The sequence below is a fragment of the Vibrio sp. genome (assembly GCF_047973365.1).
Lineage (GTDB): Bacteria > Pseudomonadota > Gammaproteobacteria > Enterobacterales > Vibrionaceae > Vibrio.
Genome location: NZ_JBKEBW010000018.1, coordinates 1 through 57671 on the forward strand (window position 1 = coordinate 1; position 57671 = coordinate 57671).

General features: G+C 45.4%; 50 protein-coding genes and 2 pseudogenes (1 of these 52 running past the window's edge). 30 read left to right on the plus strand and 22 right to left on the minus strand.

The features are described 5' to 3' along the window. Nucleotides 1-420 precede the first annotated feature (420 nt). The 3 genes from pfkA to ACK5MF_RS02770 all read right to left on the minus strand — a co-directional run bounded on the left by pfkA (nucleotide 421) and on the right by ACK5MF_RS02770 (nucleotide 3464). Nucleotides 421-1383, minus strand: a complete 963-nt coding sequence (gene pfkA, locus ACK5MF_RS02760; protein WP_416919152.1) for a 6-phosphofructokinase — start codon at nucleotides 1381-1383, stop codon at nucleotides 421-423. Between the two features lie 247 nt (nucleotides 1384-1630). Beyond that, nucleotides 1631-2539 carry a CDF family cation-efflux transporter FieF gene (fieF, locus tag ACK5MF_RS02765; protein WP_416919154.1) on the minus strand — a complete coding sequence of 303 codons (909 nt, stop codon included), beginning with the start codon at nucleotides 2537-2539 and terminating at the stop codon, nucleotides 1631-1633. Between the two features lie 340 nt (nucleotides 2540-2879). After that, nucleotides 2880-3464: a CpxP family protein gene (locus ACK5MF_RS02770; RefSeq protein WP_416919156.1), complete on the minus strand. Its 585-nt coding sequence runs from the start codon at nucleotides 3462-3464 to the stop codon at nucleotides 2880-2882. Between the two features lie 247 nt (nucleotides 3465-3711). Here ACK5MF_RS02770 and ACK5MF_RS02775 point away from each other — a divergent pair, with 247 nt between their 5' ends. The 3 genes from ACK5MF_RS02775 to ACK5MF_RS02785 all read left to right on the plus strand — a co-directional run bounded on the left by ACK5MF_RS02775 (nucleotide 3712) and on the right by ACK5MF_RS02785 (nucleotide 6355). Next, complete coding sequence (locus ACK5MF_RS02775; RefSeq protein ID WP_416919158.1) at nucleotides 3712-4395, plus strand: response regulator; 684 nt, start codon at nucleotides 3712-3714, stop codon at nucleotides 4393-4395. Next, nucleotides 4395-5801, plus strand: coding sequence for an envelope stress sensor histidine kinase CpxA (gene cpxA / locus ACK5MF_RS02780; protein WP_416919159.1), 1407 nt, complete (start codon nucleotides 4395-4397; stop codon nucleotides 5799-5801). Before ACK5MF_RS02775 ends, cpxA begins: the two co-directional genes overlap by 1 nt. Nucleotides 5802-5881: 80 nt before the next feature. After that, nucleotides 5882-6355 (plus strand): tRNA (cytidine(34)-2'-O)-methyltransferase, encoded by a 474-nt coding sequence (locus tag ACK5MF_RS02785; protein ID WP_416919161.1) that lies wholly within the window; start codon nucleotides 5882-5884, stop codon nucleotides 6353-6355. Between the two features lie 155 nt (nucleotides 6356-6510). Here the strand turns inward: ACK5MF_RS02785 and ACK5MF_RS02790 are convergent, their stop codons facing one another. Further along, a complete protein-coding gene (locus ACK5MF_RS02790) occupies nucleotides 6511-7008 on the minus strand; it encodes an FxsA family protein (RefSeq protein WP_416919163.1) in 498 nt (165 codons plus the stop codon). A gap of 109 nt (nucleotides 7009-7117) precedes the next feature. Between ACK5MF_RS02790 and ACK5MF_RS02795 the strand changes: the two genes are divergently transcribed. The 11 genes and pseudogenes from ACK5MF_RS02795 to ACK5MF_RS02845 all read left to right on the plus strand — a co-directional run bounded on the left by ACK5MF_RS02795 (nucleotide 7118) and on the right by ACK5MF_RS02845 (nucleotide 22295). Then, on the plus strand, nucleotides 7118-9028 hold the full coding sequence (locus tag ACK5MF_RS02795; protein WP_416919165.1) for a diguanylate cyclase: 1911 nt from the start codon (nucleotides 7118-7120) through the stop codon (nucleotides 9026-9028). Between the two features lie 179 nt (nucleotides 9029-9207). Further along, nucleotides 9208-10653 (plus strand): aspartate ammonia-lyase, encoded by a 1446-nt coding sequence (aspA, locus tag ACK5MF_RS02800; protein WP_416919167.1) that lies wholly within the window; start codon nucleotides 9208-9210, stop codon nucleotides 10651-10653. A 503-nt stretch (nucleotides 10654-11156) separates the two neighbouring features. Then, nucleotides 11157-12602: a YfcC family protein gene (locus ACK5MF_RS02805; protein WP_416919169.1), complete on the plus strand. Its 1446-nt coding sequence runs from the start codon at nucleotides 11157-11159 to the stop codon at nucleotides 12600-12602. 732 nt (nucleotides 12603-13334) lie between these two features. Continuing rightward, the gene (gene arcA / locus ACK5MF_RS02810; protein WP_416919171.1) at nucleotides 13335-14555 is read left to right on the plus strand and encodes an arginine deiminase; all 1221 of its coding nucleotides are present in this window, start codon (nucleotides 13335-13337) and stop codon (nucleotides 14553-14555) included. A 63-nt stretch (nucleotides 14556-14618) separates the two neighbouring features. Next, the gene (gene arcC, locus ACK5MF_RS02815) at nucleotides 14619-15530 is read left to right on the plus strand and encodes a carbamate kinase (protein ID WP_416919173.1); all 912 of its coding nucleotides are present in this window, start codon (nucleotides 14619-14621) and stop codon (nucleotides 15528-15530) included. Nucleotides 15531-15609: 79 nt separating this feature from the next. Then, on the plus strand, nucleotides 15610-16620 hold the full coding sequence (locus ACK5MF_RS02820; protein WP_416919174.1) for an ornithine carbamoyltransferase: 1011 nt from the start codon (nucleotides 15610-15612) through the stop codon (nucleotides 16618-16620). Nucleotides 16621-16969: 349 nt separating this feature from the next. Beyond that, nucleotides 16970-17464: an arginine repressor gene (locus tag ACK5MF_RS02825; RefSeq protein WP_416919176.1), complete on the plus strand. Its 495-nt coding sequence runs from the start codon at nucleotides 16970-16972 to the stop codon at nucleotides 17462-17464. Between the two features lies 1 nt (nucleotide 17465). Beyond that, nucleotides 17466-17615, plus strand: a pseudogene (aspA, locus tag ACK5MF_RS02830) (aspartate ammonia-lyase); the annotation flags it as partial. A gap of 270 nt (nucleotides 17616-17885) precedes the next feature. Continuing rightward, nucleotides 17886-19193: an anaerobic C4-dicarboxylate transporter gene (locus tag ACK5MF_RS02835; RefSeq protein ID WP_416919262.1), complete on the plus strand. Its 1308-nt coding sequence runs from the start codon at nucleotides 17886-17888 to the stop codon at nucleotides 19191-19193. Between the two features lie 333 nt (nucleotides 19194-19526). Beyond that, nucleotides 19527-21362, plus strand: a complete 1836-nt coding sequence (locus ACK5MF_RS02840; protein WP_416919264.1) for a protein-disulfide reductase DsbD — start codon at nucleotides 19527-19529, stop codon at nucleotides 21360-21362. A 303-nt stretch (nucleotides 21363-21665) separates the two neighbouring features. Beyond that, nucleotides 21666-22295, plus strand: a complete 630-nt coding sequence (locus ACK5MF_RS02845; RefSeq protein WP_416919178.1) for a response regulator — start codon at nucleotides 21666-21668, stop codon at nucleotides 22293-22295. On the opposite strand, the gene ACK5MF_RS02850 is transcribed toward ACK5MF_RS02845, so the two are convergent. After that, nucleotides 22292-24043 carry a potassium/proton antiporter gene (locus tag ACK5MF_RS02850; protein WP_416919180.1) on the minus strand — a complete coding sequence of 584 codons (1752 nt, stop codon included), beginning with the start codon at nucleotides 24041-24043 and terminating at the stop codon, nucleotides 22292-22294. The genes ACK5MF_RS02845 and ACK5MF_RS02850 overlap by 4 nt on opposite strands. Nucleotides 24044-24432: 389 nt before the next feature. On the opposite strand from ACK5MF_RS02850, the gene ACK5MF_RS02855 reads away from it, so the two are divergent. Then, nucleotides 24433-24699, plus strand: a complete 267-nt coding sequence (locus ACK5MF_RS02855) for a DUF4212 domain-containing protein (protein WP_020329362.1) — start codon at nucleotides 24433-24435, stop codon at nucleotides 24697-24699. Nucleotides 24700-24711: 12 nt separating this feature from the next. Beyond that, complete coding sequence (locus tag ACK5MF_RS02860; RefSeq protein ID WP_416919183.1) at nucleotides 24712-26415, plus strand: sodium:solute symporter family protein; 1704 nt, start codon at nucleotides 24712-24714, stop codon at nucleotides 26413-26415. A gap of 91 nt (nucleotides 26416-26506) precedes the next feature. Here ACK5MF_RS02860 and ACK5MF_RS02865 read toward each other — a convergent pair whose 3' ends face one another. Then, nucleotides 26507-27178, minus strand: a complete 672-nt coding sequence (locus ACK5MF_RS02865) for a 7-cyano-7-deazaguanine/7-aminomethyl-7-deazaguanine transporter (protein ID WP_416919185.1) — start codon at nucleotides 27176-27178, stop codon at nucleotides 26507-26509. Nucleotides 27179-27584: 406 nt separating this feature from the next. On the opposite strand from ACK5MF_RS02865, the gene gmk reads away from it, so the two are divergent. The 5 genes from gmk to recG all read left to right on the plus strand — a co-directional run bounded on the left by gmk (nucleotide 27585) and on the right by recG (nucleotide 33856). Continuing rightward, the gene (gmk, locus tag ACK5MF_RS02870) at nucleotides 27585-28208 is read left to right on the plus strand and encodes a guanylate kinase (RefSeq protein WP_416919187.1); all 624 of its coding nucleotides are present in this window, start codon (nucleotides 27585-27587) and stop codon (nucleotides 28206-28208) included. Between the two features lie 97 nt (nucleotides 28209-28305). Beyond that, nucleotides 28306-28578, plus strand: coding sequence for a DNA-directed RNA polymerase subunit omega (gene rpoZ / locus ACK5MF_RS02875; RefSeq protein ID WP_004728487.1), 273 nt, complete (start codon nucleotides 28306-28308; stop codon nucleotides 28576-28578). Nucleotides 28579-28644: 66 nt separating this feature from the next. Next, nucleotides 28645-30765 carry a bifunctional GTP diphosphokinase/guanosine-3',5'-bis pyrophosphate 3'-pyrophosphohydrolase gene (gene spoT, locus ACK5MF_RS02880; protein ID WP_416919190.1) on the plus strand — a complete coding sequence of 707 codons (2121 nt, stop codon included), beginning with the start codon at nucleotides 28645-28647 and terminating at the stop codon, nucleotides 30763-30765. A gap of 258 nt (nucleotides 30766-31023) precedes the next feature. After that, nucleotides 31024-31710, plus strand: a complete 687-nt coding sequence (trmH, locus tag ACK5MF_RS02885) for a tRNA (guanosine(18)-2'-O)-methyltransferase TrmH (RefSeq protein WP_416919192.1) — start codon at nucleotides 31024-31026, stop codon at nucleotides 31708-31710. Nucleotides 31711-31777: 67 nt separating this feature from the next. Further along, the gene (gene recG / locus ACK5MF_RS02890; protein ID WP_416919194.1) at nucleotides 31778-33856 is read left to right on the plus strand and encodes an ATP-dependent DNA helicase RecG; all 2079 of its coding nucleotides are present in this window, start codon (nucleotides 31778-31780) and stop codon (nucleotides 33854-33856) included. A 57-nt stretch (nucleotides 33857-33913) separates the two neighbouring features. On the opposite strand, the gene envZ is transcribed toward recG, so the two are convergent. Both envZ and ompR read right to left on the minus strand, forming a co-directional pair. Further along, complete coding sequence (envZ, locus tag ACK5MF_RS02895; RefSeq protein WP_416919196.1) at nucleotides 33914-35218, minus strand: two-component system sensor histidine kinase EnvZ; 1305 nt, start codon at nucleotides 35216-35218, stop codon at nucleotides 33914-33916. Nucleotides 35219-35314: 96 nt separating this feature from the next. Continuing rightward, complete coding sequence (ompR, locus tag ACK5MF_RS02900; RefSeq protein WP_416919198.1) at nucleotides 35315-36034, minus strand: two-component system response regulator OmpR; 720 nt, start codon at nucleotides 36032-36034, stop codon at nucleotides 35315-35317. 151 nt (nucleotides 36035-36185) lie between these two features. Here ompR and greB point away from each other — a divergent pair, with 151 nt between their 5' ends. Both greB and ACK5MF_RS02910 read left to right on the plus strand, forming a co-directional pair. After that, nucleotides 36186-36662: a transcription elongation factor GreB gene (gene greB, locus ACK5MF_RS02905; protein ID WP_416919200.1), complete on the plus strand. Its 477-nt coding sequence runs from the start codon at nucleotides 36186-36188 to the stop codon at nucleotides 36660-36662. A gap of 101 nt (nucleotides 36663-36763) precedes the next feature. After that, nucleotides 36764-39109, plus strand: a complete 2346-nt coding sequence (locus ACK5MF_RS02910) for a Tex family protein (RefSeq protein WP_416919202.1) — start codon at nucleotides 36764-36766, stop codon at nucleotides 39107-39109. Nucleotides 39110-39219: 110 nt separating this feature from the next. Here the strand turns inward: ACK5MF_RS02910 and ACK5MF_RS02915 are convergent, their stop codons facing one another. Then, complete coding sequence (locus ACK5MF_RS02915; RefSeq protein WP_416919204.1) at nucleotides 39220-39690, minus strand: ATP-dependent Lon protease; 471 nt, start codon at nucleotides 39688-39690, stop codon at nucleotides 39220-39222. A 168-nt stretch (nucleotides 39691-39858) separates the two neighbouring features. Further along, on the minus strand, nucleotides 39859-40626 hold the full coding sequence (gene bioH, locus ACK5MF_RS02920; RefSeq protein ID WP_416919266.1) for a pimeloyl-ACP methyl ester esterase BioH: 768 nt from the start codon (nucleotides 40624-40626) through the stop codon (nucleotides 39859-39861). A gap of 85 nt (nucleotides 40627-40711) precedes the next feature. Here bioH and ACK5MF_RS02925 point away from each other — a divergent pair, with 85 nt between their 5' ends. From ACK5MF_RS02925 to cysQ, 4 genes and pseudogenes are all read left to right on the plus strand, one after another. Beyond that, complete coding sequence (locus ACK5MF_RS02925; RefSeq protein WP_416919206.1) at nucleotides 40712-41461, plus strand: ComF family protein; 750 nt, start codon at nucleotides 40712-40714, stop codon at nucleotides 41459-41461. Between the two features lie 92 nt (nucleotides 41462-41553). Beyond that, nucleotides 41554-42146: pseudogene (gene nfuA / locus ACK5MF_RS02930) on the plus strand (Fe-S biogenesis protein NfuA). A gap of 131 nt (nucleotides 42147-42277) precedes the next feature. Continuing rightward, a complete protein-coding gene (gene nudE, locus ACK5MF_RS02935; RefSeq protein WP_416919208.1) occupies nucleotides 42278-42820 on the plus strand; it encodes an ADP compounds hydrolase NudE in 543 nt (180 codons plus the stop codon). Between the two features lie 26 nt (nucleotides 42821-42846). After that, nucleotides 42847-43668 carry a 3'(2'),5'-bisphosphate nucleotidase CysQ gene (cysQ, locus tag ACK5MF_RS02940; RefSeq protein ID WP_416919210.1) on the plus strand — a complete coding sequence of 274 codons (822 nt, stop codon included), beginning with the start codon at nucleotides 42847-42849 and terminating at the stop codon, nucleotides 43666-43668. Nucleotides 43669-43683: 15 nt separating this feature from the next. On the opposite strand, the gene ACK5MF_RS02945 is transcribed toward cysQ, so the two are convergent. The 12 genes from ACK5MF_RS02945 to gspC all read right to left on the minus strand — a co-directional run bounded on the left by ACK5MF_RS02945 (nucleotide 43684) and on the right by gspC (nucleotide 55129). After that, on the minus strand, nucleotides 43684-44442 hold the full coding sequence (locus tag ACK5MF_RS02945; RefSeq protein ID WP_416919212.1) for a type II secretion system protein N: 759 nt from the start codon (nucleotides 44440-44442) through the stop codon (nucleotides 43684-43686). A 1-nt stretch (nucleotide 44443) separates the two neighbouring features. Then, nucleotides 44444-44953: a type II secretion system protein M gene (locus tag ACK5MF_RS02950; RefSeq protein ID WP_416919214.1), complete on the minus strand. Its 510-nt coding sequence runs from the start codon at nucleotides 44951-44953 to the stop codon at nucleotides 44444-44446. Between the two features lie 9 nt (nucleotides 44954-44962). Beyond that, a complete protein-coding gene (gene gspL / locus ACK5MF_RS02955; protein WP_416919216.1) occupies nucleotides 44963-46171 on the minus strand; it encodes a type II secretion system protein GspL in 1209 nt (402 codons plus the stop codon). Next, nucleotides 46140-47186 (minus strand): type II secretion system minor pseudopilin GspK, encoded by a 1047-nt coding sequence (gspK, locus tag ACK5MF_RS02960; RefSeq protein ID WP_416919218.1) that lies wholly within the window; start codon nucleotides 47184-47186, stop codon nucleotides 46140-46142. The genes gspL and gspK overlap by 32 nt, the downstream gene beginning before the upstream one ends. Beyond that, nucleotides 47176-47817, minus strand: a complete 642-nt coding sequence (gspJ, locus tag ACK5MF_RS02965; protein ID WP_416919220.1) for a type II secretion system minor pseudopilin GspJ — start codon at nucleotides 47815-47817, stop codon at nucleotides 47176-47178. Before gspJ ends, gspK begins: the two co-directional genes overlap by 11 nt. Next, a complete protein-coding gene (gspI, locus tag ACK5MF_RS02970) occupies nucleotides 47804-48157 on the minus strand; it encodes a type II secretion system minor pseudopilin GspI (RefSeq protein ID WP_416919222.1) in 354 nt (117 codons plus the stop codon). The genes gspJ and gspI overlap by 14 nt, the downstream gene beginning before the upstream one ends. After that, nucleotides 48144-48713, minus strand: a complete 570-nt coding sequence (gene gspH / locus ACK5MF_RS02975; protein ID WP_416919224.1) for a type II secretion system minor pseudopilin GspH — start codon at nucleotides 48711-48713, stop codon at nucleotides 48144-48146. The genes gspI and gspH overlap by 14 nt, the downstream gene beginning before the upstream one ends. A 221-nt stretch (nucleotides 48714-48934) precedes the next feature. Beyond that, a complete protein-coding gene (gene gspG, locus ACK5MF_RS02980; RefSeq protein WP_416919225.1) occupies nucleotides 48935-49378 on the minus strand; it encodes a type II secretion system major pseudopilin GspG in 444 nt (147 codons plus the stop codon). A gap of 79 nt (nucleotides 49379-49457) precedes the next feature. Next, nucleotides 49458-50678, minus strand: a complete 1221-nt coding sequence (gspF, locus tag ACK5MF_RS02985; protein WP_416919227.1) for a type II secretion system inner membrane protein GspF — start codon at nucleotides 50676-50678, stop codon at nucleotides 49458-49460. Continuing rightward, nucleotides 50678-52174, minus strand: coding sequence for a type II secretion system ATPase GspE (gene gspE, locus ACK5MF_RS02990; protein WP_416919228.1), 1497 nt, complete (start codon nucleotides 52172-52174; stop codon nucleotides 50678-50680). Before gspE ends, gspF begins: the two co-directional genes overlap by 1 nt. Continuing rightward, nucleotides 52171-54213 (minus strand): type II secretion system secretin GspD, encoded by a 2043-nt coding sequence (gene gspD / locus ACK5MF_RS02995; RefSeq protein ID WP_416919230.1) that lies wholly within the window; start codon nucleotides 54211-54213, stop codon nucleotides 52171-52173. Before gspD ends, gspE begins: the two co-directional genes overlap by 4 nt. Before the next feature lie 34 nt (nucleotides 54214-54247). Further along, entirely contained in the window at nucleotides 54248-55129 is an 882-nt protein-coding gene (gene gspC, locus ACK5MF_RS03000; RefSeq protein WP_416919232.1) for a type II secretion system protein GspC, read from the minus strand. A gap of 248 nt (nucleotides 55130-55377) precedes the next feature. On the opposite strand from gspC, the gene hslR reads away from it, so the two are divergent. From hslR to pckA, 3 genes are all read left to right on the plus strand, one after another. Next, complete coding sequence (gene hslR, locus ACK5MF_RS03005; protein ID WP_416919234.1) at nucleotides 55378-55764, plus strand: ribosome-associated heat shock protein Hsp15; 387 nt, start codon at nucleotides 55378-55380, stop codon at nucleotides 55762-55764. 18 nt (nucleotides 55765-55782) lie between these two features. After that, complete coding sequence (gene hslO, locus ACK5MF_RS03010) at nucleotides 55783-56673, plus strand: Hsp33 family molecular chaperone HslO (protein ID WP_416919236.1); 891 nt, start codon at nucleotides 55783-55785, stop codon at nucleotides 56671-56673. A gap of 335 nt (nucleotides 56674-57008) precedes the next feature. Further along, nucleotides 57009-57671 carry the 5' portion of a phosphoenolpyruvate carboxykinase (ATP) gene (gene pckA, locus ACK5MF_RS03015; protein ID WP_416919238.1) on the plus strand. The gene runs 966 nt beyond the window's last position, so the window shows 663 of its 1629 coding nt (coding positions 1-663); its start codon is at nucleotides 57009-57011; its stop codon lies off the right edge, out of view.

Consider the following 57671-nt stretch of genomic DNA (forward strand, 5'->3'; position numbering starts at 1 on the left):
ACTACTACGGATTCATCTGCCACCTCGCACCAACATTCACCTTGAGTCACCTCTTGATGGATGCTTCCGGCATTTGCCCGGATGTGGTGTCAGGCTTCGCCAGTTATTGCACTGACTCCCTGTTAGATATCCCACCCTCAATCACAGTATTGGTCTGACTAAGTATTGGGCTTTGCGCTATTTTGGACGCTTACCCACCAGTACCGCCGAAACAGATTACGGTTAGTTGTGTACATCTAACTTCCTATGGCTTTCTTCAGACCCCACCGTTAGCCCGTGACGCCCTTGCCATTCGGATTGTCTTCCCCTTAGTCAGGGTGACTCCACTTTCTTTCAAGTGGACGGGTTTGCCAGCTTTGCTGGGCAAACAAAAAAGACCGCATCTTGCGGTCTTTTTTGTTTATTTAAGCAGTAACGGTATTAGAACAACTCTTCCGCCACTTTGTATAAGTCTTCACGAACTGGACGACGCATATTCTCAATCGCATCGATGATATCGTGATGAACAAGCTGCTCTTTTTGGATACCAACACAGCGACCACCTTGCCCTTCCATTAATAGGTGAACAGCGTAGTTCCCCATACGTGAAGCGAGTACACGGTCAAATGCGGTTGGTTTACCACCACGTTGGATATGACCAAGAATCGTTGCGCGAGTTTCACGCTTGGTGGCTTTTTCAATTTCTTTTGCCAATACATTTGCATCCATCATTAGCTCAGTCAGAGCAATGATAGCGTGCTTCTTACCTTTCTTAATACCGTCTTGGATGTTGGAAATCAGACTATCCATATCCAGACCAGTTTCAGGTGTAATGATGTACTCACAGCCACCCGCTAGCGCAGACATCAGGGTTAAGTCACCACAATGGCGACCCATGATTTCTACGATAGAAATACGTTGGTGCGATGAAGAAGTATCACGTAGGCGATCAATTGACTCGATAACTGTGTTTAGTGCAGTTAAGTAACCGATAGTGTAATCGGTGCCCGCGATATCGTTATCAATAGTGCCCGGAAGACCGATACATGGGTAACCCATTTCAGTCAGTTTCTTCGCACCCATGTATGAACCGTCACCACCGATAACAACCAGCGCTTCGATGCCGTGTTTTTTCAGGTTCTCGATCGCTTTTAAGCGTACAGATTCTTCTCTAAACTCAGGGAAACGAGCTGAACCTAAGAAAGTTCCACCACGGTTGATAACATCAGACACACTTGAACGATCAAGCTGTTTGATACGACCTTCGTAAAGACCTTGATACCCATCATAGATACCGAAAACTTCAATATCATGGCTCAAGGCTGTACGAACGACACCACGAATTGCCGCGTTCATACCCGGAGCATCACCACCACTAGTCAAAATACCGATCTTTTTAATCATGATCACCCTCAATTTTTTTGGAATTTGTATAGCTATTTTTGGCGCTGCCCGAAATCACATTCGAACAGCAGAATCTTGTAATTATGTTTGCATGTTAGAAAAACTAACTTGCTTAGCATGCGCTGCGATAAAGCTTTTTACCCACAAGCAGTATTGCAGTTTTGCACATTCACATCGTTGATTCACATCAGATTCGTGCATTTTATTCATGCCGCAAAAAATATAGTCTATCTGACAGGCTTTGTCGCTACCATGGCTGAAGTTTTTGTTTCCTTTCAGGACCAAACATCAATGAATATGGATCCTGATGGATTAAGACATCCGCCCCTGGGAACGCTTTACATAATTTGGCATCCACAATATCTGCGATTCGATGCGCTTCAATCAAAGGCATCTTGTCATCCAGTTCTAAGTGTAGCTGAATAAATCTTACCGGCCCTGACATTCGAGTCCTGAGGTCATGTACCCCCAAAACACCGCCGACAGATAGCGAAATATGACGAATTTGCTCGATCTCATGTTCCGGAAGTTGCCTATCCAACAATGTTTGAATCGCTTCTTGTACCATCCTAAACGCACTAAATAAGATGAAACAGCCAATGCCGATAGCAAAAGCGGCATCCGCTTGTTTTACGCCAAACCAGCTTAACCCTAATGCCACCATAATAGCGCCATTCATATATAAGTCGGATTGGTAGTGTAAAGAATCTGCCGCAATCGCTTGACTGCCAGTTTTCTTCACGACATGACGCTGAAACATCACCAGAGCAAAAGTCACCACAATAGCCAATAAGCTAACATAAATACCATATTCCGGTGTTTGAAGATCGTGAGGGCGGAAGAAACGGTCAACGCCGTTGAGAATTAGGAAACAAGCCGAGCCGGAGATAAACATTGCTTGTGCAAGCGCAGCTAAAGATTCTGCCTTACCGTGCCCAAATGCGTGTTCTCTGTCTGCTGGCTGAAGCGAATAACGCAACACCACGAGGTTGACGACTGAAGCGGCAATATCAAGCATTGAATCAATCAGTGATGCCAGTAAGCTTACCGAACCGGTGACCCACCAGGCTGCCACTTTAACCACCATAAGTAAGGTCGCAACACAAGTTGCCGTCCACGCAGCAATCGTAACTAAACGTGCGTATTCCTTTTTCATAACGTCTTACCATAACAAACAATGTGTTGATTATACCTAAAAGCGCTCAGGATGCTTGTTTGTTATACTATTCTGGAAAACTTTTTGATCAGTGAATGGGTGTCGATAAGCAAACCCTCCGAGCCATGGATGGCTCGGCGGAGCCCCATGGAAGGGTCTATGCGTGTTTGTGTTCGACACCCATTCGCTGTTCCACCGATGTTCAATCTGATCATATTTTTACCTGGAATAGTATTACTTACTTTGGTCACAATAAGAAAAGGCAGCCGAAGCTGCCTTTATTCACTCACCATATAATTATTAACCACAATAACAAACGGTGTGAGATTTATCGTGCCATTTATTGAGCCATCAGTGGAAACATTTGACCTTGAGGACCGCCGCGCATCATGCCTTGACCACGAGGACCCTGACCGCCTTTACCGCCTTGTCCATTCGCACCACCTTGTCCAAATAGCACACATTCATTCATACGATCTTGCTGAATAGCTGCAAGTTTGGTTTTTTGATCCGCAGTCAATACGTTCATCATTTCGTTGCGTTGTTTCATCATCGCAACACGTTGCTCAGATCGGCGTTGAACCATTTGTTCTGCCAGTTTTTTTGCGGCGGCTTCGTCAAAGTTCGCTGACATCACCAAATCGCGCTCTTGCAGTCTAAAAGCGCGCATCTCCGCTTGTTTACCAGAACGTTGTGCCTGCATCGCATCACGTTGTTTTAAGCGTAGTTCAACCATTTTGGCTTTTTGCTCTGGTGTCACATTAAGCTGGGCAAACACTGCAGGGTTCATCATGCCGCCACGACCACAGTCAGCGCCGAAATCTCGACCCGGACCTTTACCGCCACCAGCCGCAAACACAGCTGCTGAGCCTAGAGTAATAGGTAGAACAACGGCTGCAAGGATCATTTTTTTTGCCAGTTTCATAATCTTTTCCTTCTGGTATTTGTTGAATCAAGGGGACTTGAATCGGCTGCCTGTGCAGCGCTTGAATTTATAATACGACTTGCTACGTAAAGCAGTGTTTGCGAAGCGTAAATAATCGTAAAGGGTGACTTTACCTATGATGCTAAAGGTCAATTCACAGTACACTGTATTCAGCATCCAACGTTTATTGTGAGCTTCTGTTTGTCACAAGCGCTGGATTGGCAGTTCGTATACTTTTGAGGTAACCATGGCACACATCCTATTAATTGATGACGACACAGAACTAACCAACTTGCTAAAAGAAGTTTTAAGCTATGAAGGGTTTGACGTATCCGAAGCCAATGATGGAGAAGCAGGGCTGCACGCCATCAACGACAGCGTCGATTTAATTCTGTTAGATGTCATGATGCCCAAGCTCAACGGCATGGAAACGCTGAAAAAATTGCGCGAAAAGTGGCAGACCCCTGTTCTTATGCTAACCGCCAAAGGCGAAGAGATTGACCGCGTGATCGGCCTAGAACTCGGCGCAGACGATTATCTGCCAAAGCCATTCAGTGACAGAGAGCTGCTGGCAAGAATTCGCGCCGTGTTGCGCCGAACCCAACAACATTCAAACAAACATTCCGATGTTATCGAATGCCAAGATATTCAGGTATTTCCCGGTAAACAAGAAGCTTACTGTCAGGGTGAACTGCTCGATCTCACCACCACCGAATTTGCGCTATTAGCACACTTTGTACAAAACCCGGGCAACACCATTACCAAAGAAGATCTTAGCCTGGATGTATTAGGTAAAAGATTGGCGGCGTTTGACCGAGCGATTGATATGCATGTTTCCAATCTACGTAAAAAACTCCCTGAACGCGCCGATGGCAAATTAAGAATTAAAACCCTTCGAGGGCGAGGCTACCTAATGGTGTTGGAGGATTAATGCGTTTACCTACATTCAATAACCTTTATGGTCGTATTTTTGCCATCTTCTGGCTCACCATGTTTTTGGTGTTGCTCGCGGTACTGGCACTTCCTCATTTAGACCCGCGAAAATCCCGCGACTTACCAGCGGAAATGTATCAGCGCATTGTAGTGCAAAAAGAGATGCTTGAAGAACATTTCAAAGGTGAAAACAATCTAAGCCGAATACTAATGTTCCTTGAAAGCAATGGAAACGGCAATCATGGGCAAGGTCAAATGATGCGCAATGAAGACAAGGACAGCCGTCCACGCTTTTTCGTGACTGACCTGGACGGCAACGTACTTACCGCCCGCGAACGTCCTGATTTCAAATACAAAGCATTGCAGAATTTTGCTACGAGCATTGAGTCGATAGACAAACCACAACAGCGTCTTTACGGGCGTTATATGATAGCAGGCCCGGTTCCCGTGACTTTCGCTCAGCAGGAACTGTTGCTGTATGTCGGCTTCCGTTGGGATGAACCGCCACCGTTCCTACTGCAATTATTCGATAAACCCGTTCAGTTGCTGTTGGCGATTATGTTGGTCAGCACTCCACTATTGCTCTGGCTTGCCTGGGCGCTGAGTAAGCCTGCACAGCGTCTGGCTCTGGCTGCTCAACGCGTGGCACGCGGACAGTTTGAAGCTGACCCCGAACTTGAAAAAGGCACCATGGAGTTTCGTCAGGCCGGGCGCAGCTTTAATCAGATGGTGGAAGCGGTGAATCAGATGATTTCCGGTCAGCAACGTTTGTTGTCGGATATCTCCCATGAACTGCGTTCACCCCTGACTCGGCTGCGTATGGCTAATGCATTAGCAACACGTAAACAGGGCACCAGTACCGAGCTAGAGCGGATTGATACCGAAGCCCAACGTTTAGAGCAGATGATTGGTGAACTACTCGAATTGTCGAGAATGCAGACCAACAGTCATCTGAGCCGAGAAGAACAACCACTACGTAGTCTATGGGAAGAACTGCTCAGCGATGCTCAGTTTGAAGCCGAACAAATGAATAAAACGCTGCAATACGACGAGATACCGAATGTCAGCATTGCTGGTAATCCAAAATTATTGATGAGTGCTTTGGAAAATATCGTTCGTAATGCGATTTGTTATGGCAAAGACACCATTGTAGTACGCTTTTCGACTACCGAGCACCAGATCACTGTGTCGGTAGAGGACAACGGTGAAGGCGTACCTGATGATGAACTGACACAAATCTTCCGGCCATTTTATCGAGTCTCGACCGCTCGGGACCGGCACAGCGGAGGGACGGGGTTAGGTCTGGCTATCACTGAAAGCGCCATCCGTCAGCATAGCGGAGTCATTGAAGCAAGCCGTAGCCCGTTAAATGGCTTAAAAGTTCAGTTCACACTACCCATTTAATCCGCGGTGGCTATCACTTGTGAATTCAGGGGTGAGAGCTTTATACTCGCTCCTTAAATTGAGTAAGGAAGTGAACTGTCATGTTTGATATTGCCCTGTATGAGCCCGAGATCGCCCCAAACACAGGAAACATTATTCGTTTATCCGCAAACTGTGGTGCCAATCTTCATTTAATCGAACCGCTGGGCTTCGATTTGCAAGAGAAGAAAGTGCGTCGAGCAGGTCTGGATTATCATGACTTAGCTCGTGTCACTCGCCATAAAGACTATCAAGCATTTCAAAATTACCTTGCTGAAAAAGGTGAGCACCGCATTTTTGCCTGTACCACCAAAACCACGGGTCATCACGTCGATGCCAAGTTCCAAAAGGGAGATGTGCTACTGTTCGGTCCAGAAACTCGCGGGCTTCCAGGCGAAATCATTGAAAGCTTGCCGATGGAACAACGTATCCGTATTCCAATGATGCCCGATGCTCGCAGCCTAAACCTATCAAACGCCGTAGCTATTATTGCTTATGAAGCATGGCGACAAATGGGATTTGACGGTGCGCGGTAATTCGCTGCATAGATCGGCAATAGAGAAAAACTCTGATCAGTGAATGGGTGTCGATAAGCCATGGATGGCTCGGCGGAGCTTCAGGGATGAATTAATGCGCGTTTGCGTTCGATGCCCGTTCACTACTCCACCGATTCTCAGCCTGATAAATGCGATTAATGAAGGCGATGGTTCGAGTTCTGATCGTCATCGTCTTTGCTTTCAAATTCGCCATCAAAGGTATTTCCCTGATGAGAATCGCGAGAGCGAAATGGATCATGCTCAAAATGACTGGAATGGAAACCACCAGACATATTCGATACCACCACTTTGCTCATCAAATACTGAGCAATCAGTGCTCGTGGCGCTGGCAGTAATACCATCATGCCCATCGCATCCGTCATAAAACCAGGTGTTAACAGCAGAACACCCGCTACCGCTAGCATCACACCTTCAACAATCTGCTGCGCAGGCATTTCGCCACGTTGCATGCGTTGCTGAACCGTAAGTAAAGTTTGTAAACCTTGGCTTCTAACCAAAGAAGCGCCGACAAATGCGGTGATTAACACCAAAGCAATCGTTGGCCACAAGCCCAGCATGCCGCCAACTTGAATAAACAAACCAATCTCGATGATAGGCACAGCAATAAATAGAATGAGTAAAATCGGAAACACGGCTCCTCCTTATTTTGCTACACCTTAGCGCCAACATTTCATCAGCGCAATGGAAAAGCAGCATAGACTCAACTACCTTTTAACTAGAGTTTGAGCCTGAACATAAATAATGAAGCGAATTGCCAACACTATCAAAACCGGTACTGTGTTGTGGCTAATGTTGTCACTGATTCCGTTTGCCTATTATTTTCACTTAACTGATAAAGCTCATCAGCTTTATATCTCTCGTCTGGAAGCTCAGGGGCTACAATTTCTCTCTTACGTCGACTCAAAAGCTCGCCGAACAGACTCACAGATCCAACAAACTTTTTATGAGCTGAGCCATTCAACTTTACTCAATGATTTTGCTATCAATCGCGATCCACAGTTCAGACACTACCTTGAAAGCCAGTGGTCTATAACCGCATTTAACTCCACCTTGTTTTATCAGTTGCGTTTTATTGATAACCGAGGATACGAAGTCATTCGGGTCGATTACATGCCAAACATGGCGCGACCTTATATCGTGCCCAATGATCGACTGCAAAACAAAAGCAACCGCGACTATTTCCTTTATGCCCAACAGTTGGTCAATGGTGAGCAAGGACACTACGGTATTGATCTGGAGTTTGAAAATGGTAAACCCGTCACCCCTTATAAACCTGGATACAGAATCATCTACCCTATCATTGCGAACAATGTCCGACAGGGCTATTTCATTGCCAATCTTGATGTGCTGACCATTATCGAGCAAATCACCTCCAATACGCAAAATCTTAATGTCGATTTTATCGATAAAAATGGCTACTACGTAATTAGCAGTGATAAAAGCAAACTCTTTGGCGACTTGATACAAACACGCTCCACTAACAACTTAGCTAATGAGAACAATGAAATATGGAACGCAATCAATCAAAGCCAGAGCGCAGGACATAGTTTATTAACCGATAAAGGTCTGTTTATTTTTCAACGTTTTAGCAGCCAGCTTTTTGCTTCTAAGAACTCATTAACCATGCTGACGATGTACCCTAACTCAGTAATTATTGCACTGCTTGCAGACAGGAAAAAACAGTTAAAAATTGAAGCCGCGATCATTTGGTTAGGCTTAGGGATCTTATCCATAATTGCATCAATGTTTCTCGACGCTTATCGACGCATCAAGGCGGACCAAACTTATGCGGAGTATGCGATAGAAAACAGTATGGCGGTGGTTGTCACTGATAAAAATATGAAAATCCTGAGAGTGAATACAGGGTTTTGCAATTTAGTCAACAGTGACTTAAGCTTATTGCTCGGTAGCCATATTGTTGATTTCTTCCCTTCTAAAGCAAAACAGAACCTGATCCAAAGACAACTCTCTATCCGTGGCCTTTGGCAAGGACACTTCTCGTTGCATACCACGGATAACAAAAACGTTATTTGCCAAACCGAAATACACGCAATTACAGGCAAGCTCAAAAACATTCAATATTACGTTTATTCTTTTACCGATATTTCCGAGCACCACAACACCATCATTACCCTCAAAGAGCGTACAGAGCGAGACCCTGCGACCTCTTTGTGGAACAAGAAAAAATTTGACCAGAACCTCCAATACCAATGTCGGTTAAAACAGCGCTACACCAATCACCCTTCTTGCTGTCTTGCGGTCATAGATATTGATTGCTTCAAGAAAATTAACGATAACTTTGGTCATACGGCTGGTGATGAGGTCATCTTATATATTGCCAATCAACTGCGCAGCGTATTGCGTGATACCGACTTTATCGCCCGCATTGGCGGAGACGAATTTGCAGCACTGATTCAGCACACTGACATTGAACAAGCTCAAGCTCTCATGCTGCGAGTCTCAGCAGATATCGAAAGCTGGACACTGTACGATGTCACGATCAGTGTCGGTTTGGCTGAAGTCCTAGACGATGCAAACCAAACATTTACCAACGCTGATCACGCAATGTACCGCTCGAAACGCAAAGGGCGAAATTGCATTTCCATCCACGGCAAAGAGACTTTGAGCGCTTTAGAATCGAACTCACCATAAACTTGATTTTTGCTGACATAAAAGGTGACACAGATCCTATTTTAAAATTGCAACTCAAGTATTATACATCGCTATATCAGGACGGTTTTTCAGCCAATTATTCTGATGAATGGATTCTTAATACAGATACGGCTTACCTATAAGCATCATCAATAGAATTATTATCTAAGGATTCAGTCATGACTACATTCACAGAAGTCAAAGCTAACCAAAATTACCGCATTGAAGAAGATTTACTTGGCGAACGTCAGGTTCCTGCCGACGCTTATTATGGCGTTCATACTCTCCGTGCAATTGAAAACTTCAACATTTCTACTGCAACAATTTCAGATGTTCCTGAATTTGTTCGTGGTATGGTGATGACCAAAAAAGCCGCCGCTCTTGCCAACAAAGAATTAGCGGTTATTCCTAAAGATGTCGCGAACTACATCATTCAAGCGTGTGATTTGATCCTTGAAACAGGGAAGTGCATGGATCAATTCCCAACTGATGTATACCAAGGCGGCGCAGGTACTTCAGTTAACATGAATACTAACGAAGTTATCGCCAACGTTGCTCTTGAGCTGATGGGCAAGGAAAAAGGTCAATATGAATTCATTAATCCGAACGATCATGTTAACCGCAGCCAATCAACCAACTGTGCCTACCCAACCGGTTTCCGCATCTCCGTTTACAACAGCGTGCTCAAACTGATTAGAGCAATTGAGTACGTGAAAGAAGCATTTGAACTTAAAAGCCAAGAGTACAGTACTATTATCAAAATGGGTCGAACCCAGCTACAAGACGCAGTGCCAATGACCGTTGGTCAAGAATTCCATGCTTGGGCGGTGACACTGAACGAAGAGATTCGTGCTCTTGAATACACCTCTAAGCTACTGCTTGAAATCAACCTTGGCGCAACCGCAATCGGTACTGGCTTAAACGCAGCTCCAGGTTACCAAGCGTTAGCAGTAAAACACTTAGCAGAAGTAACAGGTTTAGCAGTTGTACCTGCTGAAGATCTTATCGAAGCAACGTCAGACTGTGGCGCATACGTAATGACTCACGGCGCATTAAAACGCTTGGCAGTGAAACTGTCTAAGATCTGTAACGACTTACGTTTGCTTTCTTCGGGTCCTCGTGCAGGTTTAAATGAATTAAACCTACCTGAACTTCAGGCAGGTTCTTCTATCATGCCGGCGAAAGTAAACCCTGTAGTGCCAGAAGTGGTAAACCAAGTGTGCTTTAAAGTACTTGGCAACGACAACACTGTCTCTTTTGCCGCTGAAGGTGGTCAATTACAACTCAACGTCATGGAACCCGTCATCGCACAAGCCATGTTTGAGTCTATCTCGCTGCTTTCAAATGCATGTGTCAACCTTCGCGACAAATGTATTGATGGCATTACGGTCAACAAAGAAATTTGCGAAAACTACGTATTTAACTCTATCGGTATTGTGACGTATCTGAACCCATACATCGGTCACCACGAGGGCGATATTGTCGGAAAAATCTGCGCCGAAACCGGTAAGAGCGTACGAGAAGTGGTTTTAGAACGCGGATTACTAACAGAAGAAGAGCTTGATGACATCTTCTCTGTTGAAAACCTCATGCGCCCACAATATAAAGCTAAACGCTACGAGTAGTTCTCTGTTCACTGTTAGTATAAAAAGGGGCTTAGGCTCCTTTTTTATTTGGTATAACAATTAAATTGATGCATATCAAAAAAATCACTAATAACCTAAATTTGTTATCATTGAATAAAATTCCATAAATGGATTAAAAGAAAACAATAACAGCCAAAAGAAAAAGAGATAAAACAAAATTCAAGAATAGAATTTCATTAAATATAACAAAATACCCCGGAATTATTTTTCAATTATTCTCTGCAAAATCCTTCCTCTATTATTTTGTGAGGAAATGCAAAGTTAGTTATATCTAGCCAAATTAAAATCCCAACGAAATTAAATCAAAAACCTTAAAAAACAAACAAGCTTATTATTTTCATAATGAAAATAATACGTTTCTAATGCGTAGTCATTAATTCACTACTTCATGATTTTTTAATATTCAATTTATTGAATTAGGGAATAATAATTTTAGCCACTGAAAACATTGGGATTATAGGTTCTAATGTAAGGAGATAGCTATGACAACCCAAACAGTATCTACGGAACCTAAAGGTGGGTTCTTTTCTAACTTTAAATTTCCTTCTGCTTATACCATCTTGTTTTTATTAATTGCTCTCGTCGCGGCTCTTACTTGGATTATTCCCGCGGGGCAATACGAGCGCACAATGAACGAAGATTTAGGTCGAGAAGTGCCTATTGCTGGTACATATCAATCAACCGAAGGAAACCCCCAAGGAATCATTGATATTTTAATGGCACCGATTGATGGCTTCTACAATCATAACAGCTATGAAGCGTCTGCCATTGATGTATCACTGTTCATTTTGGTTATTGGCGGCTTTCTAGGCCTTGTGACAAAGACAGGGGCTATCGATGCAGGTATTGCACGAGTAACAAAGCGCCTTGAAGGAAGAGAAGAGCTGATGATTCCAATCCTAATGGCGCTATTTGCCACAGGCGGAACCGTCTATGGCATGGCAGAAGAGTCACTACCGTTTTATACCCTGTTAGTGCCTGTCATGATGGCTGCAAGATTTGACCCCGTTGTCGCTGCAGCAACAGTGCTCCTTGGCGCGGGCATTGGCACTCTCGGTTCAACCATTAATCCATTTGCAACGGTTATTGCCGCCAATGCGGCAGGAATCCCGTTTACTGATGGCATTTTGTTAAGAGCCGCCATGCTTATCATTGACTGGGTTGTTTGCGTGCTCTACGTTATGCGTTACGCAAAAATGGTTCGAGCTGACCAAACAAAATCCATTGTATTTGACAAATTTGAGGAAAACAAAGCGCACTTCCTCGGGAGCCAAAGCGATGAGTCTATCGAATTCACTGGCACACGAAAGCTTATCCTAACGATATTTGCCGCTGCATTCGGTGTGATGATTTATGGTGTTTCCGTTGCAGGTTGGTGGATGGCAGAAATATCAGCCATGTTCTTAGGTGCAACTATCATCATTGGTTTGGTAGCACGCATGAGTGAAGAAGAGTTCACTAGTAGCTTTATAGACGGAGCTCGAGATTTACTAGGCGTGGCATTAATTATTGGGATAGCTCGAGGGATAGTCGTCGTAATGGATCAGGGAATGATTACCGATACTATCCTAAACTCTGCTGAACAAGCAGTGACTGGGCTTTCTTCAGTAATTTTCATCAACGTGATGTATTGGTTAGAAATTTTACTCTCTTTCCTCGTCCCGTCATCATCAGGCTTAGCGGTGCTAACCATGCCTATCATGGCACCACTAGCCGATTTTGCTGGAGTAGGAAGAGAGCTGGTCGTCACCGCTTACCAATCAGCATCGGGTATTGTCAACCTCATAACACCAACCTCAGCGGTTGTTATGGGTGGTTTAGCCATCGCGCGGATCCCTTATGTTCGTTGGATTAAATGGATAGCACCTTTATTGGGTATTCTGTGTATTTTAATTATGGCAACACTCAGTATTGGTGTTTTCCTGTAGAACTTTCCTGCCCAATCAGCCGCGCTAAGCGCGGCTTTTTTATTGTTTAAACAAGACAACTCAAATAAATACGCCTCATGTCGTTCAGATATAAAGCATGCGATAGGCACTTTGCTGTGCGGGATAATTAACACACATATCAGAAATATTATTCTAAATGGTTTTATTATAATAATTGAGAGATTACTTTTTTATAATTAATAGAATACAAAAAGTAATCTGAAGATAGAAACCATGCTAAAAAACAGCTAAGAAACAACTTGCTTTAGATCAAGTTTAATCAATTTATTTTGTTAAAGAACAACAAATAAAGATTAAAAAAGTAACTAGCTACTCTAGTTTTATGCATATAAAAGTGTAAAAAACATGCAAAAAACAACTAAGACAGTGAATAAAATTCCCATTAATTTACAACACATATATACACACTGGATAAAAACATGTTTTCCTCTATGATTAAATCGAATTATTTTTCATTAAACCTCTTCATTTACCCACACAAAAAATAGAAAAACAAAATGAATAATTTTTGTTAAAAACACATTCCAATCACAATAAATCGATAAATAACAATTTGTGATTAATATCCAAGAAAGGTGGAACCCCCTCCGTAATATAAATATCAAGACAAAGAAAAAACCAATTATAAAACACCCAATAAACGCGATTAAATAATTATGTATTTAATCGCGCATTGGAAACAAAGAATAAAGAATATAGAGAGATACGATTATGAGTAAGTTATATGTAGGTTCAGAAATCGGTCAGCTACGTCGTGTGTTAATTCATCGCCCAAGACGCGCGCTCTGTCATTTAACGCCATCAAACTGCCATGATTTATTGTTTGATGATGTATTGGACATCGAACGTGCAGGTAAAGAACACGATATCTTTGCCAATACTCTACGTAACGAAGGTGTTGAAGTACTACTACTGACAAATTTGCTCGCTGAAACATTGGATGTTCCTGAAGCCAAAGAATGGCTACTCAACACGCAAATTTCTGACTATCGCTTTGGTCCAACGTTTGCCAACGATCTTCGCTGCTATCTAAATGATCTTCCAACTATCGAATTAGCCAAAATTCTCACTGGTGGGCTTTCATTCGGTGAAATGCCTATGCAGTCATCTTCCTTTATTCAACAAATGAACAAAACCAATGACTTCATTATTAAGCCATTGCCAAATCACTTGTTTACCCGTGATACCTCTTGCTGGGTTTATGGCGGTGTTTCAATCAACCCGATGGCTAAAGTTGCTCGTCAAAGAGAGACCAATCACTTACGGGCAATTTATCGCTGGCATCCAACTTTTGCCGCGCAAGACTTTGTTAAGTACTTCGGTGATGAAGAACATGGCTACGACAAATCGACCATTGAAGGTGGTGATGTTCTGGTTATTGGTCGTGGCGCTGTTTTGATTGGAATGTCAGAACGCACAACACCACAAGGGGTTGAGCAACTAGCATCATCGCTATTTAAACATGGACAAGCAAAAGAAGTGATTGCTCTAGAACTGCCAAAAGATCGCTCATGCATGCACTTGGATACGGTAATGACACACATGCGTGAAGATACATTCTCTGTCTATCCCAATGTGATTCCTGATGATGTGAATTGCTGGAGCTTAACAGGTGATGGATCAGGAAGAGTAAAAGCCACTCAGAAAGACTCCTACATTCACACCATTGAAATGGCGTTAGGCATCGACAAGCTAAACATGATCACAACAGGTGGCGACAGTTTTGAAGCAGAACGCGAACAGTGGAACGATGCAAACAATGTTCTAACCGTGCGTCCTGGTGTGGTGATCGGTTACGAACGAAATACCTATACCAATGAGAAGTACGATAAAGCAGGTATCACAGTGTTGCCTATTCCTGGCGATGAGTTAGGCCGTGGTCGTGGCGGTGCTCGCTGTATGAGCTGCCCAATTGAACGTGACGATCTCTAATCATTAAATTCAGGGTGTGGCGCGTTTATCCCTACCACAACCTAAGCACAAGGATAATAACTCATGGCTAAACAAACCGTCGTCGTCGCTTTAGGCGGCAATGCCTTACTCCGTCGGGGTGAGCCTTTAGAAGCCAACGTTCAACGGCACAATATTGAAATCGCCGTCAAAACGATTTCTGCAATAGCTCAGGAATATAACGTGGTATTGGTGCATGGCAATGGCCCTCAGGTTGGCTTGCTAGCGCTACAGGGGTTGGAATACAAGAAAGTAAACCCTTATCCACTTGATGTTTTAGGGAGTGAAACACAAGGCATGATTGGCTACATGCTAATGCAAGAGTTCAAAAATCGCTTACCAGAGAGAAATGTCACTTGCATGCTTACTCAGATGACCGTTGATGCTAAAGATCCTGCATTTATTAACCCCACAAAGCCTATTGGCCCGATTTACCAAGAAGCGGAAGCTCGTGAATTAGCAGAAAAATACTGTTGGACAGTGAAACCTGATGGTAGCCACTTTCGCAGAGTGGTTCCAAGTCCAAAACCCACTGGAATCATTGAACATGAAGCCATCACTCAATTAATTAACCAAGGTCACTTAGTCATCTGCACTGGCGGCGGCGGTATTCCGGTCAAACGAGAGAACGGAAAGCTGATAGGAGTCGAGGCGGTCATAGATAAAGATATGTCTGCTGCATTCCTTGCGAAACAGATTGGCGCTGATGCGCTGTTAATTCTGACCGACGCAGATGCTGTCTATTTGAATTGGGGGACGCCCACTCAAACAGCCTTACGCAACACAACACCAAGTGAGCTATCTCATTATCAATTTGATGAAGGTTCAATGGGGCCCAAAATTGAAGCCTCTTGTGAATTCATCAAACAAGGCGGCACCGTAGTAGGTATTGGCGCTTTAGAAGATGGTCTGCGAATTTTACAAGGTGAAGCGGGAACCAATATTACTCGCGACTAAAAACAAATTAACGAGATAACTTAATGATTATTCGCGCTGTTACTTCAATCAAGTAACCGCCGAACAAGAGGACAACATCATGGCTTTTAACCTACGCAATCGTAACTTCCTAAAATTACTCGATTTCACTCCACGCGAAATTCAACACATGTTGGATTTAGCTGTGGAACTCAAAAAAGCCAAATATAACGGCTATGAACAACCGCGTTTAAAAGGAAAAAATATCGCTCTGATCTTTGAAAAGACCTCAACCAGAACACGATGTGCATTCGAAGTCGCGGCTTTCGATCAAGGCGCGCAAGTCTCTTATCTTGGTCCTTCAGGTTCACAAATTGGTCACAAAGAGTCGATGAAAGACACCGCTCGTGTATTGGGTCGTATGTACGACGGTATTGAATACCGTGGCTTTGGTCAAAGTATTGTCGAAGAACTTGGCAAATATGCCGGTGTTCCAGTGTGGAACGGGCTAACGGATGAATTCCATCCAACCCAAATTCTTGCTGATTTTATGACCATGCTAGAACATGGACGCGGTAAACAACTGCATGAAATTAAGTTCGCTTATCTTGGTGATGCTAGAAACAATATGGGTAACTCTCTCATGGTTGGTGCGGCCAAAATGGGTATGGATATTCGCCTTGTCGCACCAAAACAGTTCTGGCCAACGGAAGAACTTGTTGAAACCTGCCGTTCTATTGCTAAAGACACCGGTGCAAAAATTACATTAACAGACGATGTTAATGAAGGCGTTATGGGATGTGATTTCCTTTACACAGATGTTTGGGTCTCTATGGGTGAAGCCAAAGAAGCATGGGCTGAACGTATTGACCTGATGCTGCCTTACCAGGTCAACATGGCAATGCTTAAAGCAACGGGTAACCCACATGTGAAATTTATGCATTGTTTACCAGCATTTCACGGTGAAGACACCACGGTCGGCAAAGAGCTAGCGCGTGAATACCCGGTTTTAAAAGAGGGTGTTGAAGTGACCAACGAGGTCATTGAATCTGATCATTCTATTGTGTTTGACGAAGCGGAAAACCGCATGCACACCATAAAGGCTGTTATGGTTTCAACTTTGGGTGATTAATGTGAATCCCCATGACCACAAATGACCATGTGCGATTGGGGTGAACGAACACATTTTTTCCTAATGTGCATAATTTTCCAAAAACGGCATAATTATACAGGATATCATTCAATTAATAGTTTTTTATTTGGTGATCTTATTCAAAAACCCAATTATTTGTCGATGCTATTCTGCTCATCAATAAGTTTGCAAAATAATATGCGAAAGTAATTATCTTTGAAGAAGTATACATCTGGAGCTAATGATTCGTTCATTAGCTACCATCGTCACTCTAAGGATCTGAGTGTATAACAGCACAGGGATGACCACTATTTTTCACGCGAGAGCGTAGTTAGATGAGGAGTTGCCCGTGAATAGACACATTCCACTCGTTACATTTGAATCCGCAGATGACTCATTAGCTAATGCTTGTAAGCGTTTATTACATCAACAAAGCTTCACCAACCAGAATGAGTTACGTGAGAAACTGGTTGAAATAGGTTACACCGGTATCAGCCAATCTACGGTATCCCGTTTGCTATCACAATTAGGTGTTGTCAAGGTACAAAACGCCTGCGGTAAAAAAGTCTACTGTATTACCGTTGAAAGCGCTCCTGTTCGCATCGAATCTTCTATCTCCTCGCAAATCGAGTTAATTACCCATAATCAATCGAATGTCATTGTCAAAACACACCCAGGCAGTGCTCAGTTGGTCGCTCGTCTCGTTGATATAGACCCTCATCACGACATACTGGGCACAATAGGTGGAAACGATACAGTACTGATTATTCCCAGAGACGTAACACAAATAGAGAAATGCGAAACGGTTGTTAGAGAACGTTTGGGGTTACTTCCCACTTCTTAGTAATGGAATTTTTGTAGGAAAAGTCTGCGCCTAAACGAGGAAAAATACCCCAAAAGTTGTACTCGTTCGCGGATAACTAATAGAAGGAGATCTTGATGACATCTTCTCTGTTGAAAACCTAATGCGCCCACAGTATAAAGCAAAGCATTAACAATATACTCAAACTACTTGGAGTTGCAGGTAGGCGACAAGTGAGTGAATCCCCATGAACATAGATAAACTATGTGATTGGGGTGAACGAACGTAGTCCCCATGCCAAAAATAAAGCGCTGCAGCTTCAAGTAGGAAGAGTATAAGTGATTTAATGAAAAGGCTCTCTAAGGAGTCTTTTTGTTTAAAAAAGCTGCAAATGCAGCGGATAAATAACAAATGCAACGGACTGCAAACCAATATTATTTCATTTACTAAACGAGGTATCACTATGGTTTGGGTCGAGCTATTAGTTGTTCTTCTCTTCATCTTCTTGGGTGCACGCATTGGTGGCATTGGTATTGGCTTAGCAGGTGGTGCAGGTGTTATCGCGCTTTCTCTAGGCCTTGGCGTACCAACCAGCCAAGCATTCATCCCAGTTGACGTCATTCTTATCATCATGTCTGTAATTACGGCGATTGCCGCAATGCAAGTGGCAGGTGGTATGGATTGGTTAGTTCAAATCGCAGAAAATTTCCTGCGTAAAAATCCAAAAAGAATCACCTTTTACGCGCCAATTGTTACTTTTCTAATGACACTAATGGCGGGTACTGGTCACACTGCGTTCTCTACACTTCCCGTTATTGCTGAAGTAGCAAAAGGACAAGGCGTACGCCCTTCACGCCCGCTTTCGATTGCAGTAGTTGCATCACAAATTGCGATTACAGCTTCCCCGATTTCTGCGGCAGTGGTGGCTTTTGCAGCCATGCTAGTGCCATTCGGTGTTGATTACTTAACGCTACTTGCTGTGTGCATTCCAACCACATTTGCCGCTTGTATGGTTGGCGCGATAGTGGCGAATGTCATGGGTGGCGAACTAAAAGACGATCCTGTTTACCAAGATCGTCTAGCAAAAGGTCTGGTTAAGGTTGAAGAAGCACAACAACGTAAAATTTTACCAACCGCAAAAACAGCAACTTATATTTTCCTTGCGGCAATCGGTTTTGTTGTTTTATATGCAGCGGCTATCTCTAAATCGGTCGGTCTGATTGAGAACCCTGCGTTAGGTCGTAACGAAGCGATTATGACAGTGATGCTGACCGCAGCCGCGCTAATTGTGTTTGTAACTAAAATTGATGCAGCAAAAATCTCTAGCGCACCGACATTCCGTTCAGGTATGACGGCTTGTGTATGTGTGCTTGGTGTGGCATGGCTAGGTTCAACTTTCGTCAATGCACACGTTGCTGACATCAAAGAAGTTGCTGGCGCACTATTGGCTGATAACCCTTGGATGCTGGCTATCGTGCTGTTCTTTGCCTCTATGCTGCTTTACTCGCAAGGTGCAACGACAGTGGCGCTAATGCCCGCGGCTCTTGCTATTGGTGTAGCACCTCTTACAGCGGTTGCATCTTTCGCTGCGGTAAGTGCTCTGTTTGTTCTGCCAACTTATCCAACACTGCTTGCGGCAGTTGAAATGGATGACACTGGCTCAACACGCATTGGTAAATATGTCTTCAACCACCCATTCTTTATTCCGGGTGTGGTAACCATTGCTTCAGCAGTAACCTTTGGCTTCCTATTTGGCGGACTGTTCATCTAGTTCTGACTATACCCAAACTACTTGGAGTTGCAGGTAGGCGGCAAGTGAGTGAATCCCCATGACCACAAATTACCATGCGTGATTGGGGTGAGCGAACGTAGCCCCATATCTCAAAACATAAAGCGCTGCAACTTCAAATAGGAAGGGTATAGTCGGTTAAAAGCCTGATAAGAAATAACCCGTGAGATTCAAACAACCTAAAGTTGGATGAATTCGCGGGTTTTGTTTTACTTCGATGAAACTTATTCGCTCTCATTTCGGTCTGATTGAGTTAATATGGCACAATAAGTTGTCGCCTGTGCCATTCACTCTCAACCAGAAATTGATTCGATGATACGTAAATTTTCCTATTTTTTGCTACTGACACTGTCTGTATTTAGTCATTCAGCCTTTGCTGTATTCGGCAACAACAATACGCTTTCGGTGGGTAATGACGGCAATAAGTTTGTTCCTGTCGATCAGGCTTTTCCGTTTAATAACCTCCAGCAAGGCAATCGTCTTTTCGTTGACTGGCAAGTGAAAGATGGCTACTACTTATATCAAGATCGCATCACAATCAGTGCAGAAAACGTCACGTTAGATGAATACCAGCTAGTTGACGGCGAACCTTACCATGATGAATTCTTTGGTGATGTCATCATCTACACCGCGCCACTTTCTATTGAACTACCACTGAGTGACTACCAACTCGGTGCACGTATTATCATTCAATATCAAGGCTGTGCTAAAGCCGGTTTCTGTTATCCGCCAGAATCACGAGTGATCGAAATCAGTAAGTTCGACTTTTCACAACCTAATAATGCTGAGAAAACGACCGTCGGGCAAAACCACAATTTACAAAACAACAAGCCACAAAACGACAATCAACAAAACAAACCTCAGCCTGTCAGCATCAGCAACGCGCCAGTTTCACAACAAGAGACACTAGCGGGCAAGCTAGCGCAAAACTGGTGGACACCACTACTATTTTTGGCATTAGGCATTGGCTTGGCTTTTACACCGTGTGTTTTGCCTATGTACCCAATTTTAACCAGTATCGTGTTAGGCCACGGGCAACTTAGCCATCAACGCACGCTACTATTGAGCGTGGTGTATGTTCAGGGGATGGCACTCACCTATACGCTACTCGGCTTGGTCGTCGCCTCTGCGGGATTGCAATTCCAAGCAGCCCTTCAGCACCCTTTTGTACTGATGGGTTTAAGTGCTCTGTTTGTATTGCTTTCTCTATCGATGTTTGGTCTATACACCCTGCAACTGCCAAGCTCAGCACAAACTTGGCTCAACAACTTAAGCAACCAGCAACAAGGCGGTAGCTTAGCTGGCGTTTTTGCCATGGGGGCTATTTCTGGCTTAGTTTGCTCGCCGTGCACAACCGCACCGCTTTCCGGAGCTCTACTCTATGTAGCGCAAAGTGGCGATCGGCTAACGGGTGGCGTTGCACTTTATGCGCTAGCAATTGGCATGGGAATTCCGCTGATTTTGGTCGCCGTATTTGGCAATCGTCTGTTGCCAAAAGCAGGCGCTTGGATGGATAAAGTGAAAACCGCATTCGGCTTTATCCTGCTTGCTGCACCAATCTTTTTGCTTGAGCGTCTACTCCCTGAGATTTGGTCAACGGTGCTTTGGTCTGCCTTAGGCTTTGCTGCGTTTACTTGGCTATATCACATTAAAAACAGCCTGCCTTTCGGTGGCTGGAAACAAAGTACGCTAGGCATTATTGCCATTCTTGGTTTACTCGCTTCAGCGCAACCAGCCCTCAATTACTGGTTTAGCAGCAACAGCCAAAACCAACAGCAGCCATCAACAATCAGCTTCAAGCGTATCGCGAATGTCAATCAACTTAACGCTGAATTACAACAAGCGAAGTTGGCAGGAAAATCTGTCATGTTAGATTTCTATGCCGATTGGTGTGTGGCGTGTAAAGAGTTCGAAAAGTACACCTTCCACCAGCCGGAAGTGGAGCAGAAATTAAGGGATGTAGTGCTGTTACAAGCAGACGTAACACTCAATCAGCCACAAGATATCGAGTTACTCAATCAGATGGATGTGCTTGGGCTTCCGACCATTGAATTTTGGAACAATCAGGGCGAAAGAGTTCCCAATGCCCGAATTACCGGATTTATGCAAGCAGAGCGTTTTCTGCAGCACCTCAAAGACCACCAAATCTAATTTTTCAGCGCCTAATGCCACAAGGTTTGAGCTTATATACCCAAACTACTTGGAGCTGCAGGTAGGCGGCAAGTGAGTGAATCCCCATGAGCATAGATAAACGATGCGATTGGGGTGAGCGAACGTAGCCCCATATTTCAAAACATAAAGCGCTGCAACTTCAAGTAGGAAGGGGATACGTGACATTCATCTTTATGCAGATAAAAACTGAATACAGTTCAGACTTTTGCTCTGTGGCGATTGTTCAAAACGTCAAAGCATACAATAATTTATTTAACGTAATTTTCAAAAGTGCTTAACGTCATGGATTCGACCTACACCATCATCATTGCCGATGATCACCCTCTGTTTCGAAACGCATTGTTTCAATCCGTCCATATGGCGATAAGCGGTGCCAACTTGCTTGAAGCAGACTCTTTAGATGCTTTACTTCATCTTCTCGAAAAAGACTCAGAACCAGATCTGTTGCTACTGGACTTAAAAATGCCCGGCGCCAATGGCATGTCCGGTTTGATTCAATTGCGTGCTGAGTATCCAGATTTGCCGATTGTGGTCATTTCTGCTAGTGAAGAAGCTTCTGTTGTCTCACAGGTGAAGAGCCACGGTGCTTTTGGATTTATCCCTAAATCCAGTGATATGCGAGCATTGATCAGCGCGTTAAACCAAGTACTTAACGGTGAACCTTACTTCCCTGAAGGTTTGATCACTAACAACCAAGCTTGTGATGATTTGGCGGGTAAAATTGCCACCCTAACGCCTCAACAGTATAAGGTGTTGGGTATGCTATCCGATGGTTTACTCAACAAGCAAATCGCTTATGAGTTGAATGTTTCGGAAGCCACCATCAAAGCACATATGACAGCCATCTTCCGAAAACTTGGGGTAAAAAGCAGAACTCAAGCGGTTATTTTATTGAAAGAACTAAACAGCTAATCGCTTTGGTTAGATTCAACCACATCTTCTTCGGCTGGCAAACGCAAACCGATTTTAGTCACTTGCCAGTCGACAACATCTGCAACGACCCAATGCAAACCGTACCATTCGAAATGGTCACCCAGTACTGGCGTTGCGCCCAAATGTTCTGTGACTAAGTCTTTTAGCGTCATATCCGTACTGAATGGACCGAGTTCCAAACCGTAAATCATGGCAATATCCACTAACTTTGATTCCACATCGAGGAAGAAGTCACCAAAGAAGCGGGCAAACGACTCTTTCACTGGTGCTTCACTAAACAGTTGGCTCAGCGCCGCCAAATCTTTCTCTTGAGCAACAACGCAAAGAATATCGCCAGATTCTAAACGTGTGCTGCCCGATGGGTGCAGTAAATTTTTATCGCGGAATAACGCCGCAATACGTGTTCCATCTGGCATAAACAGGTTGCGGATCGGCTCGCCAATACACCATTTTTCTTGTTGTAGCTGGTAAACAAACAGCTCCCACTCACTAGTGGGGAACACTTCTAAACCAGAACGCGAGATGGGTTCTGGTTTAGATGGCAGCTCAACTTTCGCCAGAGTCATCGCCTTAGTTAAAGAGCCACCTTGAACAATCAGAGAGACCATCACCACGAAAAATGCCAAATTAAAATAGATCTGCGCATCTGGCAAACCCGCCATCATAGGGAACACTGCCAGAATAATCGGTACTGCGCCGCGCAAGCCAACCCATGAAATAAACCATTTTTCTCTTGAAGTGAAACTTTTAAACGGTAGCAAACTTATCCAGACTGAAATCGGTCGGGCAAACAGAATCATACCAAATGCCAACGCCAGACCTGGCAACGCGATAGCTAACAAGTTGCTTGGCGTCACCAGTAAACCTAGGACTAGGAACATACCGATTTGCGCCAACCAGGTCATACCATCCAATACGTGTAAAATAGAATGGCGACTACGGGTTGGTCGGTTGCCTAGTAATAATCCCACTAAATAGATAGATAAAATTCCACTTCCGCCTAAAGCGTTAGCCAAAGCAAAAATGATCAACCCACCACTCACGGTCAAAATAGAATAAAGTCCTTCAGCCAGTTGGCTGCGGTTGATGACCTTCCAAAGTAACCAGCCACCAGATAAGCCTAATAAAGCACCAACACCAAACTGTTGGACAAAGTTAAGCACTAAAAAGCTGATGCTAAAATCGCCACTAACACTGCTCAAAATCGCGATCATAGTGACGGTTAAAAACACCGCCATTGGGTCATTGGTCCCGGACTCAATTTCTAGCGTAGATCCGACACGCTCGTTAAGACTTCGACCTTTCAGTAATGAAAAAACAGCCGCCGCATCGGTTGAGCCAACAATAGCGCCCACTAAAATGCCTTGCATCAGCGACAAATCAAACAACCAAGTCGCCAAAACACCGGTGATCATAGTAGTTAAAGCCACACCGAGCGTCGCTAAAGAAACCGAAGGCCAGAACGCCACTTTAAAGCTAGCGACCCGTGTCCTCATCCCACCATCAAGCAAAATAATGGCTAAAGCTAAATTACTGACTAAATACGCTAACGGATAATTATCAAACTGTATTCCTCCGGGACCGTCCTCTCCCGCTAGCATACCAACAGCAAGAAATACCAATAGAATAGGTATACCCAATTTCGAAGAAACAGGGCTAAGTAGCACGCTTAGAGCGATCAACAACGCACCAACCAGAAAAAAACTATTTATCGTTATCGTATCCAATCTTTCACCTACTCACCGACTCAACTGTTTACAAATATAATTTTATTATGCTGACCATTGTGCACAATTTTTTAACCTACGTCAGAAAAGTCTGTGTAAATAATTGCAACACAGAGCTTTTGGCGCTTAGAAATGAGCAACCATAGGTCACTGCCTATTATTCACAAGGTTAATTTTCACCCTTCCTCTCCCTTCTCTTATACTTTTGGCTAATTTAACAGTTAATTAACATTCACAACATCAGCAATAAAACCATTAAACAATTAAAATACAGTCAGTTACAAACAAAACCTCACAGACTAAAGTTGCACAGATCTCTTGCCTTAACGCTGCTAATGTATAAATTGTAACATTACGTTAACACAACAACTAATAGCAAGGAGAAGGCCATGGCGTTCGAATCTACAGAACATGCTCAAGCCTACTGGAAAGAAAACTTGGGGATTATGGGGTCACTGCTCGCAGTGTGGTTCTTAGTATCTTATGGCGCAGGCGTTTTATTCGTCGACGCACTAAACAGCATTCATTTAGGCGGCTTTAAGCTTGGATTCTGGTTTGCACAACAGGGCTCAATCTACACATTCGTCGCTTTAATTTTTATCTATGTTGCGCGCATGAACTCGCTCGACAAGAAATACAACGTGCACGAAGACTAAGAGGTTTTAGCAATGGATATTCAAACTTGGACGTTTCTTCTCGTTGGTCTCTCTTTCGCTCTCTATATTGGCATTGCCATCTGGGCTCGTGCGGGATCAACCAGTGAATTCTATGTCGCTGGCGGTGGTGTACACCCGGTAGCGAATGGTATGGCAACCGCGGCAGACTGGATGTCAGCAGCATCGTTCATCTCAATGGCGGGTATCATTTCGTTCATCGGTTACGATGGTACGGTTTATCTCATGGGTTGGACTGGTGGTTATGTTCTTTTGGCTCTATGTCTCGCGCCTTATCTACGTAAGTTTGGGCAGTTCACTGTGCCAGACTTCATTGGTGAACGTTACTATTCCAAAACCGCTCGTATGGTTGCGGTGTTCTGTGCGATTTTCGTCTCGTTTACTTACGTTGCGGGTCAAATGCGCGGTGTCGGCGTAGTGTTCTCTCGCTTCCTGGAAGTAGACATTGACGTTGGTATCATCATTGGTATGGCAATCGTGTTCTTCTATGCCGTACTTGGTGGCATGAAAGGCATCACTTATACGCAGGTAGCTCAATTCTGTGTGCTCATTTTCGCCTTCCTTGTACCAGCAATCTTTACGTCAATCATGATGACGGGTAATCCATTACCGCAAATCGGCATGGGTTCAACCATCTCAGGTTCTGACGTTTATCTACTCGATAAGCTGGATGGATTAACGCAAGAGCTTGGCTTTACTCAGTACACTGAAGGCAGCAAAAGCATGGTGGATGTATTCTTCATCTGTGCAGCGCTAATGGTAGGTACTGCAGGTCTGCCACACGTCATCATTCGCTTCTTCACGGTACCAAAAGTGCGTGACGCGCGTATCTCTGCCGGCTGGGCGCTACTGTTTATCTCGCTACTTTATACCACGGCACCAGGCGTTGCTGCGTTTGCTCGTGTAAACCTGATCGACACGATTAACGGTCCCGATATGCAAGGGGTTCCTGCTGAGCAAGCACCAAGCTGGTATCAGAACTGGACAAGTACGGGGCTCGTAAGCTGGGAAGATAAAAACGGCGACGGTCGTATGTTCTACTCCGGCGATGCTCGTAACGAGATGAAGATCAACCAAGACATTATCGTACTGGCATCTCCTGAACTGGCAAAACTGCCTAACTGGGTTGTTGGGTTACTGGCAGCAGGTGGTTTGGCAGCAGCACTATCTACCGCAGCAGGCCTACTACTGGTTATTTCAACCTCTATCTCTCATGACTTGTTGAAGAAAGGCTTCAAGCCAAATATGACCGATAAACAAGAATTGCTCGCCGCTCGTCTGGCTGCAATTGTGGCTATCGTTGGTGCTGGTTACTTGGGTATCAACCCTCCGGGCTTCGTAGCTCAGGTGGTCGCCTTCGCCTTCGGCTTGGCCGCAGCCTCTTTCTTCCCTGCCATCATCTTGGGTATTTTCTACAAGAAGATGAACAAAGAAGGGGCTATCGCAGGTATGGTTGCAGGTATCGTATTTACAGCAGCCTACATCATCTACTTCAAGTTCATTAACCCAACAGCAAGTACACCTGGCAACTGGTTCTTCGGCATCAGCCCAGAAGGTATCGGTACTCTAGGTATGTGTTTGAACTTTGTGGTCTCTATCGTAGTGAACAAGTTTACTGCCGAAGTACCAACTGAAGTACAAGACATGGTTGAGTCAATCCGCTTCCCTAAAGGTGCAGGCGCAGCTCAAGACCATTAATGATTATTCCTCTTTTTCACAGGAGAGGAAATACAAAAAGCCCAAAGCATGGCTATTGCTTTGGGCTTTCTCTTTTCATCTGTTGCGATGATTACGCTTTTACATCCATAGCGGTAAAACTTGGGTTTACAGTGGTCAGTTTGCGGATCAGGTAGTTCAGCAACACGCCATACATAGGCACAAACAAACCAAGGCTAATCACTAACTTAAAGCCATAGTCAACCGTTGCGATTTCCGTCCAGTGCTGTGCCATAAATGGATCTGGGCTTTGGTAGAATGCGATAGCGAAGAAAGCAATTGTATCTAAAGCATTACCAAACAGCGTTGATGCGGTTGGAGCCACCCACCACTGCTTCATTTGACGCAAGCGGTTAAACACATGTACGTCCATGATCTGACCAAGTAGGTAAGCCATGAAACTGGCGATCGCGATACGCGCGACAAATAGATTCAACTCACTCAAGGGAGCAAAACCTTGGAACTGACCTTCGTAGAACACAACAGAAAGCAGATACGAAACCACCAGTGAAGGTAGCATGACGTAAAAAATGATTTTACGTGCCAGACCAGCACCAAAAATACGTACCGTTAAGTCTGTTGCTAAGAAGATAAATGGGAAAGTGAAAGCGCCCCAAGTGGTATGTAAACCGAATACGGTAAACGGGATTTGCACCAAATAATTGCTTGACGCAATAATCACTAGGTGGAACAAAACCAAAAATGTCAGGGCTTTGCGCTGTTGCGCAGGGGTAAAGTTACTCATATTGTACCTTTTTAGTTTGATTTGGGGGCGAGGGAACCCAAATGAAGCTTGCGCTTCTCACTGATTGTCATCCGGAAGATTGTACTCTCCCGTACTAAGGGCGGCGATTATACATTAATCAATTTCACCTGCAATAGTAGACAAAATAGCAAACGTTTTCTCACATCAATTAACCACAACTAACCACAACGGATTGAACTCTTCACCACTCACCACAGTTTGAAGTCAGAAATTGCGCCTCTTTTGACCTTTTTCTTGAGGAGATCCTCAAGATCATGCTACTCTTCCGCTCCATTTTTCTAGCCTAAATTTCATCGAACCAATGAAATGATTAAGCTAGTGCTATCTTTAAGAGTGTCGGAGCACGATCCGATCACGCAATCCCAAACCGAAGTGGAACCAAACAATGGGCAAAGGTACTCTGTATATTGTCTCTGCACCAAGCGGCGCAGGTAAATCAAGCTTGATCGCTGAAATGTTGGAGCACAACCCAGCTTATGCGATGAAAGTATCGGTCTCGCACACCACTCGTGGTATGCGTCCCGGTGAGCAAGATGGTGTTCATTACCACTTTGTGCAGAAGGAACACTTTGAAGCGCTGATCGAAAAAGGCGAATTTCTGGAATACGCTGAAGTCTTTGGTAACTATTACGGTACTTCTCGTATCTGGATTGAAGAGACTCTTAATAAAGGTATTGATGTCTTTTTAGATATCGACTGGCAAGGTGCTCGCCAAATCCGTGAGCAAATGCCAGCAGCAAGAAGTGTTTTTATTCTTCCGCCATCAAACGGTGAACTAGAACGCCGTCTGAATGCGCGTGGACAAGACAGCGAAGCTGTTATTGCTAAGCGTATGGCAGAAGCTAAATCTGAAATTTCTCACTACCACGAATACGACTACATCATTATTAATGATGACTTCGATACCGCGCTAACCGATTTTAGAGCGATCATTCGTGCTGAGCGATTAAAACAAGATAAGCAGTCGATCAAATACAAAGGCATGCTTAAAGCGCTACTCGCAGAGTAATTAAACCTATTATTAACAACGTTACTAGCTAGAAACCACTAGCGTAAGGTTGTATACTTTCTCGTCATTCAACATTTTTGTTTATATTGGAGTTCTCATGGCACGCGTAACTGTTCAAGACGCTGTTGAAAAAGTTGGCAACCGTTTCGACCTAGTTCTGATTGCGGCTCGCCGCGCTCGTCAAATGCAAACTGGTGGTAAAGATTCACTTGTGCCTGAAGAGAACGATAAGCCAACGGTTATCGCTCTTCGCGAAATCGAAGAAGGTCTTATTACTAAAGACGTACTTGATGCTCGTGAGCGTCAAGAGCAGCAAGAGCAAGAAGCCGCTGAATTAGCCGCTGTGAGCAGCATCGTTCACAACCGTTAATTTCTTCTGCAAGCAACGCAGTTAATCTCTACAAGTAATATAATAGACAACTCTCGGGCCTATAATTTGTATCTATTCGATAGCCTCAAAGACGTTGCCCAGGAATATCTCACAGAGCCTCAAGTTGAGGCTCTGCGCCAATCTTATATAGTGGCAAGAGATGCCCATGAAGGGCAAACCCGCTCAAGCGGCGAACCTTATATTATCCACCCAGTAGCAGTCGCTCGAATTCTGGCAGAAATGCGTTTGGATTTAGAAACACTGCAAGCTGCCCTTCTTCACGACGTTATCGAAGACTGTGACGTCAGCAAAGAAGATTTAGAAGCTCAATTTGGTCAGGCTGTTGCTGAACTGGTTGACGGTGTCTCTAAGCTCGACAAGCTAAAATTCCGCGACCGAAAAGAAGCCCAAGCCGAGAACTTCCGTAAAATGGTTCTTGCCATGGTGCAAGATATCCGCGTTATTCTGATCAAACTTTCCGACCGTACGCACAACATGCGCACGTTAGGCGCTCTTCGTCCAGATAAAAAGCGCCGAATCGCCCGAGAAACCCTAGAAATTTACGCACCACTTGCCCACCGTTTAGGTATTCACAATATTAAAACCGAGTTAGAAGAGCTAGGTTTTGAAGCTTTGTATCCAAACCGTTATCGAGTGCTGAAAGAAGTGGTGAAAACGGCGCGTGGTAACCGCAAAGAGATGATTCAACGCATCCACAGCGAGATCGAAGGCCGCCTGCATGAAGTTGGTCTAGCTGCTCGTGTATTTGGTCGTGAGAAAAATCTGTTTTCCATCTACAACAAGATGAAGACCAAAGAACAGCGCTTCCACACCATCATGGATATCTATGCGTTTCGTGTTGTGGTTGATACGGCCGACACCTGTTATCGTGCATTGGGTCAAGTCCACAGCTTGTATAAACCACGTCCAGGTCGCATGAAAGACTACATTGCCGTTCCAAAAGCGAACGGCTATCAGTCACTGCATACCTCGATGGTAGGTCCACACGGCGTGCCGGTTGAAGTTCAAATTCGAACCGAAGATATGGACCAAATGGCGGACAAAGGTGTCGCGGCACACTGGTCATATAAAGCCAATGGTGACCGTACCGGCACAACAGCGCAGATTAAAGCTCAGCGCTGGATGCAAAGCCTGCTTGAGCTTCAGCAAAGCGCAGGTAACTCGTTCGAATTTATCGAAAATGTTAAGTCTGATCTCTTCCCCGATGAGATTTACGTCTTTACACCGAAAGGTCGTATCGTTGAACTGCCTGTTGGCGCAACGGCGGTAGACTTTGCCTATGCAGTGCATACCGATGTTGGCAATACTTGCGTTGGTACGCGTGTCGATCGCAACCCTTATCCATTAAGCAAACCACTGAAAAACGGACAAACCGTTGAAATCATCAGTGCTCCGGGTGCTCGACCAAATGCGGCATGGCTTAACTACGTCGTGACTTCACGTGCCCGCACTAAGATCCGTCAGGTTCTGAAAACCATGCGCCGTGAAGAATCAGTGAGCTTGGGTCGCCGTCTGCTGAATCATGCTTTGGGTGAAGAGTCGATCAGCACCATCGACCAAGAAAGTGTTCAGCAAGTGCTTAACGACCTAAAACTTTCCAGTGTCGATGATTTGTTAGCAGCTATTGGCCTTGGCGAACTGATGAGTATCGTGATTGCTCGTCGTCTGCTAGGCAATGCAGATGAATTGGCAGAAGTAGAAAGCAAAGACGGTCAGCCGAAGAAGAAACTGCCAATCCGAGGGGCAGAAGGTATTCTGTTAACCTTCGCTAACTGCTGTCACTCCATTCCGGATGATCACATTATCGCCCACGTTTCTCCGGGACGTGGCTTAGTGGTGCACCGTGAAACCTGTCCTAACGTACGCGGTTATCAGAAAGAGCCGGATAAATATATGGCTGTGGAATGGACCAAGGATTACGATCAAGACTTCATCACTGAGTTGAAAGTCGATATGCAAAACCGCCAAGGCGCGCTTGCTGAATTGACCAATGTGATTTCCAAGACAGGCTCCAATATTCATGGTCTCTCAACCGAAGAACGCGATGGTCGCTTGTATACCGTGACCGTGGTACTGACCACTAAAGATCGGGTTCACCTTGCTGGCATAATGAAGAAGATCCGATCGATGCCAAATGCACCGAAGGTGAGACGCAGAAGGCACTAATAGCGCCGATGCTCAAGTAACCTAACGATGTAGCCCTTGATATGGCCTATCAAGGGCTTTTTTATTTTATGTGGTGACCGTTTTACCAACCACAGACTATACCCAAACTACTTGGAGTTGCAGGTAGGCGGCAAGTGAGTGAATCCCCATGACCACAGATTACCATGCGTGATTGGGGTGAACGAACGTAGACCCCATACAAAAACATAAAGCACTGCTGCTTCAAGTAGGAAGGGGATAAAGCATAGAAAATTTATTATGAACTTAGAACGTTACACACGAATTCAGCAGGTGCTCAAAGCACGCCAACCTGATCTGACCGTATGTTTAGAAGAAGTACACAAGCCAAACAATGTCTCTGCGGTCATTCGTACTGCCGATGCCATTGGATTACACAAAATCCATGCGGTTTGGCCAAATAAACAAATGCGTACTCTTGCACATACCTCAGCAGGAGCTCGCAACTGGGTCGAAGTCGATACTCACGACAGTATTCAAGATGCGGTAAAAGTACTAAAAGCACAGAACATGCAAATATTGGTGACAAACCTGTCAGAAAAAGCAGTCGATTTTCGTGAAATTGATTACACCAAACCGACAGCGGTTATCGTGGGCAGTGAAAAAGTGGGTATCTCCAAACATGCACTGGAACTGGCAGATCAAGACATAGTGATCCCTATGGTTGGTATGGTGCAATCGCTCAATGTCTCTGTTGCTAGCGCACTCATCTTGTATGAGGCACAGCGTCAACGCCAAGCAGTCGGTATGTATCAACGGGAAAAAAGCCCGCTTGCAGAGGAAACCATTCATCGAATTTTGTTCGAGCGGGGTCACCCCGTGTTAGCTAAAGTGGCTAAGCGCAAAAAGCTGCCTTACCCACCACTGGATGATGAAGGGCAAATTGTGGCGGATGATTCTTGGTGGAACGCGATGCAGTGCAAATAATTCCCCTGTACACAAACACAGCTTAATGTTTGAATAACCCTTATTCCAAACAGCTAACTGGTTGATTATGTCTCAGCTTTTATCCGCAATTCCATTAACCTCATTTTCCGGAGTGGGCGCAAAAGTGGCCGAAAAACTGGAAAAAGTTGGGCTTATCTCCGTACAAGATTTGCTGTTTCACTTGCCTTTACGTTATGAAGATCGCACCCGAATCTACCCGATGGTAAAACTGCACCCGGGTCTTTGGGCGGCAGTGCAAGGTAAAGTGATGGCGGTCGATACCACCTTCGGCCGCCGCAAAATGCTGACCGTAAAAATCAGCGACGGAAACGGCACATTAACACTGCGCTTTTTCAATTTTACAGCCGGGATTAAAAACAACTTTACTGAAGGTAAGTTAGTACACGCTTACGGAGAGATAAAACGTGGTAATACTGGGTTGGAAATCATTCATCCTGAGTACAAGTTCTATTTCCCAGAGCAGAAACCCGATGTCGAAGCCAACCTGACTCCGGTCTACCCAACCACCGAAGGTCTGCGACAATTGACCTTGCGTAATTTGACCGAGCAGGCACTAACTCTACTTGATAAAGCGGCAGTACAGGAACTGCTTCCATCCGGTTTATACGATCATCAAATCACTCTGGCTCAGGCGCTGCATACCATTCATCGCCCACCATCGAATATCGATGTAAGCTTATTTGATGACGGTCGCCATCCGGCACAAATCCGCTTGGTCATGGAAGAGTTACTGGCCCAGAACCTTTCAATGCTGGCGGTTCGCAGTAAAGGCCAGCAAGATATCGCTTTACCTCTCAAAGCCTCCGACACGCTGAAAAATCAGTTGCTGGCTCAATTACCATTTTCGCCGACCAAAGCTCAGACTCGCGTGGTTAACGAAATCGAAGCTGACCTTGCAAAACCTCATCCTATGATGCGTTTAGTTCAAGGGGACGTAGGTTCAGGTAAAACACTGGTTGCGGCACTGGCCGCCGCCAGTGCGATTGAAAACAGCTACCAAGTCGCCTTGATGGCACCAACAGAATTGTTAGCAGAGCAACACGCCATTAACTTCAGCCAATGGTTTGAGGCTATGGGTATCAAGGTCGGTTGGCTCGCGGGTAAACTGAAAGGCAAAGCCAAAGAAACCGAGCTCGCACGTATTGCCAGTGGAGAAGTAAAAATGGTAGTGGGTACTCACGCACTGTTTCAGGAACAGGTGGTATTCGACCATTTAGCTTTAGTGATTATCGATGAACAACACCGTTTTGGTGTCCACCAGCGTTTGGAACTCCGCGAAAAAGGGGCGAAACAGGGCGCGTATCCACATCAATTGATCATGACAGCAACCCCTATTCCTCGAACTCTGGCAATGACTGCTTATGCGGATTTGGAAACCTCGATTATCGATGAACTCCCGCCGGGCAGAACACCAATCCAGACCGTAGCAATTCCAGACACCAAACGGGATGATATCGTTGAACGGGTACGTAATGCTTGTCTAAATGAAGGAAAACAAGCCTATTGGGTTTGTACGCTCATTGATGAGTCTGAGGTCTTGGAGGCACAAGCCGCCGCAGACACCGCAGAAGAGCTGCAACGCAAACTGCCAGATGTCAAAATCGGTTTAGTGCACGGCAGAATGAAACCGGCTGAGAAGCAAGAGGTCATGCAGGCATTCAAAAATAATAAGCTGCATCTTCTGGTCGCCACCACAGTGATTGAAGTTGGTGTGGATGTACCCAATTCAAGCTTAATGATCATAGAAAACCCAGAGCGGCTCGGTTTGGCACAGCTCCACCAGTTGCGAGGTCGGGTTGGGCGAGGCTCCGTTGCCAGTCACTGTGTACTTCTATACCACGCGCCACTATCCAAAACCGCGCAAAAACGCCTTGGCGTACTGCGAGAAAGTAATGACGGCTTCGTTATAGCGCAACGAGACCTGGAAATTCGTGGTCCCGGCGAGCTACTCGGCACCAAGCAAACCGGTTTAGCGGATTTCAAAATTGCAGACTTAGTGCGAGATCAGCGCCTTGTCCCAGAAGTTCAGCGCATAGCTCGCCATATCCATGAAAATTACCCGAGCAATGCCACCGCGATTATCGATCGCTGGCTAGGTGAGCGAGACATTTACGCCAAAGCTTAGCGCCCTAACCCTGCTCATAAAAATAAAGGCTCAAGTCATTGAGCCTTTATTTATATCTTACTTAGTCGGAAAGCTAATCTGCGCTCGTAAACCACCCTGGCTGCGATTACTGACCACCACTGAGCCACTGTGCTGACTGATAATGCGTTTCACAATCGCCAACCCCAAACCGGTACCTTCGCTACCGCGAGCCGTATCACCACGAGTAAACGGTTCAAATACTTTGTTCACCTGACTTGGCTCAATGCCCGGTCCATTGTCTTCAACACAAACCCACACCATGCTGTTGTCTGCAGTAACACCTGAACTGACTTTTACCCAGCCATTGCCGTAACGAACCGCATTCACCACTAAGTTGCTCACCGCACGCTTAATCGCAATGGGGTTACCAAAGGCATTCGCTTTGTCTTTATATAGTTCAACTTCGATCTGTACTTCATATCCACCTTCTGAGCTTGCTACGTCCTGAGCAATATCATTCACGTTGACGATTTCGAAGGTTTGCTTGTTGACAGGTTTCAAATAGTCCATGAACTGGCTGATGATCTCATTACACTCTTCAGTGTCACTGATGATCCCTTCAGCCAAATAGCTGTCTTCCGGAGCCATCATCTCTGTCGCTAATCGAATGCGAGTCAACGGTGTACGCAAATCATGACTGATACCGGCCATCAGCAAAGCCCGGTCTTCTTCTAACGCTTGGATGCCTTTTGACATTTGGTTAAAAGCGCGTGTCACAGAGCGAATTTCCGAGGCTCCTCTCTCTGGCAGCGGTGGAGGAACCTCACCACGACCAACAGCTTGCGCCACTTTCTCTAATGTGATGAGTGGTCGGTTTTGCATACGGATAAATAGCCAGCCACCAAAAACAATCATCAACGCCATGATGATGCTGTTACGAAACAGAGGGGCAAAATCCTTCTCGCGCAATTCAGAAAGAGGAATACGCAGCAACTGCCCCGGCAACGCCTCGATTTTCATCCACAAAATATAACTCTCCGCGCCAGACATCATCCGCACTTCCGTTGGAGAGCCAAGCTCCGAGCTCATGTCTTCGCTCATCAAATCAATGCTGATAGCGTGTTCAAACTCACTGGCAATAGGGCTATCTTCAGCATGAATAGTCACACCCAACTGTTCGAGAACACGGCGACGTAACAGCGCATCCAGCGGAACACCCGTATCTTGATTGACGGTATCATCAAGCATCAGATTGATTTCGTGACTGAGGATTTTGTTGAACTGGTTTAAGCTCGGCATTAGCGCGTAGTTGAACACCGCGTAATACGAGTAAACCTGACTGGCAATGAGCAGGCTTAAAAACAGAAGAATGGATTGAGTAAACGAGCTACGAATACGCATACAATAACCTTGTTTAACACCACAAGGCTCGCATCGAGGAAAGAGAGCTACACGCGCCACCAATTCCAATCAGTCAACGCGTGCCTAGAACGGTAATTAATTTAATTTACCATCGGGAACAAAAACATAGCCTAAGCCCCACACGGTTTGAATATAGCGAGGTTTGCTTGGGTCTACTTCCAGCATTCGACGTAAACGAGAAATTTGTACGTCGATTGAACGCTCCATTGCCGAATATTCACGACCACGAGCCATATTCATCAGCTTATCACGAGATAACGGTTCGCGCGCATTCATCACCAGCGCTTTTAGCACGGCAAATTCACCTGAGGTCAGAGGCATTGACTCTTCACCACGGAACATTTCGCGAGTACCCAAGTTTAGACGAAACTCACCGAACTCGACCATCGACTCTTCAGAGCTTGGCGCTCCCGGCGCTTCAATCGTCTGACGACGTAATACCGCTTTAAGACGCGCTAATAGCTCACGCGGGTTAAAAGGCTTGGTCAGGTAATCATCCGCGCCGATTTCTAAGCCAACAATACGGTCGATTTCATCGCCTTTCGCCGTCAGCATCAGAATAGGAATCATATTGTTTGAATTACGCAGACGACGACAGATAGATAAACCGTCTTCACCAGGCAGCATCAAATCTAACACCATGATATGGAAGGTTTCACGAGTTAATAGGCGGTCCATTTGCTCACTGTTGGCAACACTTCTCACTTGGAAGCCTTGCTCAGATAAGTAACGTTCCAGTAGCGCACGCAAACGCGCATCGTCATCGACCACTAAGACTTTAAAGTTTTCTTGCATTTACGTCCCACCTATTCGTTATTCAACCCCATACCTTTCTGGGATAGTGAAATGTAACATCCTTCTGACCAAAGTAATTCAAAGAATTGTTAACGTTTATTTCTTTTTTAGCTAATGTAGCAGCCAGTTGCAATTACCATAAGTCAGGAATATGAAGACCAACCTTATTACACGTGAAGGCTTTGATCGTCTAAAAAAAGAACTGGATACATTATGGCGCGAAGAACGCCCTGAAGTAACAAAAAAAGTGACTTGGGCAGCTAGCTTAGGTGACCGTAGCGAGAACGCTGATTACCAGTACAACAAGAAACGATTGCGTGAAATAGACCGCCGAGTTCGCTACCTGCGCAAACGTCTTGAGCAGGTGAAAGTCGTCGACTACTCACCGCAACAGGAAGGCAAAGTATTCTTTGGCGCTTGGGTAGAAATTGAAAACCAACATGGCGACGCAAAAGCATTTCGCATTGTTGGTCCTGATGAAATTTATGGCGATGCAAAAGGCTATATCTCGATTGACTCGCCAATGGCTCGCGCACTGCTGAAGAAAGAAGTGGACGATGAATTTGTTGTTCACACGCCTGAAGGTCCGAAAGAGTGGTTTGTAAATGCCATTCGCTACCAAGATTAATATTTTCAAACAGTGAAGCCGCATATAGTTCAAGACTGGAAATTTCGGCTTCACACCCCCATATAGCCCTATTAGTACCAATGAATTAAAGAGATCTACGGATGAGCCAAGCTATCTGCCAATTGATTGCCAATGAGCTAAACGTTCGCTCAGAGCAAGTCATCGCAGCCGTCAACCTAATTGATGATGGCAACACAGTTCCTTTTATCGCTCGTTACCGTAAGGAAGTAACTGGTGGTCTGGATGATACCCAACTGCGTACTCTGGATAGTCGCCTGTCTTATTTGCGTGAACTGGAAGACCGCCGTCAAACCATTCTTAAATCGATTCAGGATCAGGGCAAACTGACATCTGAATTAGAGCAAGCGATTTCTGAAACTGACAGCAAAACCCGCCTTGAAGATCTGTATCTGCCATACAAACCAAAACGTCGCACCAAAGGTCAGATCGCGATCGAAGCAGGTTTAGAACCTTTAGCAGACAAGCTGTGGAATGAACCGCAGATAGAACCTGAATCGGAAGCTGAGCGCTATATTGCCGCAGACAAAGGCATCGAAGATAGCAAAGCGGCGCTTGATGGTGCGCGAGCGATTATTATGGAACGCATTGCTGAAGATGCTGATTTGCTGGAAAAAATCCGCCGTCACCTGACTCGTAATGCAGAGTTAGTCTCTCGCGTGGTTGCAGGCAAAGAACAACAAGGTGAAAAATTCAAAGACTACTTTGAGCACCAAGAGCCTGTGAGCAAAGTGCCGTCGCACCGCGCTCTTGCGATGCTTCGCGGACGTAACGAAGGTTTCTTAACCCTGACTCTAAATGCGGATCCAGAGCTTGAAGAAACCGCACGTCAGTCTCATTGTGAAACCATTATTGCGGAACATTACGGCATTCATTTGAGCCAAGCACCAGCAGACACATGGCGTAAGCAAGTCATTAGCTGGGCATGGCGTATCAAGGTTTCTATGCATATGGAAACCGAGCTAATGGGCACAATGAAAGAGCGTGCTGAGATCGAAGCCATCAATGTCTTCGCAACCAACCTCAAAGACCTGCTCATGGCGGCACCTGCTGGTCCTCGTGCTACCTTAGGTTTAGACCCGGGTTTGCGAACTGGCTGTAAAGTGGCGGTGGTTGATTCAACCGGTAAAGTGCTTGCAACCGATACCATTTACCCGCATCAACCGCAAAACCAATATGACCGTGCAATGCAGACGGTATCAGCATTAGTCAAAAAACATAACGTAGATTTGATTGCGATTGGTAATGGTACCGCTTCTCGTGAAACCGATGCCTTTGCGGCTGAGATGATCAAACGTGATGGTCTGAAAGTGCAAAAAATCATGGTCAGCGAAGCGGGCGCTTCGGTTTATTCTGCATCAGAACTGGCAGCCAAAGAATTTCCGAATATGGATGTGTCTTTGCGTGGTGCTGTATCGATTGCTCGCCGCTTGCAAGACCCACTGGCAGAGCTAGTGAAAATTGACCCGAAATCTATCGGTGTGGGTCAATATCAACACGATGTCAGCCAATCGCTACTGGCAAAACGTCTCGATGCGGTAGTGGAAGACTGTGTAAACGCCGTCGGTGTGGATGTGAATACCGCATCTCCAGCATTGTTGACCCGAGTTGCTGGCCTTTCAACAGTACTCGCGCAAAACATTGTCGACTACCGTGATGAGAATGGTCGTTTCAACGCCCGAACTGATCTTAAAAAAGTCGCCCGTTTAGGACCAAAAGCTTTTGAGCAGTGTGCTGGCTTCCTGCGCATTATGAATGGCAAAAACCCGCTTGATGCATCAGCAGTGCACCCTGAAGCGTATCCTGTGGTGAAAAACATCGCAGAGAAAAACAAGCAAGACATTAACGCTTTGATTGGTAACAGTGATTTCCTCAGTCGTTTACGTGCCGTGGATTACACCGATGAAAACTTTGGTGTGCCAACCGTTAGCGATATCATTAAAGAGCTTGATAAGCCAGGACGTGACCCGCGTCCTGAATTTAAAACCGCCACCTTTGCCGACGGCGTCACCGAAGTGTCTGATTTAGAGATCGGTATGGTGCTGGAAGGTGTCGTTTCTAACGTAGCCAACTTTGGTGCCTTTGTGGATATTGGTGTTCACCAAGATGGCTTAGTGCACATTTCTGCGCTGACCGATCGCTATGTCTCCGATCCCCGTGAAGTAGTAAAAGCAGGTGATATCGTTAAAGTCAAAGTGATGGAAGTAGACGTACAGCGTAAACGTATTGCGCTTTCTATGCGTCTTAATGATGAACCGGGACAAGACAGCCGTCCAGCTCGTTCTGACAACGCTCAACCTAGGGGAAATCAACCACGCGGAAACAACCGTTCTTCCCAAGGAAATAGTACTGCTCGTGGTCGTAATGACGCTCAAAGTGGCGGTTTTAATAGTGCTTTTGCAGACGCTTTTGCTAAAGCGAAACGCTAAAGTGACCCCAGAGCCTTCAATTCGAAACAAAAGAATTTGACGCTACCAATAAAAATCCCCATCGCTTTTGCCATGGGGATTTTATTTTTCCTGCTGCGAAATGACGATATTCATAATATCGCGATCACTTCTGACGGAATATTTGGCGCCACAGCGTGCCCATAGTGGTACTTAATGACAGTACGTCTGAGAGCCATTTTTCCAGCAGTTACCGCATCATCAATGACACGTTTCGGTAAACGAAACCGCATTGCATAGCCTTTACCTTGCTCTTCACTGTATGTCGACAGTGCCAATAGCTCAAATAGCCTATCGAGCTCACTGTGCCTTTCTTGTTGATAAGAGGATTGTGCTTCATGTTCTGTCACCACATCATAATCAGGATGCTGTGATGGATCCCACGAGGCCCGCTTTCGCCTTTTATCATCAGCTTTTACATTACGTTCCGAGTTGCTTCTGGCCAGCTCAACGGTCGGCAGCACAGGTTCACGAACTTTATTGTCTCGCGCAGCCTGCTCTGTCTGAACGTTCACTGATGGGGCGATAAGTGGCACACTAACGTTAGTCGGTGACACAATCATAGCCGAAACCTCCTCAGTATCGCCCAGCCCAACAAAACAGAGTTTCCCTTTGCCTTATCGGGTTAGCTTATTTATCGACCAGTCCGCACAAATATTTAGCACAAAAATAAAACATATGTACATCAAATAGCTAGCTTATTGTTAACCTTAAACTCGCTGCAAAAGTGATTAACTACGGGCAAAAGTGATCAACTGCTGACAGAAGGTATCCAGTTCGGTCATAAATGGCGCATGAGACGATTCGCTGAAAATGTATTGCTCACTGTTCGGTATCACTTGCTGTAAATCATGGGCGACTTTAATCGGCACCAGACCATCCAAACGTCCGTATAAACGCAGTATTGGTACGGAGATATGAACAAGCTGCTTACGCAAATCGACGTCAGCGAGCATTTTGAGCCCAGCGAACAATGCTTGAGGGTTTGGGGTGGGGCGAGATAAAACAGCTTGCTTTAAGGTTTTCACGTCTTGTCTTGCTGACGGACTGCCCATGGCCTGCAAAGCCATAAAACGCTCAATTGTAAGCTGGAAATCCTCCACCAATTGGTCTGTAAACGCAGCAAGCACATTAGGCTGAATACCACGCCACGGTTTGTCTGCAGCAAATTTCGGTGAAGAGGCAACCGTCACCAACTTGCTGACGTATTGACTGTGATGCAGAGCCATATGGGTTGCAATAAGCCCGCCCAGTGACCATCCAATCCAGATTGCCTTTTGCGGTGCATTAACTATCAAAGCCTGAGCTATCTCTTCCAGGTTTTCAGCATGACAATTCGCACTGTGTCCATATCCCGGGAGATCAACCACATGAACACGAAACTGGGAGCTGAGAATATCAACCGTTTGCTGCCAAACCGCACCATTCATCCCCCAGCCGTGGACCAACACGATATCAGGCCCACTGCCACTCACTTGCCAATACAACTCTGAAACCATAGTCACACACTCTCCTACTAAATTCATTCCATCCATTTTACCGAAGGCACATGATATTGATTCCTTCTTGATTAAGGCAAAAAATATGTTATCTGATTGGTTTCAAAAAGCTAATTTTATACGCCATGCTCTCTTTAGACGAGATGACTCCTTTATACGAGACAGTCTCACGCCGCAATGCCCAATCTGTAAGCTACCATCGGATAATCTACAAGCTTATAGCGTCTGCTCGGCATGTGAAGCTTGGTATCCCCAGTTGCCTCGTTGTCAACGCTGTGGTTTAAAAACACTGGCACCCGTTGATATGTGTGGTCAATGTCTTAGCAAACCACCGATTTGGCATCAACTCTATTGTGTCGGTGATTATCAGTTTCCGCTCAGCAATAGCATCCATCAACTCAAATATCAACGTCAATTCTGGCAGGCGAAACCACTGGCAAAACGCCTGTCACAATGTATTGATACTCCAGCACCTGTCATTACTAGCGTTCCTCTTCACTGGTATCGATATCTGCGTAGAGGATTCAATCAGAGCGATCTGATTGCTCAACATTTAGCTGCATTTCTCGCAGTTGATTATCAACCTCAACTGTTTTCCAGAATATTGAATACCAAAGCGCAACAAGGTTTAACTAAAGCTCAGCGTAAGCGCAACCTTGCCAAAGCTTTTCGTCTTAACCGGCATCCCAACAGCAATCATGTTGCAATAGTAGACGATGTCGTCACCACAGGGAGTACCGTGCAGCATTTATGTCACTTGCTACTTGAAGTAGGCGTCGAAAGGGTTGATATTTACTGTATATGCCGCACTCCTGAACCGGACGAGAGCAGGTAAAGCCCAAGCATAAAAACAAAAGGGCTGGATTCTTGCCATCACAGGAGTAGAATGGTGACCAAATAACCTACAAATGCACTCAGGTATTCGTCGTGTCAAATACTAACACTATAACTATTACTGAATCTGCTCAGTCTCACTTTGCAAAACTGCTGTCACAGCAACCTGATGGCACAAACATTCGTGTTTTTGTCGTAAACCCGGGAACACAAAACGCTGAATGTGGCGTTTCTTACTGCCCACCAGAAGCGGTTGAAGCCAGCGATACTGAGATTCCATTTAACCAATTCTCTGCTTACGTTGACGAACTCAGCCTACCTTTCCTTGAAGATGCGCTGATAGATTTTGTTACTGACAAAATGGGTTCACAACTCACGCTGAAAGCACCAAACGCCAAAATGCGTAAAGTGGCTGATGACGCAAGTCTGCTTGAACGTGTTGAATACGCCATTCAAACTCAGGTGAACCCACAACTTGCGGGTCACGGCGGTCACGTTAGTCTGGTTGAAATCACTGACCAAGGCGTGGCTATTGTTGCATTGGCGGCGGCTGTAACGGCTGTTCAATGGTCGATGTCACCCTAAAAGAAGGGATTGAGAAAGAGCTTCTGGCTCAGTTCGAAGGCGAGCTAACTGCGGTTCGCGATGCAACCGAACATGACCGTGGTGACCACTCATACTACTAATGATCCAATCCCAAAAAAGCTGATGCCACAAGCATCAGCTTTTTTTATTTGTCTCTCCGATGAAAGTGATATTTTAAGTTGCGACATTTTCTCATATAGTAAGAAAATTAATGCAGTAAAGGAGTCAGTGAATGCCGTCCAAGTTACCGGAGATTCTCGCCAAGAATGTGGTGGCTAAATCAAAGCTATTTTCTATCGAAGCACTCGATCTTCGTTTTTCCAATGGCGAACAACGCACTTACGAACGGATGAAACCAAGTAGTCGTAACGCCGTTATGATGGTTCCAATCACTGAACAAGGTGATCTGCTTCTAGTTCGCGAATACTGTGCCGGAACAGAACGCTATGAATTGGGCTTCCCAAAAGGGTTAATGGACCCGGGGGAGACAACGGAACAAGCAGCGAACCGTGAACTGAAAGAAGAAGTGGGAGTCGGGGCACATAAACTGACCGCCCTGAAAGAAGTGGTACTGGCTCCGTCTTATTTCTCGAGCAAAATGACGCTCTTTATTGCACAGGATCTATACTCAGAACAATTGGAAGGTGATGAACCTGAGCCTCTTCAAGTGGTACGTTGGCCTTTAGCGCAAGCTGAAGAACTGCTGACACACTTAGACTTCTGCGAAGCTCGCAGTATCACCGCGCTAATGCTTACTCTGCGCTACCTGCGATAATAACCGCCAGAGTTATAGGAAAGATTATGCCAACAGCCAAAGATCTCTCTCATCTACTGCCAGAAGTCATCGAAATTGCTCGCTCTGCCGGCCAGTTGATACTCGATATTTATGAGAATAAGTCTTATCAGGCATTCACTAAGAAAGATGAAACGCCAGTGACCAGTGCTGACCTCGCCGCACATAAGCTACTAATGGAACGCTTAAAAGAGTTAACGCCGGATATCCCCATTCTTTCTGAAGAAGATGCTGACATCAGTTTACAAACTCGTGAAACCTGGCAGAGATACTGGCTAGTTGACCCTTTGGATGGAACTCAGGAATTCATTGCTCGCAGTGGTGACTTCGCCACGATTATTGCCCTTGTCGAACACAACAAACCGGTGATGGGCGTCGTGTATGGACCTGTATCAGGCGTCACTTACTATGCTTATTCCGGCAAAGGGGCATGGAAGATCCCAGACATGTCTGAGAGCCTGAGAATTCGCACCCATACCCATGAATTGCCAAATCAGTCCATTGCCATTGCCATTAGCCGTCGTCAGGACATCAACCGCATTACCAGCAAACTGAGTAGTGCCTGGAACTATGATTTAGTTCCTCTTGGTTCGGCTGCACTAAAAGCTTGTTTGGTTGCGGAAGGTGCTGTGGACTGCTATTTACGCTTGGGACCAACAGGCGAATGGGATACTGCCGCAACCCAATGCATCGTCGAAGAAGCGGGCGGACGGATTCTCAATACCGCGCTAAAGCCGCTCTCCTACAATGAACGAGAGACATTAGAGAACCCCAACTTCATCGTCTTAGGCGATGCAGACCTTCCCTGGGATGAAATCCTGAAATGCTAGCCACAACAAGGGGAACTATAAATGCCCCTGATGCTTAAAACTGTAACGACCTTGAGCATCGGGTTCAGGTAACCATTTAAGTTGCTGTGCTAACGATTCAGGGAACTCGGCACCCGGTTTAAACCAGCCGTCAGCCTGATAGCTGAGGTTGGGATTCAACTGAGCAGAAAACTCACTGCCCACTTGCTGGCTATTTTGCTTACCTTTCACTGTCAGCGTGTTGTCGCTACATTGCAAATCAGCCATCACTTGGTTGAGCGCTAACACACCCAGTAGTGATTCTACATTGGCAGAACTCCAAACCAATGAGCCTTCAGCGCTTGAACAAAATGGCGCCTGATAACGATATTGGTTAATCGACAGTTCCAATTGCCCTTGAGCTTCAATCGGTAACGAAAGCGGAGCTTGTGCTAACGCAATATCAGCGGGCATAGACACGATGGCATTTTCCGCGTAAAGACCAGATAAACCATAACCAAGCGTTCCTTTTCCACGCAAGCTTAGCTCACTGCCGCGTCCAAATCGTACATCCACTTCCACATTTGCAGCCAATAATGCTGAAGGCTTTAACTGCCAACGCATATCACCGAGATGGCGACCTTGCCAACGCACCTGCTCTGCACTGCCTTGCCAAATCGTGCCCTGAACACCCATCACCTGCAACGGTAAAGGCAATGGTAACTGCTGAAAAACAAACTGCGCAGGGAGGTTTACTACAGCGCTGGTGATGAATACCACAACAAAAACCACGCTGTAGCCTACAACTTTCTTCAATTTATCCGCCTCGTTTTAATTGCAAACGTTGTACTTCAACCACACCGGCTTGTTGAGCGCGTTTGATATCAATAAATTCCACATCCACACCCTGCTGCTCTTGCAAATAAGCAATCCAGGCCATGAGCCGGGAAAACGGCAATGGTTGCACCCACACTTGCATCATTTCGCCACGAGGTTGCACACGAATAAGCTCGATCTTGAACTCACGAGTCGAAGTCGTGATCACTTCATTCAGCGGGGCAGAAGTTCGAACCACGCCCCCCTGTTTGCGCAACATGGTAATTTTTTCTGCGTTATCGGTGACCCAAGTTAATAACTGTTTTTCGCTTTGGATGCGGTTTTGCGCCTGTTCGCTTCGCTCGTTAAGCGGCTGAATCACGCCCCAAAATACCACAGCAACCACAATCAACAGGGAACAGAGAGCAACCATCACCTTCTCACGTTGATTGATGTTCTGCCACCAGCGTTGCAATGGCATCACTAATTTATTCGCTATTTGCTCATTCATTACTAATACCTATTTTTGCTTCAAAACAAACGAACCTGCGACTACGTCACCATTTTTGTTCACTTGCCCTTGTTCAACGATAAACTGCTCTGCGAGCTTCACTCTGGCTTGCTCAAAGCTTTGAAAATCTTTACTTGTGGCCTCTAAGCGCATTTCAGCACGATTGCTGTCGAATTTAACACTCTGTAAATCCATACCCTGAATCGTACCTAATGTGGCAGGTAGTTGACTCATCCACTCCAATAGTGATCCCTGCCCCCCGCCTTGCAAAGCATTCAGTTCATCATTCATTAGACGCTTGAGATAACTTACGGTTGGAATTTTTTCTCGCTCAGGAAACACGCTGCGAAATATTCGTTCACTTTCCGCACGATAGGTTTGCGCTTGCTGCTCAAAACGTTGAGTTTGCAAAAGGTTGAAACCAACAAGCACCACAACAAACAACGCCGCCGCATACACGGTTTTGCGCCAGATACGCCAATACTTCAACGATGACGATTTCACTCTGAAGCTTCCGGTAAGCAAATTGATTTTGCTTAACAAAGCTTGCTCCGTCAGTAATTGCATCACCAGAGCAGAAGGTGTGAACTGCCAATTTTGACCTTCCGCCAAGCTCAACTCAGGCAGTGGAGTAAAGGCCGTAAGAGGTAAGAAATCCTCCCCCTCTTTAACCCAATCTGATTGGCTGAACAATGGCAGCCAGTCGCTATCGACACAAATCCCCTGAGCTTGGCCTTTACGGATCAGCCACTCATGCCCCAATTGCACGGCTGTTAAACCTTGCTGAACGGGCACACAGAGAACATCAGGGAGCACCCGCTTAACGACCACACCGACAGCAGACAGCCCATCAACACAAGATTGCAGAAATTCACGGTCAATCCCCGCAACTTCAACCTTATTTCCTGACTTTTGAATGATACTAAAATGCATATCATCCACATCTTGCGCGACGTCATCTTCTAGCAGATAAGGCAGCATTGACTCAATTTTACGACTCGCACCAGCAGGAATCTCCACTTGGCTCAAGACCACATCACTGGCAGATAGCAAAACGATGGTTGAACGCTGTTCAGCGTATGAGCGGAGCTGTTCCAGTTGTTGCCAACCTGAAACTTCGCCACTGGCGATCACTTCTTGTTGTGTCGAAGACCATACCAACCAAGGAATAATGGCTTCTTTTTGACTACTCAGTCGAACGGTCAGAAACTCGCTCACTGATCCCTCCAAAGCGACGGCGAACTACCGTTGCAGTTTCTCTATTTTCACTATAAAAGAGGCTGCGAATTCTGACGCGCGCCTCATCCACTAAAACTTGTACATCCAATTCAAAATACTGGCTGTCGACCGTCAAATAGCCTTTCGCCTGCTCGATAATGCTCTCGCCTGTTGCGGCGATTTGCGGCTCTGCGAGAAAAGCATCAACACTTCCCCATCCATCGAACGGTCTATTTTCCAATACCGCTTTGGCGTTTGCTTGAGACAAATTAGGGCTAAACATCGCAGCTAGCAGTGCGGCATTTTCAGGAGCCAAAGTATTCACATTGAGACGCCAGTCATCCGTTGGCAATGCACACACATAAGGCGTAACTTTGAGCATCACATCGCCGGTCATTTGCTGTACTGCGCGTAGCTCACTGCTATCGGCGAACAAACTGTTAGCTGCCATGTAAGCTGGCGACATCGACTCATAATAACTATCTTCTACACCGTAAGTGCTTTGTACCCGTTCGTCACTATCAACAAATTCCCGAGTCGAATCAGCAATGACTTCTGCCTGATAGTTATCTATCTCCAGCTCTTCCAACAATGTCTGCCAGACGCTAAGCAGATAGGGCTTACTGTTGCTGCCCGAGCTTGATTCAACGCTACTGAGCACGTTAAGGTTAAAACAGGCCTGTTTATCATAAATTCGCCCGCGTAACTGACCATAATCCAGCGGATACGTCTGTTCCTCTAGCGCCCAGATCTGACTCAAATTGATGGTGTCACTGTCTTTATAACTTTGTTCAATTGCGACATTCGCCAAACTTTCGGCGCCCACACTGTACCAATAAGCTTGCTGGTAATTCACTTGATGACTCGTACGCTGAAACTGAGTAAACAATCGCTCCGACATCGTGGCCGCAATGGAAACCATGATCACCAGTAGCAACAATACAACGATCAGTGCCACACCACGTTGGGAGTGATTACGTTGAGGCTGGTCGAGTTGTAAAGAGTTACGAAGCATCTTCGCCCCCTTGAACAACGCCGCCAGCGACGAAATAAATACGTTCAATTTCACCGTAATCTTTTAATGTCAATTTTACGGCAATGGCATTAGGTAACACCATATTCCTCTGCCAAGTATCGCTCCATTTGCCATCGTAATAGAAACGCATGCTCCAGCTATCTACTTGGGTCAGTATTGGCGTAACAACACCTTCTTGTCCTACTGGCGTGTCTGGATAACGCCACCAAATTTTTTCCAGTACTCCATCTCTGATGCGATAAGCAACTTTAGCAACTTCACCACGGGGAAATTGTTGCTGTGGGTTATTCCAACCTAAACGGGTAAATATGATTCCCTTTTGATCCGATCCCAACAGGGTGTCTTGCCAAATCAAAAACTGCTTACTTGGTTCATCACCTTGAGTACGAAATTGACGTGCCGCTATTTGGCGAAAATCTGCATCCATGAGCACAACGGCTCGATTGATTTCATTTAGCCGTGTTGTCCTTTGCTGTGAAAGCTCATTACTGCGCTGCACCTGATTTAAAACCTGATAAGCACCGATACTCAGACTGGCAAAAATCGCAATAGCCACTAGCACTTCAATCAGCGTAAAACCGTTATTTCGCATTCTTCTACTTCGCGACATAACTTCGCACCGTGGTGATAGGACTGCTGTTTTCATCGACTGCGACACTAACATCAAACGCACGCAGATAACCGCTCGAAGTATCAATCGGTGTCACTTTCCAATACCAAGTTCTCCCTGCCAGCGACTCTGTGCCCTTTTTCGCACGCAATTCACTCGGCGCAAGCATCACTAAAGCCATTTGGTTGTCTATCACCATCGAAGCAAATGTCTTTTCTTCCAGATATTGGACGGTGTTGATGTGTTGACTGACCGCGCGAATAACACTGACCGCAGCAGTGGCGAAAATGGCGAGCGCCACCAACACCTCAAGCAAGGTAAAGCCATTATGCTTTTTCATCTTGCTCTCCCGGCGCTAACAGGCGTATTTGCCCATTCTCTTGCACAACAATTTGCCAACGTTCAAGACCCTGTTGTTTAGGATAAATATTTAAAACAAAAGGGGTGACTTCACCACTGGACAAGATGAAAACCTGTGGGGGTTGCTGCGATTTTTCCTCGGCAAACATCTCTTGGTCGAACAACGTTCCCGCTTCAAATAGGCGGTCATCTTCGGCCCAAACATCGCCACCTAACTGGAAATCGAGCACAACATCCGCAGCAAGTTTCAGTTCTGAACTCAATTGACGTTTTTCCAGTTCCTGCCAGCCATCTGCGGTTAATGTGAGAAAGAGCAACGCTCCTTTGTTCTCATCAACTCGTAATCCGAAATCATGACCGCTTAAAATCGCTTCCTCATTGAGCAACTGAAGTCTTTGAAATAGACTTTGGGCAGTCAGCTTAGCCTCATCTTGCTGCGAAACTGGAAATGTAGCAATAACCGCCACAGTACTGAGCGAAATCAGCACTAGCACTAATAAAATTTCCAGCAATGTAAAGCCACGGGATTGCTTCATGAAAGAAAAGCGGGGGCTACCGCCTAATGTCTGTCAGTTAAGCTCAAAAAGACAGAGTTCTCGTTCCCACGGTCCCCCGTGGGAATGCATACCAAAGCCCAAATAGGCAGTTAATCTGACTTTCTGTTAGTCAAATATGCATTCCCACGCAGAGCATGGGAACGAGGATTCTCTTAACTGCTTGGCATTAGGCTACCGCCCCCTGTCCTTAGTTATCGGTTTTATTGAAAATCTTGAATATTCCAGTTACCAATATCGGCGTTTGCACCTTCGCCACCTTCCTGACCATCAGCACCAAGAGAAAAAATATCCACCGTGCCGTTATCACCCGGGCTTAAATATTGGTAATCGTTACCCCAAGCGTCTTGAGGCAGACGACGAATGTAACCGCCATCACGATAATTGCGAGGCTCAGGATTGGATGGTTTTGTCACTAATGCGTCTAAGCCTTGATCTGTGGTTGGGTAAACACTGTTATCCAGTTTATACATATCCAGCGCATTCTCTAATGCCACGATATCGGTAATCGCCTTTTGCTGATCGGCCTTCTCTTTGTTGCCCATTAAATTAGGTACAACAAGGCTTGCCAGAATACCGAGAATCACGATAACCACCATAATCTCTAAAAGAGTAAAGCCAGCCTGAGTTTTATTACGTTTATTCATTTTTGCTCCATACCGCAAATTCATATTTTTTGTAATTGCTAGAAATAACATTTTCTATGTGAGCCAAAAGGCAAAAGTGTTATCTCGTCATTAAATTGTTCATTTCCAAAATAGGCATCAGTGTCGCCATAACGATAAACAGCACCATCCCTGCCATCACAGCAATCAACGCTGGTGTAAATATGCCTAATGCGATGTTCACTGTTGATTCAAAATTGGCGTCTTGATTATCCGCCGCTCGGGTCAGCATGTTTTCTAGCTCACCACTTTGTTCACCGCTAGCAATCATATGCAGCATCATTGGCGGAAAAAGTTTGGTTTCCATTAATGCTTTGCGCAGGCTGATCCCCTCACGGACTTTTTCAGCAGCAAGCTCGACTTGTTGCTTCGCGTAGTGATTAGACATCACATCCACGGCAATTCTCATACCATCCAGAATCGGAATCGCACTTGAGGCACAAATGGACAAGGTGCGTGAAAATCGCGAAGCGTTTAAACCACGGACAATCTTGCCGACGACAGGCCAAGACATCAGTTTTTTATCCCAACGTAAACGTATATCCGGCTTTCTCAGTGCCCACTTGACTAAATAGACTAGCGCGACAATGCCGACCAATACGTGTAATCCCCAGTGTTGCACAAATTCACTCGCAGCAAGCAAAAACTGAGTCGACGCTGGCAGTTGTTGATTCATCTGTACAAATTGTCCAACAATCTTTGGCACTACCGAAGCTAATAGGAAAGCAACAATGCCGACGGCAAACACCACCAACACGATTGGATAAATCATGGTTTGCAGAAGTTTCGACTGCAATTTTTGACGGTTTTCCGCGTAGTCAGCTAAACGCTCAAGAACGGAATCCAAATGACCTGATTTTTCTCCGGCGGAAACCATAGAGCGAAACAGATCATCAAACATATGTGGGTAGTCGCCAAAACTGTCCGCCAATGTGTGCCCTTCCGTCACTTTAGAACGAACGGCTAACAACACATTGCGAATATGTGGCTTCTCTGCCTGCTCAGATACCGCCATCAGACACTCATCTAATGGCATTCCGGACTGAACCAATGTAGAAAGCTGACGAGTAATGAGCGCTAAATCCGGCGTACTGATGCCTTTCTTGAAACGCGAAGATCCAGACTGAGATTGCTGTGATTTCGCTTTAGTTTCTACCACTTCAATCGGTACTAAATTCTGCTCTTTCAACCGTTGGCGTACCTGACGAGGGCTATCTCCCTCGATAACGCCAGCTTTGTTTCGTCCTCTTTCATCCAACGCTTTGTATTCAAATGCCGCCATCAGGATTCCTTGGATACTCGCATCACTTCTTCGAGTGAGGTAATACCTTGCAGCACTTTATCCAAACCATCCTGACGAATGCTTGGGGTGTAGTCGCGGATCTGTTTCTCGATAGCTTGCTCACCGGACTCATCGTGGATCAGCGCCTGAACCTTTTCGTCGACCAACAACAGTTCGTGGATACCGGTTCTGCCACGATAGCCTTTGTAATTACAATGCGCGCAACCTGTTGCCCGGTAGAGCGTCAGTTGCGATTTTTTCTTCACAGCAAACAGTTTTTTCTGTGAATCGTCGGCTTGATAGGCTTCTTTACAGTCAGGACATAAGGTGCGAACCAATCGTTGCGCCAGTACACCAAGCAGTGACGATGAAAGTAGAAAAGGCTCAATCCCCATATCACGTAAACGGGTAATTGCACCGATGGCAGTATTGGTGTGCAAAGTCGACATCACTAAGTGACCAGTTAAAGAAGCCTGAACCGCAATTTGTGCCGTTTCTAGGTCACGAATTTCACCAACCATCACCACATCAGGGTCTTGGCGCAGAATAGCTCTTAAACCGCGGGCAAAGGTCATATCGACTCTTGGGTTCACTTGTGTTTGCCCAATGCCATCAATATCAAACTCTATCGGATCTTCAACAGTAAGAATATTGCGTTCATTGCAGTTGATCTCCTGCAAACCTGCGTATAACGTCGTCGATTTACCAGAACCAGTCGGGCCGGTAACCAGCAGAATACCATGAGGTCTTTCAATCAATTGACGGAAGCTGTCCTGAATTGATGGCGTCATACCTAAACTGTGTAAATCAAGACGCGTTGCATTCTTGTCTAACAGACGCATCACCACCCGTTCGCCGTGAGAAGAGGGCATGGTTGAAACACGAACGTCCACCGCTCTGCCACCAATACGTAAGGAGATACGACCATCTTGCGGAACGCGTTTTTCAGCAATGTCGAGCTTCGCCATAACTTTCACACGCGAAACCAGTAAAGGAGCGAGTTTGCGGCTCGGACTTAGCACGTCACGTAATACACCATCAACACGGAAGCGGATCGACAATGACTTTTCGAACGTTTCGATATGAATATCGGAAGCGCCTTCTTTAATCGCTTCACCGAGCATGGCGTTAATCAGTTTGATGATCGGAGCATCATCTTCTGACTCGAGCAAATCTTCGCTTTGTGGCAGCTCTTCTGCCAGAGAGAAGAAGTCATCACTGTCGGCGCCAATATCTTCCATTAACTGGCGCGCTTCAGAAGAGTCTCGTTGATAAACCTGTGTCAGCTTGCTTTCAAACTCACTGGCACTCAGCGCCACCAATTGAAAACGACCGCGAACCACACGTTTCACTTCCGCCAGTGCAACCATCGAAACCGGAGCAACGTAATAGACACAAGCACCGGCCTGAGTCGAGTCCCACTCCAGAACCAACTTGAAGCGGTTAGCGAAACTAAACGGCAAACGCCGAATAATGGATGCGACAGCTTCTGTCATTGCTTCGCTTCCATTTGACCGGCATCAATTTGATCAAGAAATGCTTGGATCTCCGCCGGATGACGGCGTTCTTCACCGAACTTAGGCAATACTGGAATATTGCTGTTGTCCATCAGTTTCAAACCTTGTTCGGCTTTGAACAGTTGTTCGGCACGAATGTAATTGTATTTACGTTGCGTGACACCATCTGCTGTCATGCCATCACGAATAATGGTTGGCTTGATAAACACCATCAGGTTTTTCTTTTCTACCTGCGTACTGGTGGATTTAAACAGATAGCCAAGCAGCGGAATATCGCCTAACAGTGGTACTTTGGATTCACTTTCCAGCGCTCGCTCATCGATCAAACCGCCTAATACCAGCATCTGACCATCTTGCACCATTACCGAGGTATTCAGTTGACGTTTAGCAAAACGGACGTCTACCGCACCATTTGCGCCTAAAACGTTCGATACCTCTTGCTCAATTTTCAGTTGCACTGAATCGCCTTCGTTGATTTGTGGCACCACTTTCAGTTTGATACCCACTTCTTTGCGGTCAACCGTCTGGAATGGGTTCTCATTGTTTGAGCTCGCCGCAGAGCCGGTAATCACTGGCACTTCTTCACCAACGATAAAAGAGGCTTCGCCATTATCCATTACCGTAATACTGGGTGATGAAAGAATGTTGGAGTTGGAATCACTCGATACCGCACTCAATAGTGCCGTCCAGTCGCCCATCATAATGCTTACCGCCGCGCCATTGATGCCCGATAGTGCTGAAGCTAAGGTGCTGTAGTCGCCGGATTCGGTAGAATCGTAAGGGTGACGGTTACCGGCAGAATCATAATAGTATTCCGTTGTGGTTTGATCTTTCGCTTCTTCTAGACCAACCATAACCTGACCGATAGAGGCGCCAGTATTGCCATACTGGATAACAGAGCCACTCTCCAAAGAACCCCATTGCACCCCAAGATTAATACCGTCGCCTTCTGACATCTCAACAATCAAAGCTTCGATAAGCACCTGAGCACGACGAATATCCAACTGAGATATCACGTCCAGCATGGCATTCATAATGTCTTGGGGAGCGGTGATAACCAGTGAATTGGTGCCTTTGTGGGCCGCGATCATCACTTCGTTGTTTTTTGCACTTGTGGTTTTCTGTCCGCCTTGCTGCTCTTTGGCTTGCAGGTTCTCTGAGACCCCTTTCAGCACATCCACCAGCTCTTCGGCTTTGGCATACTTAAGATAGACCACGCGGTTATTGCCTTTCGTCGCCATCTCTACATCCAGCTTGTTAATCAAGCTTTTTAGACGTTGACGAACTTTAGGATCACCGGAAATAAGAATGGCATTAGTACGGTCATCCGCCACCAATTTGGGCTGCAAAAATTCGGGGGTATTTTTCGCATCGGTGGTTTTGTTTAACGCTTCAACGATACGCACCATTTCTGCCGCCGAAGCATTCTTAAGCTCCACCACTTCAATATCTTTATCGCCGGCCTGGTCAACACGATGAATGATATCTGCCAAACGATTTACCACCGCAGCCCGCCCGGTAATCAGAATGATATTGGCTGGGCCATAATGAACAACGTTACCCGCGCCAGCATTGTCAATCAGTTGGCGTAACAGTGGTGAAAGCTCGCGTACCGAGACGTTTTTAACCGCAACCACTTGCGTGACGACGCTGTCGCCTGACGCACGATCATTATCGCCCAATACCGGTACTGGCGACGTTTTGGCATCTTTCGCTTTGACCACTTTCAGGACACCGTTATCCATTTCGATAACCGCGAAACCATACACTTCAAGGACATTTAAAAAGAAGCTGTAATATTGTTCTTCATTGAGCGTATCGTAACTGCGTACATCGATTTTCCCGCGCACTGACGGATCAACGATGATGGTTTTTTCAAGGTTACGTCCAACGATATTGACGAACTCCTGAATGTCGGTGCCTTTAAAGCTCGCACTAAATTCACTGGCTAATACTGCAGGTGAAATTAATAAGCTGCTGGCTATCAGCCACACACTTTTTTTAAGCCAATGCTTCACAAATACTCCCTAAGCTGAAGCTGATGCGTCAGTATTACAATGGTATATAGATATCATGCTGCTGACCGTCACGTAGAACCGACAAATTAATCTCTGTCATCTCTGACACCGCAGATGCTAAATCATTCATTACGTCAGGCTTGGTTAAATCAAACCCGTTAAATTCAATCGCTATGTCACCGTTTTGCAACCCTACAGAGTCAAATAAAGCGGCATTTTTGCCTGGGCTGACTCGGTAGCCGACAATGTTGTCTTCTTCTTTCACTTGAGAAAGACGAACATACTGAAAAATATCTTGTGGGTTGTTGAGGATAGCTTGACGAATAGTTTCTAACTGATCTTCGTCACTGTTCATATGATTCGGCGCCGGGCGAGGAGCTTTAGGTCGCTCGTTATTGGCACTAACACTAGCACTGTCGCTGCGCTTGGAGTAATCAATACCATCCAACATTAGGGTTTCGTCACGCCCGGAGTTATCAATAATCACCCGGTCAGGAAACACGGCTTTTAACTTCGCTCTTGTTCCTTCAATCACTTCATTGATGCCATAGGTGGACTGAGCCCCTTTATTAGCAATCACAGCCAAATTTTTGTCAGCATCACTGCTGGCGACCACACCAACAAGAATTAAATTCAAACGTGTTTTAGGGGCATCAACAACTTGAGGGGTTTCAAGCACAGCAGCAGATTCTGAATACGGACCAAATAAGTTGCTTTTTTGTAACGAACTAATGTCGAGATACTGGGCTTCTGTTGAGGCAAAACTTGCAGAAGAATGGTGCCATGGGGAAATAACAACTGACTCGTTCGTTATCATCCAAACCATTTTTCCTAATATCCAAGCCGATATGGACAGCAGCACCAATGTGAGTAACGAACTTACCGGCTTTTGTAAACGAGAGATATTTTTCAACATATTGAACTACCTTGCTGCCAGAAATAACACTTTAATGCATCACCAACTGACGACTCAACCCACCTACACACTTATCAGATTATTCTTAAGCCATAACAAAAACACAAAAGCAGAAGAATATACCATTAAACATCCGTTAGTCTTTTTAATATCATTAATTTTCAAAATTAGTTGAAAATATGCTGCTCAAGCACCACTTTATCCCTCAACGAAGAGTAAAGAACACAGATTAGAGGTCATTCAACACCATGAGTTCCACTAGCGAAGCAGTTCGACTCGATAAATGGCTTTGGGCGGCAAGATTTTATAAGACGCGCTCTATTGCACGAGAGATGGTCGATGGCGGTAAAGTCCATTATAATGGTCAACGTTCAAAACCGAGCAAAATTGTTGAGCTTGGTGCAGTGATAACCCTGCGTCAAGGTCAAGAAGAAAAAACCGTTACCATCGAGAAGGTATCGGATCAAAGGCGCGGTGCACCGGAAGCGCAAACCCTCTATTCAGAAACGCCTGAGAGTATAGAAAAGCGTGAGCGTCATGCATTAGCACGCAAATTAAATGCTCACAACCCGAGCCCAGATCGCCGTCCAGAAAAAAAACAACGTCGCGATCTTCTAAAATTTAAACATCAGTAAACAGCCGGATTCTTTCTTATGACTACCAGCGCAAAGGCGAGCAACGTATTAAATCGCTACCTATTTGAAGACTTATCCGTTCGCGGCGAGCTAGTACAGCTAGACAAAGCGTACCAAGAGATCATCACCAGTAAGGAATACCCAGTTCCCATCCAAGCATTGTTGGGCGAACTATTGGTTGCGACCACGCTGTTAACAGCAACACTCAAATTCGAAGGCTCTATCACCCTGCAGTTGCAAGGTAATGGCCCTGTCTCTTTAGTGGTGATCAATGGAGATAATAACCAGCGTATTCGCGGTGTGGCTCGCTGGGAAGGTGACATTGCCGACGACGCGGGGTTACACGATTTAATGGGCAAAGGTCATTTAGTGATTACTATCGAACCGAAAAAAGGTGAGCGCTACCAAGGTGTCGTGGGGCTTGAAGGCGATAGCATTGCTCAAGTGATTGAAAACTACTTTATGCGTTCAGAACAATTAAAAACACGTTTGTGGATTCGTACTGGTGAGCATCAAGGCAAACGTCATGCTGCTGGTATGCTACTGCAAGTTGTACCTGATGGCACAGGTTCACCTGAAGATTTTGAGCATTTAGAGCAACTAACAAACACAGTGAAAAACGAAGAACTGTTCACTCTTGAAGCCAACGAGTTGCTCTACCGCCTATACAACCAAGAACAAGTAAAACTATTTGAACCTCAAGATGTTGAGTTCCTTTGTGGTTGTTCACGTGACCGCAGCGGCGCGGCAATTGTGACTATCTCTCGCGATGAAATAAACGACATCTTAGCCGAGGAAGGGTCGGTTTCTTTGCACTGTGATTACTGTGGTACCACCTATTCTTTCGATTCGGCGCAAGTTGCCGAATTGTATTCACAAGCGCAAAGTGAGCAAAAAACACTGCATTAATTCACTAGAATTAACAAGCACGTAAATTCTGCACTAGAGCCAGCCTAAAGCTGGCTTTTTTTGTGATCAAAACCCAATAAAATCAAGGCTTGTAAGCACCGTACGCTGTACTTAATTTCTAGCCATTATTAATGATTGTCTCTGGCTTATCTCGCCAACTCCAAGATAGAATACTCAAGCTGATATATGTGACGAGTCGCCTAAAACCGCAGGAAATGAGTGGATTATTTTTGAACTATCTCCCTGTTTTCTCCCAGACCCGTTGTTAGCATGGTTAGCAGATAACAATTACAACATGATTTAAAATCCCTACAAAATCCTTATAAGGAGCACCTATGACCGTTATGGAACATACAAAGGCTGCACAATTAGATCTCACTCAATACGGCATCACTGATATCACGGAAGTGATACATAACCCAAGTTATGAAGTGTTATTCGCCGAAGAAACACGCTCAGATCTGGAAGGCTACGAAAAAGGCGTAGTCACTGAACTGGGTGCGGTAGCAGTAGACACTGGTATCTTTACTGGTCGCTCACCGAAAGATAAGTTTATCGTTAAAGATGACACTACTCGTGACACGCTATGGTGGACATCAGAGCAAGCGAAAAACGATAACAAACCGATTAGTCAGGAAGTGTGGAATGACTTGAAAGCTCAGGTCAACCAACAGCTTTCCGGCAAACGTCTATTTGTTTTTGATGGTTATTGTGGCGCCAATGCTGATACGCGTTTGTGTGTGCGCTTTATTACCGAAGTGGCCTGGCAGGCACACTTCGTCAAAAATATGTTCATTCGCCCAAGCGATGAAGAGCTCGCCAATTTCAAGCCAGATTTCGTGGTAATGAACGGTGCTAAGTGCACCAATCGAAACTGGCAGGAACAAGGTCTGAACTCAGAGAACTTCACTGTGTTTAACCTCAGCGAAAGAATGCAGCTTATTGGCGGAACCTGGTACGGCGGCGAAATGAAGAAAGGCATCTTCGCCATGATGAAC

Coding starts and splice junctions, on each gene's coding strand:
- pfkA (WP_416919152.1), bottom strand. CDS start 1,383: ATGATTAAAAAGATCGGTATTTTGACTAGTGGTGGTGATGCTCCGGGT.
- fieF (WP_416919154.1), bottom strand. CDS start 2,539: ATGAAAAAGGAATACGCACGTTTAGTTACGATTGCTGCGTGGACGGCA.
- ACK5MF_RS02770 (WP_416919156.1), bottom strand. CDS start 3,464: ATGAAACTGGCAAAAAAAATGATCCTTGCAGCCGTTGTTCTACCTATT.
- ACK5MF_RS02775 (WP_416919158.1), top strand. CDS start 3,712: ATGGCACACATCCTATTAATTGATGACGACACAGAACTAACCAACTTG.
- cpxA (WP_416919159.1), top strand. CDS start 4,395: ATGCGTTTACCTACATTCAATAACCTTTATGGTCGTATTTTTGCCATC.
- ACK5MF_RS02785 (WP_416919161.1), top strand. CDS start 5,882: ATGTTTGATATTGCCCTGTATGAGCCCGAGATCGCCCCAAACACAGGA.
- ACK5MF_RS02795 (WP_416919165.1), top strand. CDS start 7,118: ATGAAGCGAATTGCCAACACTATCAAAACCGGTACTGTGTTGTGGCTA.
- aspA (WP_416919167.1), top strand. CDS start 9,208: ATGACTACATTCACAGAAGTCAAAGCTAACCAAAATTACCGCATTGAA.
- ACK5MF_RS02805 (WP_416919169.1), top strand. CDS start 11,157: ATGACAACCCAAACAGTATCTACGGAACCTAAAGGTGGGTTCTTTTCT.
- arcA (WP_416919171.1), top strand. CDS start 13,335: ATGAGTAAGTTATATGTAGGTTCAGAAATCGGTCAGCTACGTCGTGTG.
- arcC (WP_416919173.1), top strand. CDS start 14,619: ATGGCTAAACAAACCGTCGTCGTCGCTTTAGGCGGCAATGCCTTACTC.
- ACK5MF_RS02820 (WP_416919174.1), top strand. CDS start 15,610: ATGGCTTTTAACCTACGCAATCGTAACTTCCTAAAATTACTCGATTTC.
- ACK5MF_RS02835 (WP_416919262.1), top strand. CDS start 17,886: ATGGTTTGGGTCGAGCTATTAGTTGTTCTTCTCTTCATCTTCTTGGGT.
- ACK5MF_RS02845 (WP_416919178.1), top strand. CDS start 21,666: ATGGATTCGACCTACACCATCATCATTGCCGATGATCACCCTCTGTTT.
- ACK5MF_RS02855 (WP_020329362.1), top strand. CDS start 24,433: ATGGCGTTCGAATCTACAGAACATGCTCAAGCCTACTGGAAAGAAAAC.
- ACK5MF_RS02860 (WP_416919183.1), top strand. CDS start 24,712: ATGGATATTCAAACTTGGACGTTTCTTCTCGTTGGTCTCTCTTTCGCT.
- ACK5MF_RS02865 (WP_416919185.1), bottom strand. CDS start 27,178: ATGAGTAACTTTACCCCTGCGCAACAGCGCAAAGCCCTGACATTTTTG.
- gmk (WP_416919187.1), top strand. CDS start 27,585: ATGGGCAAAGGTACTCTGTATATTGTCTCTGCACCAAGCGGCGCAGGT.
- rpoZ (WP_004728487.1), top strand. CDS start 28,306: ATGGCACGCGTAACTGTTCAAGACGCTGTTGAAAAAGTTGGCAACCGT.
- trmH (WP_416919192.1), top strand. CDS start 31,024: ATGAACTTAGAACGTTACACACGAATTCAGCAGGTGCTCAAAGCACGC.
- recG (WP_416919194.1), top strand. CDS start 31,778: ATGTCTCAGCTTTTATCCGCAATTCCATTAACCTCATTTTCCGGAGTG.
- envZ (WP_416919196.1), bottom strand. CDS start 35,218: ATGCGTATTCGTAGCTCGTTTACTCAATCCATTCTTCTGTTTTTAAGC.
- ompR (WP_416919198.1), bottom strand. CDS start 36,034: ATGCAAGAAAACTTTAAAGTCTTAGTGGTCGATGACGATGCGCGTTTG.
- greB (WP_416919200.1), top strand. CDS start 36,186: ATGAAGACCAACCTTATTACACGTGAAGGCTTTGATCGTCTAAAAAAA.
- ACK5MF_RS02910 (WP_416919202.1), top strand. CDS start 36,764: ATGAGCCAAGCTATCTGCCAATTGATTGCCAATGAGCTAAACGTTCGC.
- ACK5MF_RS02915 (WP_416919204.1), bottom strand. CDS start 39,690: ATGATTGTGTCACCGACTAACGTTAGTGTGCCACTTATCGCCCCATCA.
- bioH (WP_416919266.1), bottom strand. CDS start 40,626: ATGGTTTCAGAGTTGTATTGGCAAGTGAGTGGCAGTGGGCCTGATATC.
- ACK5MF_RS02925 (WP_416919206.1), top strand. CDS start 40,712: ATGTTATCTGATTGGTTTCAAAAAGCTAATTTTATACGCCATGCTCTC.
- nudE (WP_416919208.1), top strand. CDS start 42,278: ATGCCGTCCAAGTTACCGGAGATTCTCGCCAAGAATGTGGTGGCTAAA.
- cysQ (WP_416919210.1), top strand. CDS start 42,847: ATGCCAACAGCCAAAGATCTCTCTCATCTACTGCCAGAAGTCATCGAA.
- ACK5MF_RS02950 (WP_416919214.1), bottom strand. CDS start 44,953: ATGAATGAGCAAATAGCGAATAAATTAGTGATGCCATTGCAACGCTGG.
- gspK (WP_416919218.1), bottom strand. CDS start 47,186: ATGCTTCGTAACTCTTTACAACTCGACCAGCCTCAACGTAATCACTCC.
- gspJ (WP_416919220.1), bottom strand. CDS start 47,817: ATGTCGCGAAGTAGAAGAATGCGAAATAACGGTTTTACGCTGATTGAA.
- gspI (WP_416919222.1), bottom strand. CDS start 48,157: ATGAAAAAGCATAATGGCTTTACCTTGCTTGAGGTGTTGGTGGCGCTC.
- gspH (WP_416919224.1), bottom strand. CDS start 48,713: ATGAAGCAATCCCGTGGCTTTACATTGCTGGAAATTTTATTAGTGCTA.
- gspG (WP_416919225.1), bottom strand. CDS start 49,378: ATGAATAAACGTAATAAAACTCAGGCTGGCTTTACTCTTTTAGAGATT.
- gspF (WP_416919227.1), bottom strand. CDS start 50,678: ATGGCGGCATTTGAATACAAAGCGTTGGATGAAAGAGGACGAAACAAA.
- gspE (WP_416919228.1), bottom strand. CDS start 52,174: ATGACAGAAGCTGTCGCATCCATTATTCGGCGTTTGCCGTTTAGTTTC.
- gspC (WP_416919232.1), bottom strand. CDS start 55,129: ATGTTGAAAAATATCTCTCGTTTACAAAAGCCGGTAAGTTCGTTACTC.
- hslR (WP_416919234.1), top strand. CDS start 55,378: ATGAGTTCCACTAGCGAAGCAGTTCGACTCGATAAATGGCTTTGGGCG.
- hslO (WP_416919236.1), top strand. CDS start 55,783: ATGACTACCAGCGCAAAGGCGAGCAACGTATTAAATCGCTACCTATTT.